Raw genomic sequence first — 57671 nt, 5'->3', positions numbered from 1 at the left:
CGACCAGGTGAACGCTATCGCTCCTTCACCTACACATGACCCTGAACAACACGCTAGTACTGCATCAACGGAATTGAAGGGTAGTCCGGAAGTAATTGTTCCTCTATCACCTAAAAAGTCCAAAAATCAGAGTGATACAGGAACAGCTAGTTCCGTTATTGCTCTGATTTTGTGCATAATGCTCCTATTTACCCAACATAACGGAATTCCGGTTTCCGCTATCGCCTTAGGTTGAGGCAGGCTGATGGAATAGCGGAACTCTTTGCTCCGTTCAAATTCTCCAGGGATCATCGAATGAAGATACATTTCAATCTCAAGGTAGCTTGTCTTGTGAAATAAAAAGGGTACCCCGGCAAACTTATCTTTAGAAAGGCTATCCTAAAAAAAGGCGCTTCAACCGCGGTCTTCCCTGCGACTTGAAGTGCCTTTGTTCTACATTCGAGTTGTTTCATCAATTTGGACAATAATCAAACTAAGCTATCCACTTCAGCATTTATTCTCCAGATAAGTTGCTTTCCTTCAAGATAACGTCATGAGCGCCACCCTCAATAATGCTTGTCGCTGAAACAATTGTTATGCGGGCTTTGCGCTGAAGCTCTTCAATAGTTTTCGCACCACAGTTGCACATTGTCGATTTGATTTTGCTGTTTGTTTTATCCAGATTTTCTTGTAAGCCTCCCGCATAGGGTACGTATGAATCAACACCTTCTTCAAAGACAAGACCTTGCTTGCCTCCGGTGTCATAACGCTGCCAATTTCTCGCCCGGTTAGAACCCTCTCCCCAAAACTCCTTAACAAAATTGTTGCCTACCTTCAACTTGCGAGTCGGGCTTTCATCAAAACGGGCGAAATATCGGCCCATCATAACAAAATCAGCACCCATTGCTAACGCAAGCGTTATATGATAATCGTGAACAATTCCACCATCTGAACATATAGGTATATAAATTCCCGTTTCTTCAAAATACTTGTTTCTAGCTTCAACAACCTCAATAAGTGCTGATGCCTGGCCTCGGCCTATTCCTTTTTGCTCCCTCGTAATACAGATTGAACCGCCACCTACACCCACCTTGATAAAGTCTGCGCCCGATTCAACCAAGTACAGAAATCCTTCCCGATCCACGATATTGCCGGCTCCGATTTTTACATTAAAGTTTGATTTTACATACTGTAAAGTATCACGCTGCCATTCGCTAAACCCGTCAGAGGAATCGATTACAAGGACATCAACCCCCGCTTCCACTAATGCAGGCACTCTTTCTTCATAATCCTTCGTATTAATGCCGGCTCCCACGATATAGCTTTTGTTAATATCAAGCAATTCTTGAGGATTTTCTTTATGGGCGTCATAATCTTTACGGAAAACCAGAAAGTCGAGATTTTGCTGACTGTCCACAATCGGTAAACAATTCAGCTTATGCTCCCAGATCAAATCATTGGCCTCAGGTAATGAAATACCCGAGTTCCCGTAAATTAGAGAAGAGAACGGAGTCATAAATTCATGAACTGGCTTATCTAGTGAATCGCGGCTAATTCTATAATCCCTGCTCGTTACGATACCTACAAGCTTACCCTTTGGCGTTCCATCATCCGTAACCGCAACGGTAGAATGACCGGTTTCTTCCTTCAAATCAAGTACATCTTTAAGAGTATGAGATGGGGTCAGATTGGAGCGGCTCACTACAAACCCGGCCTTATAGCTTTTGGCTTTTCGCACCATTGCCGCCTGTTCTTCAATCGGCTGGGATCCGAAAATAAAGGCAATTCCCCCACTCCGCGCCAAAGCAACGGCCATATTGTGGTCTGAGACCGACTGCATCACAGCTGATGCAAACGGGATATTCAAAGAAATATCCGGCTCTTCCCCCCGTTTAAATTTTACAATCGGCGTCTTCAGATCAACATTCGCAGGTGTACAATCCTTCGTTGATAAGTTAGGAAGCAGCAAAAACTCACTGAATGTCCGCGACGGTTCCATGTAGTAATAGGCCATTTTTCAATTATCCCCCTTCTGAATTTTGCAAAACACAACTACCTGATAAGCATGAGTATAATTTTTCAAAAGAAACTTACTGCTTGACATTGCTTGGATGTGGGTAAATTTTTACAATCATAACATACAGCCCAAAATGTATCAATCCTATGTTGACGTAAAGGAAAACTTACTTAATAATGGTCATAGCAACCCATATGGAGGTAGTATCATGAGAGCAAGTATTGAGGAATTAATTGACCTATTCGACAAATATAGCGATGAACAGATTGCTGACTTATCTGATTTTTCTTATGAAAACCGTACGATGTCCCGCGATGAAACCATTATCATCGTCTCCACGATTAGAGCCTCGCGTTTAGCAAGAGGATATATCAACGGAGGCCGAACACGAATTACCGACAAAGAGAACCAATTAGAGAGCCAATAGAGAACCAATTTGAGCAGGTTTTAACTTGATCCTAAAATTATTTACAGCAAAAAAGCTTCCAGAACGTCTTTATCGTCCTGGAAGCTTTAAGCTTTAAGCGATGCTTGATATAGATAGAATTAGTTCTCCTGCCCATTCCTCACACAAGTAATTATTTATTTCCCCATGATTTCGTAAGCTTCTGCAAATAGGCCTTCAGCGCATCCTGTAAATCCTCCCGCTGCAACGCTATTTCGATGCTCGCTTGAATGTAACCGAGCTTATCTCCAACATCGTAGCGCTTGCCCTGGATTGGGTAAGCAATCATCTGCTGCTCAGTATTAAGTATACGGAGAGCATCCGTCAATTGAATTTCTCCTCCGCGCCCCGGTTCACAGTTCTCCAATATGCCAAAAATTTCAGGAGCAATTATATATCTGCCAATAACAGCCAAGTTGGATGGTGCTAGTCCTCGCTCGGGCTTTTCAACTAAATCCTCGACATATTGATACCCTTCACCACATACACCAGGCGAAACAATACCATACTTATCGACATCCTCCCAAGGGACCTCCTGCACGGCTATAACCGATGTTTCCGTTTGCTCGTATACATTGATCATCTGCTTTAGGAATGGAGGGCTCGACTGAATAATATCGTCACCCAATAGAACCGCGAACGGTTCATTTCCGATAAACTTGCGTGCGCACAGCACTGCGTGACCAAGCCCCAGAGGTTGTTTCTGGCGAATATAATGAACATCTGCAAGATTGGAGACTGATTTTACCAGCTCCAGCAGTTCAAGGTTACCTTTTTCTTCGAGTATCATTTCCAGCTCAACCGATTTATCGAAATGATCTTCAATCGCACGCTTATTGCGACCTGTAACGATCATAATGTCTTCTATGCCAGCTGCAATTGCTTCTTCGACAATATATTGTATCGCAGGTGTATCAACAATGGGCAGCATTTCTTTGGGCTGTGCTTTTGTAGCAGGAAGGAAACGCGTTCCTAAGCCTGCCGCAGGGATAATCGCTTTACGTATCTTCATATTTAAGCCTCCTCGGTATTGTCGCTTGGCATTTGCTTGGTTGTCGTCCGCTTCGCCTCTGCCAGTTGCTTCACTACCGACATTTCAACTTTGCGCGCCCCAACCGGAGCGTGAAACACAACACCGCCGCGCTCTCCATGAAAATCAGAGCCGCCCGTCATAATAAGCCCAAGCTGCTCGGCAATGGATTGATAATGCTTCTCCTGCTCTGGAGAATGATCAGAGTGATATACCTCCAATCCCGCCAGGCCGACGTCTGCAAGCCGAGGGATCAGCTCATCCAGATCGTACAGCCCAGGATGGGCCAGAACGGGCACTCCCCCTGCTTCCAGTATCCACTCGATAGCGGTAAAAGGCTCTATGCGCGGCGGATTGACGTAAGCTGCCGCTCCATTACCCAAATAGCGATCGAAGGCCTCCGCTATCGAGCTCACATACCCCTTCTTCAGCAGCGCATCCGCAATATGCGGCCTGCCTATCGTTTCATCTGCCTTCTTGGACGTTTCCAGAGAGGCCCATACATCTTCCATCGTGACCTGCAAGCCAAGCTCATTCAGACGTTCAATCATCATCACGTTGCGCTGCTCACGGACGTCTCGGAGCGAGGTTAACCGGCTCAGAAACAGTGGATTTGTATGATCAATCCAATAACCAAGTACGTGAATATCTTGCCCCTCAAATACAGTGCTGATTTCAACGCCGGGAATAACAGTAATTCCACTTTGACTACCTGCTTCCAATGCTTCGTCAATCCCTGCGACCGTGTCATGATCGGTAATGGCAATTCCCGCCAGACCCGCTTTCACGGCAAGCCGGATATTTTCCGAGGATGGCTGTGTCCCGTCCGATGCCGATGTATGTGTATGTAAATCTGCATAAAGCATTGCGTATCCTCCTAAAATTATGTACAATTTCCCCTTACATCCACTGACTCAAATCCCGTTCCCGCAAAAAAGTAACAAAAGTAACCGCCGAGATCGGCAAAATGGTAGAATTCAAATAAATTGCATAGAAGCTTCGCGAGAAGCGGATTCCTTCTATTTTTCTTATCACAAGCACGCCTAATGCTGCCTCATGCTTAAGAGACGACTGAGACAGGATTGAAATGCCCAGCCCCGCTTCGACTGCTGATTTGACTGCTCCTGTACTGCCCAGCTCCATGACAATTTTCATATCGGTCGGATCGAAGCCTGCCCTTGCCAGCTCTTCCTCCATCACTCTGCGAGTACCCGAGCCTTGCTCACGCAGCACAAAAGGATACTTAAGAACCTCCTCCATTGTAACGACAGGACTTTGCGCCAAAGGATGGTCTCGCGGCACTATTAAGACAAGCTCATCGTTCATCACAGCCTCTATATGAACGTCGGGATGATCAATCTCAGCTTCAACTAATCCAAAGTTCAACTGATGATTAAGAACTTCATCCAGTATCAGCCGTGTATTGATAACTTTCATACTTACTGAAATATTCGGATACTCCTTGCCAAATGGGCCTAACAGTCGCGGCAAAATATATTCGCCAACTGTCATACTTGCTCCCAGATGGAGTCTCCCCTCAAGCATATGTGTAAACTTGGACATGCTTATGTCGGTTTCCTTCATCAGCTCGATACTGCGTTTAGCATACGGTAATAAGGATCTGCCCGCCTCAGACAACTCAATCTTTTTTGTTGAACGATGGAACAGCTTCGCTCCAAAGTAATCTTCTAAAGATTGCACCTGCATCGTAACCGCAGGCTGAGTCATATGAAGCGCTTGTGCCGCGTGTGAGAAGCTTCCTTTCTCCGCAACGGTATAAAAAATATGTAGCTGATGAAAATTAAGTGCCATCGTCCGTTTACCTCCAGCTTGCATTGGTATTCCTATTATAGCAAAAATAAAAAGAGCATGCCGTATATTACGGAATGCCCCTATCGTATATTCCAATTATCTGCGTTTTCTGCTATTTTTAATTAATGTCATTCTGCGCGAATGGCGAAGCCATGAATAATAAGACTTCAGGTCACGCAGCTCAATAGTTTCAGACATTCTCCCAAGGAAAGTGACGATGACCATACGATGCAGCTGTCGGTTGCCAGCACCCGAGCTCGGCTCCCATCCAGTAAACTCAGCGACCATCACTAAATCATCCTCAACCAAATAAACATCTTCACCATTCTTATAATAAGACTTGATCTGCCCGGCTTTCAATCTATCCCACAAAAAATCGCATATATCATCAAAGCCAGTTTTCTGGCTCTCAACTCTATCCGCCCAACGGATCCGAGCATGATTTGTGATTACGATATCCGCGATGTTTTTGTCCCCCAAAGCAACATAAAACGGCTCGCAGTTGTTTAATCGGTCAATTGTTCTGTCTCTCATAAATCACAACCCCTCACCTATTAAACTAGTCCTTTTCGCCTATGTACATTTATGCTTCTTTATTTTACTAGATTTGAAAACGGATTCCAAATAAAAAAATCTTTAGATACCGCGATAATAGCAGTCAATAACAATAAAAAACTTCCAATCTCATCCTTTTTGACAGAAGAACTGTACGCAAAAAAAAGCCTCCGAGGTTTCAGAAGCTTTGGGTTTGCGTATATATATTAAGAAAAGCACAAGGTGCAATGCTTTTAACAATGGATTGGTTGCATTTATACGGTGTAAAAACGTGTTTTATCAGCCATATTACTACTACTGTATTCCGTTTGGATCTCATTTCGGTAAGAGCGTTCGACTTTTTTGACAAAAGGCAGCTTCTGCAGCTGTTTGGTTGTTTCCTCCAGTTTGGAGGAGTGCACGTACATTGCTGCATAGTGCAATCTTTTGGAAATAAAATGGACACTTCCATATCGTTCTAACTGTTTATTAGCAGCTTTGAGGTCACTTACCCAAACGATTAATCCACTGCGGTCGGTAAACATGATTTATACCTTCTTTCTATAATAAGATCATCAATGAAAGGACGAATCGAATTGAATATGACACATATCCTTGTTGAGGCGCTGCGAGGAGCCAGGATAGAAAGCCTGCATCGCGGCCACATTGCCGTTGTGAACACCAACCACGAACTCATTGCTTCTGCTGGCGACTCGGCTTATTATACATTCGCTCGTTCTACGGCTAAGCCGTTGCAAGCGATTCCTTTATTAGAAATAGATGGCGAGCTTAACTTTCAATTGAACGATAAAATGATCGCTCTTCTATGCGCATCGCATAACGGTGAGGATGCTCATGCTGAGTTGGCAAATGAGATACTGCATCAGCTTGGACTGGATGAAAACGCTCTGCAATGCGGGGTTCACGAGCCCTTTCACATACCGACAGCCAACCGATTGAAGGAAGCGGGAATCCCCCTCACTCCCCTTCGCAATAACTGCTCAGGCAAACATTCCGGCATGCTGGCGCTTTCCCGATTGCTTGAACTATCGATAGGTTCTACAACTGGACCCTATATCTCAAACTCTCATCCTGTCCAATTGCAGATGCTGGACATCATTGCTTATATGTGCGGTGTCCCTGCAGATCAAATATCACTGGGTACGGATGGTTGTGGTGTTCCTGTTTTTGCGGTACCGCTGGAGTCGCTTGCCTATGCTTATGCACGGCTTGGCAAGCCAGAAGGCTTGCCAGAGCAGCGTGCTCAAGCTTGTCGGAGGATTGTGCAAGCTATCATCCGACAGCCCTACTATCTGGCAGGAAGCGACCGTTTCGACACCCGGCTGATCGAGGTGACTCAGGGCCGCATTATTGGCAAGATGGGTGCAGAAGGAATGTTTGCTTTTACCATCCCGGAGAAGGGCTGGGGAGCAGCCGTCAAAATCGAAGATGGAGCTATGCGTGCCATTTATCCGGCTGTCATGGAAACATTGATTCAATTGGATATGCTTCGTAAAGAAGAGATCCGGCTTCTGGAAGAGTTCTATCATCCCAAAGTGCTGAATTGCCATAATGAAGTTGTTGGCGAAATTCGACCCCTATTGAAGTTAAGTCGATTCACTCCGTAAGTCAGTAATTCAAAAACTGAAATTTTTTAACCACAGCTTCCGCTGCAGCCGCCTCCGGTCGAGCAGCTTCCGGTGGAACAGCTCCCGCCTCCTGCGTTCATGTCGTTGCCGGGCACTTTAATCGTGTCCGAGACGCTATGTGCAATCATTTGAGATACTGTATACAGCAGTTCATCAAGCCGCTGCTCCGCTTCCTTGAAATATTTGACGGATTCAAGGTTATCCAGCTGTACTTGAATCGCCTGTACCTGCTCCAACGCAGCATGGTAGTCTGGATGAAAATGACCGAACCGCTGGCATTCTTCGAACAGCTCTTTCTTCTTGTTAAAAAGCTTCACAAGTTCCTTTACCTGCGGGTCCTCGTCCTTGCGCTGCTTCCAATATAAATAATCCGACGTCTCCGTGGAAATTTTAATCATATCTCCTAAGTCGTACGCCTGCATCAGAATGGCAGACATATCCAACGCTTGAGCTTCAATTACTGCCATTATAGCACCTGCCTCGTATATAATATTATTGATTGTCAGACAAGTTTATCATACCACATATTACACTTATTTGTTGCATCAATATTTATCATTTATGCCAGGCACAATGATCCTCATCTCCTGCCAATCCTCAGGAAATAAGCACATCTCCTGAAGCTTGGACTGTTCCAATCCGGTCATACTCCAGGTGCCGCGAGTCTCTTGCAGCTTTCTTGGGGCAATCATGTGATCATGACCATTATGGCGTACCTGCAACGTAGTTTTCCACTCCATAGCCAGCTCAACCATTTCACGACGAGTTGAGGCGTGGTAAGTGCGGTAATCTTTCATCCAGCCCTGTGGAATCCCTTGTAAATCGGGGAATAAATCACGAACATCGGGAATTTTCTGCTCCATCTCAAAGTACATGAACGTGTGTCTCGAATATATAAAACCTTTATCTGCTATATGTACAGGACCATAGTTAATGGCTGTAGTATCATTCGAGGTTAAGATGCCGTCTTCCAGCGGCTTCATTGATACTAAGCTGATCCGTGCTTCCCTCTGCTCGGAAGGATTGGCATCAGCTAGCAGCTTCAGCTTACCGGTCATCCAGCCTGCTTTATTAAGAAGCTCAGTCAACAGCTTTAATTGATCCGTTCGGACAATCCACGCCTGCCCGCCAATCTCTTCAAGCAAGCAATCAGAGCAACCTGGCAGCTTTTTTACAGCTTCAGCAACGGCAGCATCCTCACAACGCAGCAGCAGTACTTCAGAAAGCTTGACTTTACCAAATGGCTTCGCCCATTGCTCCAGAGTTAGCCTGACATTTTCCGGTATGCCGTATAGAGATTGCTTTTCCAAAAACAACAACAGCTCTTCCAGCTGCAGCCCCTTCTCCAACCCTCGCTGTAAGCTTTCCTTGCCCAGTTTATAAACCGAAACAAGATCGGCCTTCTGCAGATCGGCAAACGCTGATAGCTCCCACTTTATTGCAAAAGGCACATTCGGTGGCACCAATACTTCGAAATCAGGTTGAACATAAAAGCCTTCTTCCTCCATTATCGTCCTATCCGCTTGCGATTCAATAGGTTGTATCCTCCAGCGGTAAACGGCATCTCGGCCATCTGCTCCAGCAAATCCCTTCTCCATCCAACCAAAAGCTAGCAGTGGATGAATCCACTGCTGCTCCAACTGATCGAGCAGCTCCTGTCCTGCAACATTCTCTTCATTGTCAAATGGAGCTATTTTCTGCACCCGCAGCCACTGAGGAATATCGTCAGCAGCATACCAAATATCTTCATGCTGTCTTTCCAGCAGAAGTACGGCATGCTGAAGCCAAGCTGGACCTGGAAACGCAACCATTTTCCAAATAAAGTACAGCTGCTTATTTTGTTCGCGCTCGCTTAGCGAGAGCCATCTTTTAACTTCATGCTCCTGCAAGCAAAGCTGCTCGCCTCGCTGCTCCACCAGCTGAAGTCTGAACAGAAATTCCATTATTACCGCAAGCTTTACAGGATACACGTCTGCATAAGCATATTTTAAAGAGCAGCCGAGAAATCTTTCATCTTGAATAGTTAGCAGGTCCAGCCATTTTTGCAGCTGTTTTTTGTGCAGCGTTCCATTCTTCGTTAGCTTCATATCATTTTGATCTAAAAAAACAAGTGTTTGAAACAGCAAAGAAGCAAGACCCGGATTATATTGTTCCACACATTCTATAGAGGTGTCTGTTGTTCTTGTCAAAGCCTGTTTATTATCTGCAGTTAATATAAGTTGCTGCCATATGGCAAGAGCATCTTCAGCAAGGACATATACATGCTCTCCCCATGTTTTCTTGAACATATAGATTAAACCCTTTTTCAGCAATAACAAAAAACCGACCTTGGCTTCTGCACCCGACATCACGTGTGAGGTTAATTTTTCAAGCTTAGGCCAGTCAAAAGGCTCGCTTCCGATCGATGTGACAAGGAAATGAAGCACTTTTTTTTCTCTTGCTGACAATTGATTGTACACCGTTTCCATTATCGCTGAATTGCCCCATATGGAATCCAACGTTTCTCCCCGTCTCAACCAAGGAGCATAAACAGCCTCAGCTTCGATGTGGGTTTTTAGAGCCTCCGGCATTTTGCTTAAGTAGAAAGCATGGTTCACGTTGACAAGACCTCCTCTTCGGATTGCTGGTTCAATGGCTTACTCCTATAAGAATTATCAAGAGCGGCAGTAATTTCCCCCTCATCCTCAGCCTGTGAATACTCCTCAATTCGATACTGATAGCCTTGTTCAATTAGAAACAACTGCCGGTTTAGTGCGTATTCCTGCTCCTTCGTGTCGGATGAGACAACTGTGTAAAAAAATGCTTTATTAGCATCCGACTTTGGACGCAGAATGCGCCCCAGACGTTGGGCTTCTTCTTGCCGGGAGCCGTAGCTGCCGGAAATTTGAATGGCTACAGAGGCATCAGGCAAATCAACGGCAAAGTTAGCCACTTTCGATACGATGATAGTTTGCAGCTCACCCCGACGAAACTGGTTGTAAAGCTCCTCTCGCTCTTCATGCGGCATCTGACCATAAATAAGCGGCGCCCCCAAAGCTTGAGCCACCTGCTTGAGCTGATCCAGATACTGCCCTATAATAATCGTCTGTTCCCCTTTATGCTTAGCTAGCAGCTGTTTTATCACATTCAGCTTGCCCTTGCTTGTGCTGGCAATTCTCATTTTCTGTCTCGCTTCTGCAGACAGGTAAGAATCCTGTTCAGCCTGCAGCAGCGGAACGCGGATTTCTGTGCAGCTTACTGAGGCAATCCACCCTTGCCCTTCTAGTTCCTTCCATGGCATTTCATAACGTTTGGGACCAACAAGTGAGAATACATCCTCCTCTCGTCCATCTTCACGAACAAGCGTTGCTGTCAATCCAAGTCTTCTTGTAGCTTGTATGTCAGCGGTTACGCGGAACACGGGAGCAGGCAATAGATGGACTTCATCGTAAACAATTAATCCCCAGTCACGTTTATTGAACAAATCCATATGTATGAACAAATCATCCTTGGACTTGCGGTAAGTTAATATTTGATAAGTCGCTATCGTTATTGGACGAACATCCTTTTTCATGCCCGAGTATTCCCCTACCATATCCTCAGTAACATCCGTTTTCTCCAAAATTTCACGTTTCCATTGATTTACAGAGGTTGTATTTGTAGTAAGAATCAGAGTAGCGCAATTCAGCTTACCCATCGCAGCTATTCCAATGATCGTTTTCCCTGCGCCGCAGGGAAGTACAAGTACACCGCTCCCCCCCATGATGCTGCCTTCCCGATAAAATGATTCGACCGCTGAGGTTTGATAATCACGCAGCTGAAATGCTTTTCCATCTGAGGCATCCCCTCTAAGCCTGATGGGCAGCTCCTCCCCACGGGTATAACCGGCCAAATCCTGGACGGGGTATCCAAGCTTGATCAATTCTTGCTTCAAAGCGCCTCTATATATAGATGAGAACCGTAGTGTTTGGGAATCCACCTGGCACAGACCATAAGAACGAAGTGTTCTAAAGGAGCACATTTCTTTGATCGCCTCTACGTCATCTGAAATCAACAACAGATCCTCACCTAAGCTTTCAATTCGCACCAGGCCGTACCTTTCCACAAAACGTCGAATATCCTGCTTGATGTTGTGCGGCACTCCAAACTTGGCATGCTCCTCCAAAAAAGATGTAATCTCCGAGGTAGTCATCCCGGCTGCCGCTGCATTCCACAGAGACAATGCAGACATGCGGTACGTATGGATATGCTCCGGTGTTTTGACCAAATCCGCAAAACGCGCTAATAAAGGGCGTACCTGATCAAATTCCGGATGGCGCACCTCCAGCAAAACCGTGAAATCGCTTTGTACCACGAGCGGCCTTTTTTGATCTATCTGCATATGGATCCCTCCTGAACTTCACTAAGTTTGCATACCATCTAGTATGAGGGGAATGTGCCTAAATTAAACATTATTTTGCTTTACAGCAGTTGGAGTTGGTTCTACAATGGGAAATTAGAGGTGACATCATTGAAGAAGCAATGGATTGCAGCCGCGCTGCTCCCGATTTTATTACTAACCATGCTGCTATCAGGCTGCCAAAGCAAATCAACATCAACTAACAGCGGCAGGGAATCGGTTAAAATTGACCGAGTGGTCGACGGGGATACTTTTGAAATTAAGCTGAATGGAAAAAAAGAAAAAGTCAGACTAATCGGTGTGGATACCCCGGAGACAAAAAAGCCTAATACACCTGTCATGTTTTATGGCAAGGAAGCATCTGACTTCACCAAAAAACGGCTTGAAAACAAAACGGTAGAGCTCGAATGGGATGTTGAACGTAAAGATAAGTATGATCGCCTGCTTGCCTACGTCTGGGTTGAAGATGAGCTTTTCAACCGTACACTTGTGAAAGAAGGCTATGCACGAATTGCAACCTTTCCTCCAAACGTGAAATACGTGGATTTGTTTAAAAAGGATCAAGAAGAAGCCCGCAATAAGCAAAAGGGACTTTGGAAGGATTACGATTCTGCATTCGAAAAGAAGAAGTGAATGAAGAGAATAACAAACAAAACGACCTGACAGATTAACCGTCAGGTCGTTTTGTTTGTTAAAAGATATTGTCTGGGACCCTTCTCACTATTAGTGGGTACCTTTTACATCCAATTGAAGTTCTTTTGTTTCTTTTTTGAAGGTTGAGCTATTGATGCGTTCTTGAAGCTTCTCGTAGTACAAATCTTCGTTGATCGGAAGATCAACCCAGTTATCTGTCCACGTAGACAAGTGCATCGCATTGGAAAGCGTCAATCCTTTGATTCCTTCTTCGCCCGGTGCAAGCAACGGTGTGCCATTCAAAATATGATTGACGAAGTTTTGCGTGATGCCTTTATGTTGAGGCCCTGGAGCTCCAACTACAGGAACATCGCATTTCCAGCACTCTGGCTGACCGAAGCCGCCTTTGAATTCACTGTTAAACTTCGGTTCTGGTGTACGCAAGCGCCAGAATGTTAATGTATCGTTTTCGATAACAATTTTACCGTTATCTCCACTTACTTCATATCGATTCGTACCAGGAGCCTCGCCCGTGGTAGTAACGAATAAGCCGGTAGCTCCATTCTCGTATTCAACGTATGCTGTAACATCATCTTCAACCTCGATGTTACGGTATTTACCAAAGCTGCAGAACGCTCTGACACGCTTAGGCATCATATCAGCCGTCCATTGCCACAAATCAAGCTGATGAGGATCTTGGTTGATTAATACCCCGCCGCCTTCTCCAGCCCAAGTAGCGCGCCAGCCGCCGGAATCATAATAGCTTTGCGACCGGTACCAGTTGGTAATAATCCAGTTGGTACGACGCACTTCTCCAAGCTCTCCGGATGTAATTAAATCTCTTAGCTTTTGATATAGAGGGTTTGTCCGTTGGTTGAACATAATTCCAAAAGCTTTACCCGATTTTGCGGCAGCTTCGTTCATTTCACGAACTTGCTTCGTATACACGCCAGCAGGTTTTTCAACCAATACATGGTAACCGTGAGAAAATGCTTGTATAGCAGCAGCCGGGTGATCGTAGTGAGGTGTAGCCACCAGTACTACGTCGAACGCCCTAGATGCATAGAAGGCTTCCAAATTATCAAACAATTGAATATTACTGCTTCCGTGGTTGCTTCTAACCCATTCAAGCCGGGTTGGATCCGTGTCCACAATGGCTGTCAACTCCGCATTGCTCACTTGATTCTTGGTCAAGTATTCCGTATGACTTTTACCCATGTTCCCCACACCGACAATACCGATGCGCACTTTATCCATTCTTATTCCCCTGCCTCTCATTCATTATAAATCTAATATGTAAGCCTTTTATTCGACACGATAATATTATATATTGCACACGTTAACATTACAATATAAAAAAATGGGTTCTCCCGATATAAACTTCGAGAGAACTAAGTAGAATCTTATATTAGACCGTTACTTTATCTTTTTCTGAAATTTCACTTAGCGCTTCTCCGGCCTCATCCTCGAACGTGCTGCGTACAGCTAAATCACCGATAGATACAATTCCTACCAGCTCGCCATTCTCGACGACAGGCAAACGGCGAATTTGTTGGTTTGCCATTAATTTGGCTGCCTCATCCACCGTGGTTTCAGGGGTCGCACTAGTAATTTGATTGCTGCTCATGACTTCCGACACCGCCGTTGAGCCTTCCTTCTTGGCTGCAAATCCGCGGATAACCAAGTCACGGTCGGTAATAACGCCAATCAGCTTTTTACCGTCAACTACAGGAATAAACCCTGTATCCTCCTGCTTCATTTTAACGGCGACTTCATATACATTATCCTTCAAAGTGACTGTCGCGCAATCCTTCGTCATGATTTCCTTTATCTTTTTTGCATTCAAAGGTAAGTCCCTCCCAGAAGAGTTTGTCATTCGAAAAACACCGAACCTTCTTTAAAAGAAAGTAACGGCATTTTCCGTTGCAAACATAGAATCTCCCGAAACCCTTCTTTGCATGTGCAACAGGGGCCTAGCAGTTAATTACAGCCGCCGTTCTGACAATCCCATACCATACTGACAAACAATCTGGCTGCATCCCTCATTGCTCTTTCATCGATGTCAAATTTAGGATGGTGGTGAGGATGAATAATTCCCTGCTCATGATTGCCCGCTCCTACAAACATAAAACAGCCCTTGCGCTGCTGCAAATAATAAGCGAAATCTTCTCCGGCCATGATCAGTGGAGATGGTTTAACATTCATTACTCGAGCTCCCGCTCGCAAAAATCGTTGTGCCTCTTCTGAATCATTAATGACCGGCGGGTAGCCCAACTTGTATTCGAAGCTGTAGTCAGCTCCATTCATTGTACAGGTTTGCGAGACTAACCGGTCCATTCGCTGCTTCACATCCATACGAAGCTCAGGATCGAACGTACGAACGGTTCCGATTAGCGTGGCTTGCTCGGCGATGACGTTAAAGCTTGTACCGCTGTGAAAGGAACCGATAGAGACCACACAAGGCTGTGTAGGATCTACGCCGCGGCTAACGATGGTTTGAAGATTGCCCACCAGCTGTGATCCAATGACAATACTGTCCACGGTTTCATGCGGCAGCCCCCCGTGACCGCCTTTACCTTTTACAACTATTTCAAATTCATCGGCTGCGGCCATAAAGGGCCCTTCTTTACAATAAGCTGTGCCCACAGGGAATGGCGTCCACAGGTGTATGCCATATATATAATCAACCCCATCCAACGCACCCTCATCAATCATACTGAATGCCCCGCCAGGACTTAATTCCTCGGCATGCTGAAATATAAACACTACGTCGCCATTCAGCATTTCCTTGTGCTCGGACAATACCTTGGCAACCCCTAGCAATGTGGAAGTATGAGCATCATGACCACATGCATGCATGACTCCACTGACTCTGGATGCATAATCGCAGTTCTTCTGATCCTGAATCGGAAGTGCATCCATATCAGCCCGCAGCGCTACTGTCGGTCCTTGTCCACTCCCCTTCAATCGGGCGGTAATTCCATTGCCGCCTACTCCGGTACGAACCTCCAAGCCCCACTGCTGCAAATGGTTCGCGACATATGCCGCTGTTTCTCGCTCCTGATAAGACAGCTCGGGATGCTGATGCAAATACCGGCGCCAGCCGACCATCTCCGGATAAAGTAAATCAATCGCTTGTAATAAGGCTTCCATGACCGTACACCTCCGGTTTATCGAGCTTATAGAGGACGTTCAAAAATCGACTTTTGATCACGAAGTATCTAAGAAAGTTTCTTACAACCTTCTCGGTGCTGAAAAGTCGGCTCTTTGAACTCTCACTTATTCTTATCTTTCTCTACATTTTAACAAATCTTCCTCCCGCTTTCATCTATATGTCACAAGAATTTCAAACTTTATATATCGTACTATGCTACAATTCGCATTAAGCTTGCACAAGTTTGGGAAACATACTATCATGATTAGAGGATTAGAATCAATGGATTTGACTTTTTAGGAGGGCTTTCAAAGTGATTATCGAAAATAATGGAGTTAAGGGACTAAAAAGCGATCTCGCTCATTTGGATGAAACAACAACAAGCTTGGGGTTCGTTCGCTGGCAGTGGGAATATACAAGGGCAACATATGACTTAAAAATTGACGACAGAGCTTCCGGCAGCGAATACTTCTTGCGTCTGAACACTCGTGCCGAATCCGGCAAACTGGAATCTCCTTATGCTGTGCTTTACATAGAAGAAGTATATATCGGGAGAGGCACATTCCCTCATGGATTGGATTATGAATCACCAATTCCCGATTCTATCATGAAAATCGCCACCCAAAAGCTTGCTCAGCTGAAAACTAAATTGTCTGATTAAGGACGAAGTCTAATGACTGCCCAGCGACGAGGAACACCGGATTTCCTGCTGCTTTTTTTAACATTCTTACTGGTTTGCTTTGGATTGGCAATGGTATTCAGTGCAAGTATGGCGTACACACGCTTCGACTCCGTGTCGGAAACTATGCTGAATGATCCGTCGTATATGGTTATTCGTCAAGCGATTGCGATTGCCTTGGGTACAGTCGCTATGTTTTTTTGTATGAACATCGATTATCGTATCCTTAAGAAGTGGATCGGCCCCGGCTTTGTTATCGTTGTTATCATGCTGCTGCTGGTTCCTGTAATAGGACATGGGGTTAAAGGAGCAACAAGCTGGTTTAAAATTGCTGGTTTCAGTGTCCAGCCCTCCGAATTTGCTAAGCTGGCCGTTATCTTATATTTAGCGGCTCTCATTAGCAAGAAAGAGGATAAGTTCCGCGATTTTCAAAAGGGGCTTCTTCCAGCTCTAATGATCGTTGGCTTTGTATCGGCGCTGATCTTACTGCAGCCTGATGTCGGTTCAACCATGATCCTTATCATGTGTGCAGCTATCGTCATCATTGTTGGAGGCGCCAATCTGAAGCATATCTTTTTCTTGAGTCTTCTTGGAGCGGTAATAATGTCTTCTGTAATATCGATTTATTTGGTAGTAAAAAACGGTCAAGACTATCGTATTGACCGTTTTACCGCATTTATGGACCCTTGGGCCGACCAACTGGGTACCGGCTATCAATTAATCCAATCTTTATATGCCTTCGGTCATGGCGGAATTTCGGGTGCAGGCTTCGGACAAGGTATCCAAAAGCTTCATTATCTCCCTGAAGCTCATAACGACTTTATATTTGCGATTATCGGCGAAGAGCTTGGTTTCATTGGCAGTTCCTTGTTTATTCTGGTTTACTTAGCCTTCCTATGGCGCGGATTGCTTGTTGCCGTCCGCTGTAAAGAGATGTTCGGTACATTAACAGGAGTCGGTATTATTGGAATGATAGCGGTACAAGCCTTAATAAATTTAGGCGGTGTCACCGTAAGCATTCCGATGACAGGCGTAACTCTTCCTTTTATTAGCTATGGCGGTTCATCTATGCTTATTTCTCTCATAGGACTAGGAATTTTGCTCAGCATATCGAGGGAACACAATAAACCCGAAAAAGAAACAAAAAAGAGAGCCTGAGTGGCTCTCTTTTTCATACTATGTAAATTGCTTGCAGCCTTATTTCACTCGGTGCGCCTCATCCAAATGAATTTCTTTCTCCTCTTCGCGGAATGCGACCCCTTCCACTTTAACATTGACTTCTACCACAGATAAGCCTGTCATGTTTTCTACAGCCTCACGAACATTTTGCTGCAGATCGCGGCATACTTCTTGAATTTTTGATCCATAATTAACAATTATACGCAAATCAATGGCGGCTTCCAACTGCCCCACTTCGACTGAAACCCCTTTTTGCACATTTTTACCACTCAGACGTTTAGCTAACCCTTCGGAAATACCTCCGGACATTGCGGCAATCCCAGGAGTTTCCAGCGCAGCTAAGCCTGCGATTGTCGAAACGACATCATCTGATATGCGAATAAGACCTGTTTGAATTTCTTCGGACATACGGATCACTCCTCGGTGGGTTATACCTATATTGTAATGACTTCCCAAGTGGAAAGCAACTTATGCGACAGGTTTCATCCTAATCTGCAAAACTCTACATGATATCATTAACTATGAGGAGTAAGAATATAAGGGTGTCCATTAATATATATCGCTAGGATTCATGTTTACATCATAAGTAAATATGGGTATAGTAGAATAGATTTTGTTGAATAAGGCATACTTTACCAAAAGAGGTGACTATTTTGAAACGCCATTTATTTACAATTGGCTTAATTGCCAGCTTTGTGTTAAGCGCATTTGCTCATTATTCGGGACTGTTCTCAGCTACGGTTCAATTCGTTATTTCATGTGTGGCCATTATTTTTGTAGCAGGCTTTTTGGGTAAGGCTACAGAAAGCGTAGCTCACTACGCAGGACAACGTTTGGGAGGGTTCCTCAACGCTACATTCGGTAATGCTGCAGAGCTTATTATTGCGATCTTTTTAGTAAAAGACGGCTTATTCGACATTGTAAAAGCAAGTATCACCGGTTCCATCATCGGAAATCTATTATTAGTTCTTGGGCTTAGCTTATTAGTCGGGGGGTTAAAATTTAAGGAGCAGCACTTTAATGTGAAGCTGGCCAGTCATAATGGCTCACTAATGCTGTTGGCTGTTATTGCCCTGTTCATTCCCGCAGCTTTTGCCAAAAGCTTAACGACTTCAGAAACTATGAATTTAAGCATCCTGGTAGCGGTTATCCTGATTATTGCCTACCTTCTATGGCTGTTCTTTTCAATGGTTACCCATAAAAATGAATTAAGTGATGAGGCTATCGAACACGGTGAACCGCAATGGTCCAAAGGAAAGTCGATATGTTTTCTATTCGTAGCAACGGCAATGGTAGCTGTGGAGAGCGAATGGTTGGTCAGTACACTTGAGGTATTCTCACATCAATTCGGGCTGTCAGAGCTATTTGTCGGCGCTTTCCTGATCGCTATAGTAGGTAATGCCGCTGAACACAGTGCAGCTATCATGCTGGCTCGTAAAAACAAGATTGGCGCAGCTGTAGAAATCGCCGTTGGAAGCTCCTTGCAGATTGCGCTTTTCGTGGCTCCAGTACTTATTATCATATCCCTGTTCTTCGGAAAAACAATGGATATTGTATTCACTACCTTCGAGCTCGTAGCCATCGGAGTTGCGGCAATCATTGCCAAATCCATCTCCCAGGATGGCTCAACCAACTGGTATGAAGGCGTTCTGCTTCTAGTTGTCTATTGTATTCTGGGCATTGCCTTCTACCTTGTTTAACCTTAATTCAATACATAACTTTAATATCAAGGCAGCTTAACATCAGAGTAAGTAAAAAAGAGTAGTCCATCACAGATGGGCTACTCTTTAGTGTTCAATGCTTCGTACAGCTCCGCTAAATTTCTTTCCAGCTTCACCATAATATGCTTTCCTGCAGTCTCGTTAATAAGCTCAGCACGAATAGCGAAATCAATCTCTCTGGATAGCCCGTACATTTGCGTATCTAACACCTCTTCATACAGTGGGCATTTGCGTGTCGTCAAATTTTCCATCTGCACTTCGATGAGTTTCTCAATTTTATCTGCATCCTCTTGAAGAAGATGAAGTGCTTTTTGTGATAAGCTAAGCAACAATTCGGATGATGACATCAAGCTTCCCCCTTGTACATGCAAGTTCATAGCTTAATATTAGTCGATATTGTCTTAATACACAAGAGAGTTGACCATTGATTTGCCTAATGTTTGACGAGCGTCTGCAATTGTTCATAAATATATTAAAAAGCATTTCCACCCATCAGAGTGAAAATGCCTTCCTTGGACCCCATTCAGTTAGTCAAGAATACTGTTAATGTGAAGATTATGTTTGGCAAATACTTCTGCCATAGCTTTTTTCGCTTCTTCTGCATCCGGACCATGAACATGGAGGTCATAATTGCTGCTGGTCACAAGTGTAGTGAACAAGCCAAGGATACTTTTTACGTCAATGTACTTATTGTCATACTGTAAAACAATGGAAGATCTGAATTTGTTAGCGGTTTGGGAAATTTCTACTATAGCTGCATTATTGGCACTTGACATATTGAATCCCTCCATGCGTATCATTACTTGCATAATTAAGTAAATCGCTTTCTTTTTATGATTTTACATTGGAAAAGTATAACACGCAACAACTTTTTGTAAGGGCCCTATCTATAATGCCCTGCTTCTACAAGCAATAAATTATTTTAAATGCTCTGGATTCAGCCCTTCAAGCTCAGGTATAACAAATCGGCCATCCTTACGGATTAGAACGTCATCGAAATAAATCTCTCCGCCGCCGTATTCCGGCCTTTGAATCAACACAAGATCCCAATGGATTGCGGACCGATTGCCGTTATCCGCCTGCTCATAGGCTTGCCCAGGTGTAAAATGCAGGCTTCCATCAATTTTTTCATCAAATAAAGTATCCTTCATTGGCGTTAAGATATGCGGATTAAATCCGATACTGAACTCTCCAATATGACGAGCGCCGTCATCCGTATCCAGCACTTCATTAATTCTCCGAGTATCGCTGCTTGTCGCCTCAACAATTTTACCATTCTCAAATCGGAAGCTAATATTTTCAAAAGTAACCCCTGAATGAACCGATGGCGTATTGTAAGTAATAGTACCATTAATGGAGTCACGGATTGGAGCTGTGTAAACCTCGCCGTCCGGAATGTTGCGTCGACCACAGCACTTAACCGAACCGATGTCCTTAATTGAGAAGCTGATGTCCGTACCCGGGGAAATGATACGAACCCGATCTGTTCGGTTCATCAACGCCTGCAAGGGATCCATTGCCAGTGACATCTTGGCATAGTCCAGGTTGCATACGCTAAAATAGAAATCCTCAAACTTCGTTGTACTCATATTAGCCAATTGGGCCATTGATGCATTCGGATAACGCATAACTACCCAACGCGTCTTTTTAACCCGCTGCTCCATATGGACTGGCTTGCGATAATACATATCATACAGCTTCATCTGGGCTTCCGGCACATCGGACATCTCGCTTACATTCTCACCCGCACGAACCCCGATATAACAGCTCATATCCTTCATCCGCTTCAAATCCATCTCAGCCCAATGCTCAATTTGTTCTTTAGTTGCTGATTGCAGCATAGCGCTTCGCACAGAAGGATCCGTTAGTTCTATATAAGGCTGGCCGCCTCTTGCGTATATTTCTTCAACAAGACATACAACAAACTCCCTTTCGGAGCCAATCATCTCGACTAATACCTTCTCACCGGACTGGACATCCAATGAGTAACCAATAATATTTTTCGCTAAAGTTTGTAACCGTGGATCTCGCATAGCTGCATTCTCCTTTTTTATATGGTTTTATTTAAAGGGCTAAGATTTATTACTGCCAAACCATTTGTTCTTATATACATTACCGACTAAAATCAGTCCGATAAACAAAGCCGAAAGAACAAGAAATCTCCCTTTATATTGATGAAAGTACAACAGATCATGCCCAATTAATGATTCCAATAAAATAATTGGCACTTTACCTACTATCGTCCCCAGTACAAAATCACGCGTACTGACTTTCATCACTGCAGCCGCCAGGTTTATTCCGAATGAAGGAAGCACCGGAATAATGCGCCCGATCGTTATGTACAAAAAACCATGATGCTCGAGCTTATCGTTAATTTTATTCAGGTAAGCATACTTCTCCAGCTTTGTTTCCACCCAGTCTTTGGCATAATGGCGTGCTATCCAAAAAAAAACGATAGCTCCCAGAACGGACGCTGCATAATTGACAAGAAAGCCTAGCCAAAACCCGAAAATCAGCACATTGGCCCCTGCGATGACCACAAATGGTATAAACGGCAGCACAGTTTGTACGAAGATTAGCAATGCCCCAGCAAGACGTCCCCACAGCCCCCATGAATTTAAGACGTCAGATAAATGCTGGACATTCAAGTTGGCCACAGATAACACTTCCCTTCTACCCTGTTATTGTAACACTTTCTTGCCTCTATTTCATAATAGTGACCATTTTCTATCATAAAAGCAGCAGATGCACTTGACATAGGCAGGTATAGTCTTATAAAATTAGAAGTCGAGAATAAGCATTCTCCTGAACAGGAAAAATGCTTATGGTGGAAGCTTTGTGTCACCCTCACTGAGTTTGTTGCTGGCAGGACAGCGGCTGAGATTCCTGACAGATGCCGAAGTGTTATAAGCACTGATGGCTTTAAACAAAATCGGGCACATGCTTCACCCGAGGTATTAACCAAAACCAAACTAATCCCATTATTGTGGAAAAAAAGGAGCTCATTATACATGTCACGCTACACAGGTCCTAAATTTAAATTGAGCCGTCGTCTGGGTATTTCCCTAAGCGGTAACGGAAAAGATTTGAAACGCGCATTTCCTCCAGGTCAACACGGCCCAGGTCAACGCAAAAAAATGAGCGGTTACGGTATTCAATTGCAAGAAAAGCAAAAGCTTCGTCATATGTATGGAATGAACGAAAAGCAATTCCGCAACCTGTTTGACAAAGCTAACAAACAACAAGGTATTGCCGGTGAAAACTTCATGATCTTGTTGGAAAGCCGTTTGGACAACCTCGTTTACCGTATGGGTCTATCCAACTCCCGTGCAGGCGCGCGTCAATTGGTTTCTCACGGACACGTAACAGTTAACGGTAAAAAAGTGGATATCGCTTCTTACTTGGTAAGCACTGGCGATGTTATCAGTCTTCGCGAAAGAAGCCGTAACCTTTCCACTATTAAAGAAGCTTTGGCAAACCGCAACTACTTGCCAGCTTACATTGAATTCAACGATGCTGCTTTGGAAGGAAAGTTTACTCGTCTTCCTGAGCGCTCCGAGCTTCCTCAAGAAATTGACGAGAAGCAAATCGTCGAGTTCTACAGCCGTTAATCTTAGCTCCCACCCAAACCCTCGCCGCCGGGAGGGCCCCAAGGGCTCTGCCCTCTGGACACTCGCTCGCGGCAAGGAGGAAGGTTGGGGTTCTTACACGCTTTCGTCCTTAAGGACACGCTTAACTTTACTGCGGCGAGTTCCTTTGATGAATGTACAATAAAAGCCTTGGTTGCACAATTGCAGCCAAGGCTTTTATTTGCTATGCTCTTATTCCATCTTAAACAAATTTGGCAAGATAGTAGTTGCGCTTACCTCTACGGATAACGATATATTTGCCTTCCATGCGGTCGCTGGACTGCAATACTTTTTCCACATCGCTAACTTTAACTCCATTCAAGGAAACGGCTCCGCTATCGATATCCTGCCTAGCTTGACGTTTGGATGGCGCTGCCTGGACAGCGATCAACAGGTCAACAAGAGCAATCTCCTCATCGCCGGAAAGCTCGGTGGAAGGCACATCCTTAAATGCCTCTTCGATTTCTCGCCCTGACAATGTCTCTACATTACCGCTAAACAATACCTCGGATATTTTAATCGCACTAAGTGCAGCATCCTCGCCATGAACCAGCTCAGTCATTACACGGGCCAACACACGCTGTGCTTCCCGTTTTTCCGGGCTCTGCTTCACTTGCTCCTCCAGCTCAGCAATTTGCTCACGGGTTAAGAAAGTAAAGTATTTCAAAAATTTTACTACATCATTGTCGTCAGTGTTAATCCAGAACTGGTAGAACTGGTATGGAGATGTTTTCTCCGCATCAAGCCATACAGCGCCCCCCGCGGTTTTTCCGAACTTGGATCCATCGCTTTTCGTTACAAGTGGCATGGTTAACCCAAAGGCTTTGTTGCCCGTAGACTTCCCAATCAGCTCTAGTCCCGCGGTAATATTGCCCCATTGGTCGCTTCCGCCGACTTGCAGAGAACAGTTAATATCGCTATTCATCCGGAAGAAATCATAAGCCTGCAATATCATATAGCTGAACTCGGTAAACGATATCCCATTGCTTAACCGTGAGTCCACACTATCTTTGGCCAGCATGTAGTTGACTGAGAAGTTTTTACCGATATCCCTAAGGAAGGTAATGACGTTCAGTTCCCCTAGCCAGTTATAATTGTTAGCCATGCGGGCAGGATTCACCGTAGATTCAAAATCCAGAAATTGAGACAACTGACCTCTAAGCTTATCGGTCCATTGCTCTACTACATCCTCCGTGTTAAGAGAACGTTCTGTCGACCTGCCGCTTGGATCTCCAATTAATCCGGTACCTCCTCCTACTAAAGCCACAGGCAAATGACCGGCCATCTGGAATCGTTTCAAGCATAAAATCGGCAGCAAGTGACCAATATGAAGACTATCCGCAGTCGGATCGAAGCCCGCATACAGAACAACCGGCTCCTCGCTTAATTTTTTAGCCAAGCCTTCTTCGTCCGTCAGCTGATGAATTAACCCTCTGTACTGTAATTCCTGTAAAATATCCATGGTTTCTCTCCCTTTCTTATAAAATACAAAAAAAGCCTTATCATCCACAAAGGGACGAGAAGGCTATTGCTCGCGGTACCACCCTAATTAAAGTATCTGCAGAAATCGCATTCTACAAAGAATGCGGTTCTCGATACTTTCACTTCATTATGATAACGGGCTGAACCCGGCAGGAAGCTACTGACAGAAGCAACATCAATAATGAGTTGTTCCAGACGTTCCCTTCCCCTGCTCCGGACGGTATTTCGAATTAAGGCCAAGTACCGGTTTGCAGCATCCACCGGCTCTCTGTAAGCTTGATTCCCTATTCTACTGAGGTGCCAGACTAATCAATAGCCCGAACACCAAGTCCATCATTGCATTGTGATATGTGATTACAAGATTTATATCATATGACAAGGCTTGTGTCAAACCTTAATGTGAGTAATCTAACATCCAGAATAGTGTCCAGAGCTTTCCCCATATGGTATAATAATCTACGTATGTTTTTTATAATCGGGAGGAACTTTTATCGGTATGCAGAAAGAACCACAAAAAAACAAAAAGCTTGCTGTCGTTTGGACTATTACGAAATATACATTGATAACGTTGAAATGGATGATGATTGCCGGTGTTATTATTGGTTTCTTAGGAGCCGGGGCCGTATTCGGTTATGTATCCGCGCTTGTTAAGGATGATCCCATCCGCAGCAAAGAGTCTATGACAGCTCAAGTACAGGAAAATGCGATTACCGGGTTTGTCTATTTTAATGATGAATCCATTCTTGGTCAGATTCGATCGGAAGAAGACAGGCGATTAGCTAAACTTGAAGATATTCCTCAGCAGGTGCTTGATGCAGTTTTTGCCATAGAGGATAACCATTTCTATGAGCATAATGGGATCGACTTTAAAGGTCTGGCACGCGCTGTAGTCCAAAAATTAATGAACCAGGACATTCAAACCGGCGGAAGTACCATTACCCAGCAGCTGGCTCGGCGAGTTTTCTTAACCTTGGATCGTGAAGACAGCCGGAAAGCCAAAGAGATTTTTCTTGCAATGCGTATGGAACGTCTTATGTCCAAGGATGAAATTCTGCTTGCTTATTTGAACAAAATTCCATATGGTAACGGCTCCTCAGGTTACAATCTATACGGAATTAAAGCAGCAGCCAAAGGTGTTTTTAACATTAGCGATCTAAAGGATATTAATATCGCGCAAGCTGCTTATTTGGCGGGATTGCCTCAGCAGCCAAGCAACTATTCTACCTTCTCAAGCAAAGGCCAGTTTGACGGCGCAGCGTTTAAGCGTGCGGTTGCAAGGCAGCAGCTGGTTCTAAGAAGGATGCTGGAGGAAGACAAGATTAACCAGCAGCAATATCAGGAGGCGCTCAGCTTTGATCTTAAGGGATCGCTTGCCGAGCCGGTCAAAAAAGCCTACTCAACCTATCCTTATCTAATGATTGAGGTCGAGAAGGAAGCGGCCAAAGCTTTGCTTCAAGCACAAAATCCCAAGCTTACCGCAGCTTCTAATCCTGATGCCTACACAGAAGCTTTGAAAAATGCCCAAGCTCAATTAAGCCGCGGGGGCTATCAGATTTATACAACCATTGATAAAGATATTTATGAATCGATGCATGAAATCGCAGAAAATCCGAAAAATTTTACACCGGATGATCCAACTAAAGGTGTGGAACAAATCGCCGCGGTCATGATCGACAGTAAAACCGGCTCCATTCTCGGGATGATCGAGGGAAGAGACTTTTTTATAGAGCAGTTGAATCATGCCACACAGGCATATCGCCAACCTGGCTCAACTATGAAGCCAATCGCCGCTTACATTCCAGCCATCGAGAAAGGCGCTATTCAGCCTGCTTCGATTATTGACGATGTACCCGTTATCCTCAAGGATGGCACCAGGGGCTATCATATCCCTGAGAACTGGGACAATCAATTTCATGGTCTGGTTACTGCAAGAAGAGCTTTGAATCAATCGTATAATATTCCGGCCATCAAGCTGTTTACAGACGTTGTCGGTATTGAGCAAGCATGGAATTTTGCCAAAAAGCTAGGAATTACATCTATAACCAAGGATGATTATCATGCTCAAACCGGCGTTATCGGGGGCTTGAAGTACGGCGTTTCCGTAAAAGAATTCACTAGCGCCTATTCATCCATTGGTAACAAAGGTGTCCTTAACGAACCATTTATGATCAGCAAAATTACCGATTCCAACGGCAAAGTTATTTATAAGCATGAATTGAAGCCAACCACCGTATTTTCGGAGCAAACGGCCTATATCATGACCGATATGATGCGGACAGTAGTCACTGCTGGTACAGCAACTGACTTAATGAGTAAATTTAAACATTACGGAAAAGTCCCGATCGTAGGTAAAACCGGTTCGACTCAGGACGATGCCGATGCTTGGTATATGGGTTATACACCCGATATTACATTAGGTGTTTGGGCTGGCTATGACTCCCCTGTTCATAAGTTGAGCAAAGCTACCGGTGGGACTAATCGCGCCAAAAATATTTGGGCTCTCGCTATGGACGCAGCCATTGACAAAAAACCGGATTACTTTCCAACGAAAACGTTCAAGCGGCCTGACGGTATTGTGGAAATGACCGTATCCGGATATTCAGGCAAGCTCCCAAGTGAAGAAACAACCAAATCAGGCAATCTGACAACTGATATTTTCAATAAGAACTTTATCCCAACTGAAGAAGATAATGTGTTTGTCAAATTACCTATCATTCCATACAATGGAATTCATTACATCGCACAGTCAACTACACCCGCAGATTTTGTGAAAGAAAAAACCGTCATCAAACGTGAAAAATCAATTAACTCGCTGCTGAGCGAATTGTCTGCGATTATGAACAAGGTGCCTGAAGACCGGCGTCGCCCGCTTGATCGTTACCTTCCTACTGATTACGATCAGGATGCACCATCTGAAACAGATCCGCGGGTCGATGACGGCAAAGCACCGGACGCTCCTACAACCGTTGTTGCCACGCATTCAGGCGACACAAGCGTAATTACATTTCAAGCAAACAGCAATGCGGATACTGTAGGTTACAGACTTTATCGTTCTGTAAATCGCAGTGGTTTTAAGGTAGTTAGTGGTAAAATTGTCGAAGCTGGAGCAGAAACCAAATTTACCGATCAAGCTCCAGGCAGTAGTGTACTAGGTTATTATGTAACGGCCGTTGATGTAGCAGGTAAGGAATCCGCGCCGAGTAGAGCTTCTTTCACAGATGGAACGAATATTGAAATCTTAAACCTTACACCGGATGAGAATGGCTTGATTAACCCAGGTAATACTGGATCGACTGGAAATACCGGTACAGGCGGCACTGGCACTCCGGGCAGTAATAGTAATGGAACTGCAAAACCAGGAACCGGTACCCCAACTACACCGGTAAAAGATCCTCCACAAGCCCCGGTCGGGTTAACGATTAAAAGTATTGGCGCAGGCATTCTGTTGAGCTGGAATGCAAATGCTGATAAGGAATCCGTTAAGCAGTACGTCGTGTACTACAATGAGAAAGAAACGGGCAGCTTCACCAAACTAGGTACTGCAAATAACGGTATCGAATTCCGTTATTATGCTGCTGTATATGAGGGCTATTACAAAATAACAGCAGTTAACGATGCTGGTGAATCCAAAACTTCAACCACCGTTTTCTTCAAAAAATAATATTGCTCAAACAAAAATAACACCCTGTATCTGCTACTCTTGCATGAGAGTGCAGCAGATACAGGGTGTTGCTTTGTAGAGCATGCTTTATTTTTATCTAAGCGATTTAATCCTCTATCGTAGACAAGTCACCCGTAGGTAGATTTAATTCCCATGCTTTTAGAACGCGGCGCATAATTTTACCGCTGCGTGTTTTTGGCAGCTTATCTTTGAATTCGATTTCACGAGGTGCCGCATGTGCAGACAAGCCTTCTTTCACAAACTTAGAAATTTCCGCCTTCAATTCATCAGATGGAGTATAGCCTTCACGCAGAGCGATAAACGCCTTGATGATCTCACCACGCATCGGGTCTGGTTTGCCAATTACACCCGCTTCAGCAACAGCTGGATGCTCGACAAGCTTGCTTTCTACCTCGAACGGTCCTACTCTTTCACCCGCTGTGTTGATTACGTCGTCTATTCTTCCCTGGAACCAGAAATAACCATCTTCATCGCAATAAGCGGAGTCACCGGAAATGTACCAACCGGATATGCGGAAATACTCCTCATATTTAGCGGGGTTATTCCATATCTTGCGCATCATGGAAGGCCACGGAGCTTTAATAGCAAGGTTACCCATACGGAATGGAGGCAGAATATTGCCGGCATCATCAAGAATGGCCGCTTCAACTCCCGGCAGTGGTTTGCCCATTGAGCCTGGTCGAATGTCCATACATGGATAGTTACAAATCAACTGCCCGCCGGTCTCCGTCATCCACCATGTGTCGTGAATACGATGATTGTATACCTTTAAGCCCCAACGAACAACCTCAGGATTAAGCGGCTCTCCCACACTTAGCACATGACGAAGCGAGGACAAATTGAATTGCTTAACTACATCATCCCCCGCTCCCATCAACATACGGAAAGCTGTTGGAGCACTGTACCATACAGTAACCCCATATTTCTCCAATGTACGGTACCAATCCTGCGGGCTAAAGCGTCCTCCGCGGATCACATTCGTTATCCCGTTCAACCAAGGCGCAAATATACCATAAGAGGTTCCAGTAACCCATCCTGGGTCAGCGGTACACCAATAAACGTCATTCTCCTGCAAATCAAGTACAACGCGTCCAGTATAATAATGCTGGATCATAGCATTATGTACATGGAATACACCTTTAGGTTTACCCGTTGATCCTGATGTATAGTGAATTAACAAGCCATCCTCACGATCCACCCACTCTATATCCAACTCTTCAGAGGCTTGCTCCATTTCCTTATAAAAATCGACCTGTCCGTGAGCTAGCTCAATGTCCTGTCCGACTACAATCACATGCTTCAATTCAGGAAGCTCATCCACAGGAATACGAGATACTAAAGCCGGTGTAGTTATAATTGCCGTTGCAGCACTGTCCTGAAGTCGATCTCTTACGGCTGTTTCCATGAAAGCTTCAAACAAGGGTCCGACCACGGCTCCTACTTTAATCGAACCAAGTAAGGCAAAGTACAGCTCAGGTGTTCTCGGCATGAATATAAATACACGCTGCCCCTTCGTAATACCCAGCTTACGCAATACATTACCAAATCGGTTGGATTGCAGCTTCATTTCATGAAAAGTATACTTTTCATCACGCTTGTCATCACTGTAGTAAAGAGCAATTTTATCTCGTTTAGCGGAATCAGCATGACGATCAATTGCTTCATATGCCATATTCACCTTACCTGTCGATGCCCAAGAGAATTGATTTTCAATCGCTTCCCAGCTAAACCCTGCTCGCTCTTGCTCGTAATTTGTCATATTTGATGATGCGGAAACTGCTTTAATGCTTTCAACGTTCGAGTGATCCATTCAGCTTGCCTCCTGATTTCATCGTTATCCATATCAATGAAACGCTTACAATCGATATATGGAAATGATTGATTTATACACCGCATATTATAACATATCCTTTTTTATCAGACTATTTCTTTTCTTGAAATGACTGTCACTTTAGTTTATAAGACTGCTCTTCCCAAGAAATTCTCCTTTAAAATGTTCGGCCTACTAAGAACCTCTTTACTAAGCTTTTCATAGCTGCCTTTTTTTGATATAGTACAAACCAAGATGAGTAAGTCTGTTTTCAATTGGATGGCAATTGCTTGCTGCATGAATTGCGTAAAAAGGGAGTTGCACGGTTATGGAGCATTACAAACGGTATCATTCCCAGCTTATACCTTATCAAAGTACCCGATCTATTGTCATAGAAGGACCTGTTCCTCCCGAACAATTAGCCCATTATCAGATGCATTCCGATCTGGATGCTTTTCGACGGCCCAAAGAACAATTCGAGGCTCTTATAGAAATCGCCGAGCTTCCTGAGGGACGTATTATTTTAGCAAAGCTTGATAATGAAATTATCGGATATGTGACCTTTCATTATGCTGATGAAATGGAGCGCTGGTCGGAAGGAAATATGAAGGATCTCGTGGAATTAGGTGCCATTGAAGTAGCCGATGATTATCGCGGACTCGGCTTGGGCAAACGAATGATCCAGCTTGCTTTCGAGGACGGACAGCTGGAGAATGTCATTACTTTCACCACCGAGTATTATTGGCATTGGGATCTGGAGAAAAGCGGACTGAATGTTTGGGACTATCGACAGATGATGGAGAAGCTGATGAAATCCGTCGATATGGTCTGGTTTGCAACAGATGACCCGGAGATATGCTCACATCCTGCCAACTGCCTGATGGTTCGGATTGGCAAGGATGTTCCGCTCAGCTCAGTTGAGCAATTCGATAGAGTTCGGTTTAGACAGCGGTTTATGTACTAAGGGGGGGACCCTCCCAAACCCTCCCTATAAGGGAGGGCCCCAAGGGCTTCCGCCCTCTGGACACCCGAAAGGTTTGGGGTGGGAGATACGGATGATGTTCCCTAGGGACGTTGTTGTAGGAGCGCTTTCGTCCCTGCGGGACACGCTTACATTTTGCTTGATCACCCTCCCAAACCCTCCCTATAAGGGAGGGCCCCAAGGGCTTCCGCCCTCTGGACACCCGAAAGGTTTGGGGTGGGAGATACGGATGATGTTCCTTAGGGACGTTGTTGTAGGAGCGCTTTCGTCCCTGCGGGACACGCTGCTTGATCACCCTCCCAAACCCTCCCTATAAGGGAGGGCTCCAAGGGCTTCGCCCTCTGGACACCCGAAAGGTTTGGGGTGGGATATACAGATGATGTTCCTTAGGGACGTTGTTATAGGAGCGATTTCGTCCCTGCGGGACACGCTTACATTTTTTGTTCGGCTATTTTATTATTATTTTACCAAGATTGTCCTTCGGGAGTTGAAATTCGGTGGCAAATGAAGCTTTATTCATATATGACGAGTTTGAAACAGGGTACCATTTCAATGATGAGCACCCTTTTAATCAATTGAGGCTGAAGCTGACTGTAGACCTGCTGCGTAAGCTTGATGCCTTACCAGCATCCTGTATAATCCCGCCTCATCCTGTAGACATGGAGCAGCTGCTGGCAGTCCACAGTCCGGACTATATTCAAGCCGTGATGGAGCTCAGCAAAGAGGCTCCAGATCCGGTATGGATAAGTCAAGCAGGGAAGTATGGACTGGACACGGAAGATACTCCTTTCTTCCAAGGGATGCATGACATCACCTCTATGATCGTTGGAGGCTCTGTGCGAGCTGTAGACGCTGTAATGAGCGGCCAAGCCAACCATGCACTGCACCTGGGAGGCGGGCTTCACCATGCTTTCCAGAACAAGGGAGCCGGTTTCTGTGTGTATAATGATGCATCAGTTGCCATTCAGCATGCAAAGAGTCATTATGGCGTAAAGGTGCTCTACATCGACACCGATGTGCATCATGGAGATGGAGTACAATGGAGCTTCTATACGGACCCAGACGTCTGTACGGTGTCTATTCATGAAACCGGAAAGTATCTCTTCCCTGGCACAGGAGCTGTGAATGAACGCGGTGAAGGCATCGCCTTTGGCACAACGATCAACATCCCTATCGAGCCTTATACAGAGGATGAATCGTGGTTGGAATGCTTGGAGGAAGTGCTGGAGCGAGTCACAGCGCATTTCAAGCCTGATCTGATCGTATCGCAGCATGGCTGCGACGCCCATGCTTTCGATCCCTTGTCCCATGTCCATTGCAGCATGGACATCTACCGTGCTATGCCGCGGCTGATCCATCGGCTTGCCCGCCAATACTGCGGCGGGCGTTGGGTTGCGCTGGGCGGCGGCGGCTACGACATCTGGCGCGTTGTACCACGCGCCTGGAGCCTGCTGTGGCTCGAGATGAGCAACCACCCCTTGGCCGCTGCCGCTCATCTCAACGAGCCACAGCAGGCGCTAGGTCTGCCTCCAGCATGGCTGGCACAGTGGCAGCCCCAAAGCCCCATCGAGCTGCCGACAACGTGGCTCGACAGCGCAGGATCATTGGCTCCTATGCCTCGTCGAGAAGAAATTACACTCAAGAACCGTCATACCAAGGAGCTGGCATTACTCTATATACCATAAAAACAAAAACCCGCAGCAACCTCATTTAATCAAATGAAGTCACTGCGGGTCTTCTTTTCATATTTGCTAAGCTCAGCCTTAAAACTGAATCTTCGCTTCAATAAATGCCTTCAACTCACTGATAGGCATCCGTGTCTGCTCCATTGTATCACGATCACGCACGGTGACTTGACCATCCTGTTCGGACTCGAAATCATAAGTGATACAGAATGGCGTACCAATCTCATCATGGCGGCGATACCTTTTACCAATAGAACCAGCCTCATCATAATCAACCATAAAGTGCGCTGACAAATCTCCAAAAACCTTCTGTGCGCCTTCAGACAGCTTCTTAGACAATGGGAAGACAGCTGCTTTGATCGGTGCCAAAGCTGGATGAAAACGAAGTACAGTACGGCTGTCATCGCCCTCAAGCTGCTGCTCCTCATAAGCGTCGATTAGGAATGCCAATGTTACACGATCTGCACCAAGCGATGGTTCAATACAATATGGAACGTAACGCTCATTAGCATCTTGATCGATGTAGTTGAAATCTTCACCGGAATGCTCCATATGCTGCTTCAAATCGTAATCGGTACGGTCTGCAATCCCCCATAGCTCGCCCCAACCGAATGGAAATTTATACTCCACATCTGTTGTAGCATTGCTATAGTGAGACAGTTCATCATCGGAATGATCGCGTAGACGAATATTTCCTTCCTTCAGGCCCAGATTTAACAGCCATTGGAAGCAGAAGCTTCTCCAGTATTCAAACCACTGCATATCTTCACCAGGCTTGCAGAAAAATTCAAGCTCCATCTGCTCAAACTCACGCGTACGGAACGTGAAGTTACCAGGTGTTATTTCATTACGAAAGCTTTTACCGATTTGGCCAATACCGAATGGCAGCTTTTTTCTCATAGTCCGCTGCACATTTTTGAAATTAACGAAAATCCCTTGCGCTGTTTCCGGACGCATATAGACCACATTAGAGCTGGATTCGGTTACACCTTGAAACGTTTTGAACATAAGGTTGAACTGGCGAATATCCGTGTAGTCAAATGCTCCGCAATCAGGACAAATAATATTATGCTCACGAATTAAATCCATCATTTGATCGAAGGACAATCCGTCAACAACCATTTCGATCCCTTTGTCATTCAAAGCATTTTCGATAATTTTATCGGCACGGTGGCGAGCCTTACATTTTTTGCAATCGATCATTGGATCGTTAAAATTACCTACATGGCCTGATGCTACCCAAGCTTGAGGATTCATCAGAATAGCTGCATCCAATCCGACATTATAAGGGGACTGCTGGATAAACTTTTTCCACCATGCACGTTTAACGTTATTTTTCAATTCAACGCCAAGAGGGCCATAGTCCCATGTATTGGCTAATCCACCATATATTTCAGAGCCAGGGAATATAAATCCGCGGTGCTTGGCTAACGCTACTACTTGATCCATTGTTACTGTCATAAAGTAAATCTCTCCTTCTCTATTCTACAGATGCTTTAGCATATGATCGACAATACGATAAGAATTCCCTGAAGCTTGCAAAGTAAATTCAGCAAAATTAACATGTGCCGAACCATCCGCTTTATCGGACATGGATCTAATGATCACATGAGGTATATGATTCAATGAGCAAACTTGTGCAACAGCTGCCCCTTCCATTTCTGTACAAGCACCATTCAGTTCACTGTACAGCTGAGCGACAACTTCCCTGCTAGCAATAAACTGGTCGCCGGATAGCACCCTGCCCACTTTTACACGGCCTTCGAATAGCTCTGTGCTTGCATTAACTGCTAACTGTCGTAGTTGTTCATCTGAAATAAACAGGGAGGTCTCCTCATAAGGAATGGTCCCTCGCGGAAATCCTAGAGCCGTTACATCCATATCATGCTGCAAGCATTCTGAAGAAACGACAATATCTCCTACATTCAATTCAGGATCCACTGCTCCGGCTACTCCGGTAAAAATAATAGCATCCACGCCATATGTATCAATCAAAACTTGAGTTGTTACCGCAGCATTTACTTTACCGACACCGGATTTGCACAGCACTATGTTCTTGCCATGTAGCAAGCCTTCTCGATAAGAAACATTAGCCTTCTCGTTAACTTTAACTTGCTCCATATGGTCAAGAAACAATTCGATCTCTTCTTTCATTGCGCCGATAACTCCGATTTTCCCATAAGACAAGCGAATATCCTCCCAACCTTAAATAGTAAATCCCCAACAAAAAAGTCCACCTATAAGTGATGTGAACCTTCGCTGTATAATCAAATTACATAGTTTCAAGCATCAGCCTGTTTGTTCTTTGAAACTGTTTGCATAAAATTCGACATAACAAAAAAGAAAGAGGCTCATTAACGATGAGCCACCGAATTTCTATGAATGACCTCATGCGGCAAAATTACCTGCATTAGCTCTGAAGCTTCCTTCGTTTCTTTGTTCATCAGCTTGGTCAGAAGCCTCATAGACACTGCACCGATATCATACATCGGCATCGCTACCGTAGTAAGCTGAGGACGTACCATGGATGCCATACGAATGTTATCTACACTGATAACAGAAATATCATCAGGTACCTTCAAGCCGCTATCCTGCAGCGTATGAATTGCACCTATGGCCATTTCATCTGTAGCAGCAAAAATCGCTGTAGGACGTTCGCTTAGCTCAAGGAAATGCTTCGTTACTTCAAGACCTGATTCGTAGCGGTAGTTTCCGATTCGTACATATTCCTCACGAATTGGAATTCCAGCTGCTTCCAGCGCCTTCCTGTATCCTTGATAACGGGCAAATCCATTGGCAGGGTCTTGCAGCGTTCCCGAAATCATCGCAATATCGCGATGTCCGTTCTCAATCAACAAGGAGACAGCATCCATAGCTGCTTGTTCGTGATCAATGTCAACAGAAGCAACTGCATTATTCTCATCCGTCGTTGCGCAGAGCACAATAGGAACTGAGGATGTTTTGAAAGCTTGGATATGCTCTTCAGTTACTGCGCCGCCCATAAACAACAGCCCGTCCACCTGTTTCTCGAGCAACGTGTTAATAACGCGGATTTCTTTCTCTTTCTTCTTGTCAGCGTTACACAAAATGATATTGTAATGGTACATATTAGCGATATCTTCAATACCTCTCGCCACTTCTGAAAAAATAGTATTGGAAATATCGGGAATGACCACCCCTACGGTCGTTGTTTTCTTGCTTGCCAAACCTCTGGCTACAGCATTCGGCCGGTAACCGAGACGCTCTATTGCTTCGAAAACTTTCTTACGGGTTTGTGGCTTTACATTCGGATTATTGTTGACAACCCGCGAAACGGTTGCCATGGAAACCCCTGCTTCTCTGGCTACATCATAAATGGTTACAGTCACGGTCATTCTCTCCAATATATAAAATGTATAAAACTATCGATCCTTCACTATTAAGCTTTATCATACGACAAATTACGGCTTTGCGCAATGAATTCAGCATGTTGTTTCATTAATAGTAACAAAAAAAAGCAAAAAAAGCCAACTGCACGGCAGATGGCTTATAAATTAGGGTCCGGATTGGTTATTAGTTTAAATCGTTAGCTGAAAGAGAGTGCTTGGATATTTGCGTTAACCTCTTGCGAATCTCTTCTGTCCAAGGCTCATCGGCCAAAGACTGCGCCAATAAGAGTAGATCGAGCAGCTCATTAATTCGTTCTCCCACAATTTTTTCGACAGGATCGGACGCGTGTTTTTTCTCTGTAACCTTCACCATCAAATGTGCGATTTCACTAATTTCGTTAAAATGCAGCTGCTGTTTTTCCGGTAAATTCCCCAGCTTGCCAATGATTCCAGTTAGCTCTGGTTTCACTTCAGCAAACACTTCGCTTCGTTGACACATCTCGCATGAGAATATAGGGACATTCTCAATTTCTACTTTGTTCTGATAGATGACAGTCCGCAGCCGTATGCTCATAGAGCTGCCACACTTGCACTGCTTATGCAACCAATACCACTCCTTCGTCACTGCAACAGGTCACCGCGGTCGTTTAAATAAGCCCATACCGAACAGGAAACGGACTTATACTAACTCGCTTCTTATGTAGAATAATTCTACTTCAAATAGCAATCTCCTGCTGTGCAAGGTCTAGTAATATTTAACACCTGAATAGCGTTCAAACGCGTTTACGAACGGCAGGTATCGATATAAATGCATAGCCAGTGCGGCTCTTATCGCATCATTTCGCAAGTCCATCAGATCGGGAACGTACTTTAATTATGATTTTGTTTTATATTCTACCAACACACGTACAAATTCTCTCAAGAAAGCCGGTAAATCTGGAGGTCTTCTCCCCGATACGATATTACGATCGACAACCACTTCCTCGTCAACCCAAATCGCACCCGCATTTTCCAAATCATCCTTAATTCCCGGTGTAGAGGTCATCGTATAGCCCGCACAAATTTTTGCGGAAGCTAGCACCCAACCGGCATGACATATATGGGCAATGGGCTTTTCAGCCTCATGAAATTCCCTAGTTAGCTTCAACACATCCGCATAGCGGCGCAATTTATCCGGAGCCCAACCACCTGGAACATAGAGTCCGATATAATCAGCTGCTCGTACCTCCCCAAAGGTATATTCTGTTGTTAAGGGGACGCCATATTTCCCATGATAAACCGTATTAGCCTTTGGTCCCGCCAAATGAACCTCTGCACCGGCCTCACGCAATCGAAGCACTGGATACCACATTTCCAAATCTTCAAACTCCTCATCAACAAAGGCCAAAACCTTATACCCTTTTAATTCCATTGTAAAACCTCCATCCGATTTTTCGTTATCTCTATTACAATCACGCCAGCGTTCTTGGAAAGCTCGCTCTATTTGGCCAAAACATCCTGGTGCAAGTATTGATTCAATACATCTACAACCGCCTTACCGCTGCTGCAGCGCTGCACTTCTTCCCATATCGCGGCACTCTCACTATATTGGCTTTGTAATAAGCTGTTTTTGACGCGAAGTATGGACATTACGGACATACTTAGATCAGAAATTCCAAGTCCCAGCCAGATCGGAAGCGCACGAATATCTCCTGCCATTTCACCGCAAACGCTGATCTGCAGATTTTCTGCCTTGGCAGCCTCCACCGTTCTTTTCAGCATTCGCAATACAGCCGGATGAAACGGATCATACAGATGGGCTACCTGTTCATTCATCCGGTCTACTGCCAGAACGTACTGAACCAAATCATTCGTTCCAATACTAAAGAAATCGACCTTTGGCGCTAGCAAATCGGCTATTATTACGGCTGCTGGCACCTCGATCATAATACCAACTTCAATTTTAGGATGAAACGGTATCCGTTCCAAACGCAGCTCCTGCTTCGCTTCCTCCAATAGTTGATTAGCCTTATCAAGCTCTTCAATAGAGGAAATCATCGGATATAGGATTTTAATATTCCCGTAATGACTGGCTCTCAAAATGGCTCTTAGCTGTGTTTTAAACAGATCTGTTCGGTCCAGGGTAATGCGTATCGCGCGATAGCCCAAAGAAGGGTTGTCCTCTTCAGGAAGAGCAAAATAATCCAGGCTTTTGTCGCCCCCGATATCCAGAGTACGGATAACGACATGCTTGCCTTCCAATTGTTCAGCGACCTGCTTATAAACTACAAATTGCTCTTCTTCCTCCGGTAGGCTGTCACGATCCATATATAGAAACTCGGTCCGGAACAGTCCTACGCCGGCCGCTCCGTTTCTTAGCGCTTGATCCAGCTCTTTAACGGAACTTATGTTAGCGGCTAACTGGAAGGCTACTCCATCCTTCGTCTGTGTCGGAATATCTGCAAGCGTCTGGAGCTTCTCACGCATTTTTTGCCAGATGGATTTACGTATCTTGTATTGCTCAATCAGCTCTTCCGACGGATTAACGAATACGCGCCCTTCATCGCCGTCGATGATAAGAAAATCCCCATTCTGGATCGCAATGTTCAGCTTGCCCTCTACCCCCAATACATAAGGCAGACCCATAGCACGAGCCATAATAGCCACATGTGAGGTCTTCCCCCCCAGCATGGTCACCAAGCCTAACGCTTGATTAATATCCAGATGAACCATCTGGGATGGAATCAGCTCTTTGGCTACAACAATATAGGGCTGGTCCTTAGGAGGAAGTGTCTCTTCAAGAGCACCCAGCAGATGCTTCAAGAGGCGATTGCCAACATCCTTGATATCAAGGGCTCGTTCTTTCATATATTGATCATCTAGCAAGTCAAACATGTTCACAAACTTTTCAATCGCTTCTTTTACCGCAACCTCTGCCGCCTTATACTGCCGCTGCATGATCCCTTGCACTTCACTCATAAAAACAGGATCCTCGAGAATCGCCAAATGAGCATCAAAAATGGAGGTCTGCTCTTCTCCCAGCACGGTTACGAATTCCTGCTTCATATGTACAATTTCATCCTTGGAAGTGCGAATGCCATCATAAAGCCTTTCAAATTCAAAGGCCAAGTCGGCGACATCGATCAGCTTGTCAGGAAAGTCCCACTCCCAAGTTGGAATAACGAAAGCTTTCCCCATCGCTATACCTGATGAAGCTCCGATCCCCTCAACCAAAAACGTTCCCTCCCCCTGTGGCTTCCGGTTTAAGTACAACTGACATGACGGACGCCTGACCTTTTTTAACAGATTTATACGGAGCAAAACTCCAAGATTTCACTTTATCCACATTGGTAATGATCATAGGTGTAGTAAGCGAGGTGCAGTTCTTTTTCACCTTTTGCAGGTTGAAACGAACGAGTAATTGCCCGGCTTCCACCATATCGCCTTCTTTAATAAAGGCTGTAAACCATTTACCCTGCAGTTGTGCCGTGTCAATGCCGATATGAAGCAGTACCTCGAGACCTTCCTCCGTTTGAATGCCGATGGCATGGAGTGTCGGGTATAAAATGATGATCTTCCCAGCGATAGGAGCGACAAGCTCACCGCGGTCAGGCATAAAAGCTACCCCGTTTCCAACCAGCTTACCTGCAAAAATTTTATCCGGCACTTCCTCCAAAGGGATCATATGGCCCTGCATCGGAGCATTGAACAACACTTGATGAATATCTTTGCGAAGCACTTTCTTAATTTCTTCCCGGATTAATTCGGAATAAGTTCCAAAGACGACTTGCACATTCCCGCCACCCAAACGAATGACACCGGCTGCCCCCAAATGCTTGAGCGATGCAATATCCAACATCTTGTCATTTACCAAGGTCAGACGGAGCCTCGTAATACAAGCCTCAATATTTTTAATATTGTCCTTGCCGCCCAATGCTTGCAAAATCAATGGGGAACGATATGGAATGTCGCCTGCCCACTCTTCCAATTTAGAGCCTTCCTCACGTCCAGGTGTAGGGATGCGAAAAGTCCGAATGGCCCAACGGAAAAAGAAGTAATAAAGAAGTCCATAGGCAATCCCGATCGGAATCAGCATCCAGCCGTTATGCGACAAATGAAAATTTATCACAAAATCTATCGCACCAGCGGAATACGAGAATCCATGATGGATATTCAAACTGTATGCTATCCACATCGCTAGACCTGACAAGATGGCATGGCCGATAAACAGATAAGGTGCAACAAACAGAAAAGCGAACTCAATGGGTTCCGTAACACCGGTTAAAAAAGAAGCTAGCGCAGCTGTTAAAAAGGTAGCGCGGATTTTGGGCTTCAAATCCTCCCTGGCTTCCTGAATAATGGCTAAAGCTATTGCAGGCAGGGCAAACATCATGATCGGGTATAAACCTGCCATGTACACGCCTGAAGAGGGATCGCCGGCAAAATATCGAGGCAAATCCCCATAGATCATTTCACCTCCGGGCTTCTCGTAAGCCCCAAGCTGGAACCAGAAAAAATTATTGAACACATGATGCAATCCCGACGGCACCAATAATCGGTGAATAACGCCGTACAGAAATGTACCAAAACCGCCTAAGCCAAGTATCGTAGTGGAGAGCGTTTCCATGAAAGCTTCCATGTAAGGGCCGATTTCGATTGTAATTATGCTCAGTAAAAAGATTGCCAATCCCATAAGTAAGGGAACCATCCGTGGACCGCCAAAAAACTGGATGTATTCGGGCAATTGAATATGTTTGGAGCGATGATACAAAATAGCTGCGATCAGACCGATTAAAATGCCTCCGGGGACTCCCAAGTGGAATTCCTGGCCTAAATAATGACGTGTCGCTTGAATAAACATGACATGACCAATTAGAGCGGACATCCCTGCTATTCCAGCGCTCTCCGTCAATCCAAGAGCAACCCCAACGGCAAAAATCATCGGTAAGTATGTAAAAATCGTATTTCCGCAAAACAACAAAATCTCTCCGAAGCGGGACATGTTAATATCTCCCCACGGCAAACTACCCAAACAGAGCATAATAGCCGCTACGGGGATCGTTATGGTCGGAAGCATTAACGACCGGCCCAACTGCTGCAAGTTACCCATCCAGTTCAAACCAACCGCACCCTCCTTTCTAATTCGATGGTAAAGCCAATACCGCTTTTTGTCAAACAGCCTCAAATAAAGAAAGCGAGCCGGTTGGCCCGCTTCCCATGTTAGATATTAAAACTGATACCGATTGAAGCTAGAGTTATTGCTGCTAAACTGATTTTGAGCAGGTTGGTTGGAATCTGATCTCAAGTAATTGTCATGACCTTGTTGGTTTCCGCGATAGCTTGCTGTTTGGTAAGATTGTGGGCTCTGGGACTGGTTAAAGCCTTGGTTTTGAGAAGAACCGAATTGGTTCGAATTATTGTTGAAGCTCGTTCTGTACGAATTCGCACCCATAGCATATTGATTTTGAGCCGGTTGGGAAGAGTCCGATCTCAAGTATGAATCATGTCCTTGTTGGTCGCCGCGGTAGTTTGCCGTGTGAAAGGATTGCGGACTTTGTTGTGCGAATTGCTGAGAGCCATAGGAGGATCCGATATTATTAGTATAGGAGTTTGCTTGGTTAGAAAAGCTTGCTCTATACTGGTTTTGAGATGGCTGCATGGAATCCGATCTCAAGTAAGTATCATGGCCTTGTTGGTCACCCTGGTAGTTTGCCGTGTGGTAAGATTGTGGGCTTTGAGATTGAAAATTAGAATATTGATTGGACCCTTGAAATTGGTTGCTCATGTTTTGGTTTTGGTTTTGATTTTGGTTATATTGTGACTGCACATTCCCTATCGGTTGAAATTTATTTTCCAAACCGCGGTATTGAGAGTTCACATTTGAATAGCCCATTTGATTTTGCATACCGTATTGCTGATTGTTTTGATACATGAGAAAATCCTCCTTGAGAGTGGCAAAGTCTTCCGGTTCCGGTTTATTTCACCGTTCTTATCCAGAAGCCTTTCTTATTGTCTCTATGGAGGATTTATTTTATTTATGGAAGCTGGTGGATAATTAATTTTTTATTTGAGCAGCGCTTTTTGCAAACTACTTACAAGCGTTTGAGCAGCCAGAAACGGATTTTGTTGCTTCGTTATTGCTGAAACGACTGCAACACCATGAGCTCCCGCTTCTACTATAACCGCGGCGTTTTCGCTATTTATTCCACCTATACCCACTACCGGAATATCCCAACGTTGGGCAACCGCAGCGATTAGTTGAGTACCGATAGCCTCACCGGCATCTTGTTTGGTTGCTGTTGAATATACAGGTCCTACTCCAAGATAATCGGCGCCATTCTCCATGGCCCATTCCGCCTCTTCCATAGTTCCAGCCGAGATGCCAATAATCTTGTCATCCCCCAATAACCTGCGGGCTTCTACACCAGGAATATCATCCTGACCGACATGAACACCGTCTGCATTAAGCAGAATGGCGACGTCTACCCGATCATTGACAAGAAACGGAACATTAAGCTCACGGCATAACTCTCTTAGTTGAGCTCCTTGGGCCAGCACTTGTTTAAGAGGTGCATTTTTCTCCCTGAGCTGAACCATGGTTACTCCGCCTGCAATTGCTTCACGAGCAAGCTGAAGGGCCGTCAGGTGTGCATAACCTTCCAGCCCCATAACCAAATAAACCTGTAAGTCTTTAATAATCTGATCACGGTCACGTAACAATGCTTATTTCCCTCCTGGAAGTAGAATGGAGTCCTCCACCTTAATGCAACGGTCCATTATGACCTCCAAGCCACCAGCTGCGGCAATATCAGCCGCCTCTTCGTTAAATATACCCAGCTGAAGCCAAAATACTTTGGCCTTAATTTGTACCGCTTCTTCGGCAACAGGCACAACATGCTCGCTGCGTCTGAAAACATTGACAATATCCACTGGCTCCGGAATATCCGAGAGAGTCGCATAACAAGTCTCTCCAAGAATATTTTGGGCATTCGGATTAACTGGAATGATTCGGTAGCCCTTCTTTTGCATCGCTTCCGCTACCATATAAGACACACGATCCGGTTTGTCTGACAAACCTACAACAGCAACATTTTTTGCAGCAGACAGCAGCTCTCTGATATGATCTCTGGAAGGATTTTCGAATGCCATAGAAGTTTCAGCTCCTCTTTAGGATGGAATAGTTACTGCATTATTTAAGATAAGATAAAGCTTGCTTACCCATGACTTCCCATGTTTCGAGAAACTGTCCTTTATCAATCTTTATTTTTGCTTGACCGCTTAAAGGATCGTTAACATATACATTTTGTTCGTCAAAGCCTACAAGCAGCACGGCGTGCTCCATAAAGGTGGTTTGAATGGGACCTATAGGAGTATCCCAAACATTCCACTTCTCAGGAACACGGTAATCGATAGTTGTCCATACAACAGATGGAATCCCCTCTCGTAATTGCTGCTCAAGCTTTTCAAAGGGCTGGCCGGTCAAATCCACCGCTTTAGGAATATATTGCTTCTGGAGCTCAAATAAAGCGCCATGATAGATCCCAAAGCCTCTCCCTGCAGCTGTAACTTCACCAACAAACCCTGTATTAGGATTTCCCCAATAAGCTATGGCCCCATTCTTCCCTCGTCTTAATGGGGTCGTATCACGCTTCATTTCAGGTACAAGCTCCATCTTATCTTTCTGAATTCCGAAGAATAAGAACATCATCGTTAAGCTCGTAACCTCACACCCCGAAGGCAGCTCGGGAAGCTGGCGAACGACCGGCGCATCCAACATAGCTGACTTGGCGGGAGGCTCAGGAGGCGTTACCGTCGCTGTCAACACAATAGGCTGCTTGGTGCCGACTGTTTCAGCATAAGCTATGGGAGATGATTCTTCAAACCAAGCTTGCCCCGTTATTCTGGCATACAGCAGTATAGTAAATACTCCACTTGCGAAAAGGAGACCTGCGATGAGGAAAAAACCAAACGTCACTTGGATTCCTTTCCATAGGACCTTCATCGACCTCAACCCACTTTTGGCTTAGTTGCAATCAATAATGAATGCTTGAAATATAATAAACCTTTATTCTTCAACCAACTCTATTTGAGCGCCTAATGACAATAAATGCTCAAAATAATGCGGATAAGATTTTGCAACATGATGTGCATCTTTTATTACAAGTCCTTTATCCGAACGTAAGCCGACTATAGTTAACGCCATAATAACACGGTGATCGTAATGTGCATTGATCTCCACACCACCTTCTACCCCTTGCGGACGTCCATGAATAATGATCTCGCTTTGTCTTTCCTCTACATCCGCTCCTGCTTTACGAAGCTCTGTAACGAAATCAGTTATTCGGTCACACTCCTTATAACGAAGGTTCTCAACATTATAAAAGCGCGAGGTTCCTTCTGCAAATACAGCGGCGGCAACCATTGCCAGAACACCATCCGTAAAATGATCTCCATCAAATTCTCCGGCTTTCAACTGCTGATTACCTTGAACATGAACAACGCCATTCTCGTGAGTTAAATTAACTCCCATCGCTTTCAATACATCGACGACTGCCTTCTCGCCCTGCTTGCTCTTTTCTTCGAGTCGAAGCACTGTCACATCTGAATTAGTAACCGCGGCAGCAGCTAAAATAGCGGCAGACCCTGGGTAATCACCCTGCACTACATATTTCTGAGGCTGATAGCTTTGACGACCCGGCACTTTATAGTGCATTAAATCTGCTGATGCTTCAATCTTGATTCCCGCCTGCTCAATAACTTCCAAGGTCTGTCCTACGATAACTTTGGACTTTAAGTCATGCAGCACTTCAATCTCACTATCTTCCTCAAGCAGAGGCGTCATGAAAAGCAATGAGCTCAAAAATTGGGAGCTTACATTACCCGATACTTGAATTTTACCGCCGCGAGGTTGCCCGCCACGGATCGTTATCGGCAGCTTTCCTTGGTTATGTTCGATTTCCACTCCCATTTGCTGAAGCGTGTCGATTAAATCATCATGAGGTCTTTTTCCAAGCGAATTAGGGTATGTATTAACAAAGGTCAGCTCAGGACAAAATGAAGCAATAGACATAAGGAAACGAAGCACAGCTCCGGCATTGCCAACATTTAATTCCTTCACATGCAGCGGGTGTTTACCAAAGCCTTGAATCGTCATTTTCTCATCATCTTCTTCAACTATGGCTCCCAAATCACGAATACAACGTCGCATTGCATCGCTGTCCTCACTATGAGCGGGATAATAGATGGTGCTTGTCCCTTCTGCGAGGGCACCGATCAACAAATAACGAGTTGTATAGTTTTTGGAGGATAAAGCATTAATTGTTCCTTGTAACTGATTTGTCGGTTTTACAATAGCTTTCATGAATATGTATCTCTCCTGTTCGGCAAATAATCCGTCATATTTCAACATATAAGTTACAGCAATTTTACCATAAGGGTATAAGGATGGAAACCGGGAAGTTTGACACCTGCTATATAATGTCTATATCATTGACTTTGAAACTAAAAGCAACCAAATGCGATGCAAGTTTCTACGAAAACTATAGGAGGTCAAAAAGCATGACAACTATTACTCCGCAGCAGCTAAAAGACCGTTTAAGCAACAATGAAGAGCTGCATATTATTGACGTAAGGGAGCCGGATGAAATTGCTCTTGGCATGATTCCAAGCGCTGTCTCAATACCGCTTATGCAAATTCCAGATCGATTAAAAGAGATTCCTCAAGACAAAGAGACCATTCTAGTCTGCAGAAGCGGTAACCGCAGCGGAAAAGCCTATGAATACTTAACAGCACAAGGCTTTGTGAACTTGAAGAATATGAGCGGTGGCATGTTAGAATGGGAATCTCTCTAAAGGACCGCTGCAATTCTCTCAACAATCTCATTTACCGTCAATTCACTTGTATCTATAGCTAAATCAGCAAAATCGTAAGCATGCTTTCGACTCTCCATTAATGCCGTCACCTTTTCTTCTACATTACCTTGTACGAGGGGACGGCTTTGATCTTTACTTACCCTGGTTATGATCATTTCCTTGGAAGCGGTTAAATTAACGACAACCCCACCCTCTTGCATTCGGACCCGGTTCAGCTCAGCCAAAACCGCTCCTCCTCCTGTAGATACAACTTGTTTCTCTTCCTTCAAAGTACGGTCTATTACTTCGCTTTCCACGACCCTAAAAGCTTGCTCACCCATTGTTTGAAACATTTCGCTAATACTGATACCTTGCAGTTCCTCAATTCGCTGATCCGTATCAATAAATTGCCAGCCCAAACGCTCTGACAATGCCTTTCCTACTGTTGATTTACCTGTCCCAGCAAAACCTATTAAAATTACATTCTTTTTTTTCAACACGTTCACACCTCTGAATGCCTTATATAATAACCCTATAATCATACCATATGATGAACATCATGAATATAAAGTTGGACAAAATCATATGATGAATGGTGAATAAACCCCAGTAGAGCAGCCATCCTATTACTATGTGCTCAAAATAAACGAAAGAGAGATGATCCAGCCATGCAATCGGCCATGCCTCAACCTCAACAGGTAAGTGCGAATCTTGCACAGCGAAAGCTAGAACAAATTCTTAATCCTGCCCATCCCTTATGTAAAGATGATGTCGTTTGGATTTTGGAATTCATTAAAAAAAAGGTGGCTGAAGAGGATCCCCAACTAATGGAGCTCTCCCAGCCACGTTTAATGCAAAATTTCCGTTATTTCGCGGACATTTCTTTAATGCTGATACAACGGCGCAACGGCTTCGACCAAGAAGCTGATCGTTTGAAAAACTGGATTTCAGAAGCAACCTACGGAATAACTCCTCCGCCTAAGTCATCCAAAACCATGAGCCGGTTGTAGCTTTATATTAATTCTCCATCCAATTGAAGTGGAAAGAACCTTCCTTATCCAACCGTTGGAACGTATGAGCTCCGAAATAATCGCGTTGCGCTTGAAGCAGGTTAGCTGGCAGACGCTCTGTACGGTAGCTGTCGTAGTATGCCAATGCAGAAGCAAACGCAGGAATTGGAACACCGCGGGTAACGGCAGTAGCTATGACTGATCTCCATGCATCTTGGTAGTTATCCACTACATTGTTGAAGTAATCGTCAAGCAACAGGTTTTTCAGCTCGCCATTTTTGTCGTATGCATCTTTAATATTTTGCAGGAAGCGGGCACGAATGATGCAGCCGCCACGGAAAATCATGGCAATGCTGCCGTAATCCAAGCTCCAGTTATATTCTTCGGAAGCTGCTCTCATTTGGGCAAAGCCTTGTGCATAGGAGCAAATTTTGCTGGCATATAGAGCCTTGCGAACAGCTTCTATAAACTCGCCGCGATCTCCTTCAAATGCAGATGTCTTCGGTCCATTAAGCACTTTGCTTGCAGCAACGCGCTCTTGCTTCATAGCCGATAAGAAACGGGAGAATACTGACTCTGTAATGATTGACAAAGGAATACCCAGGTTTAGGGAATCTTGGCTTGTCCATTTGCCTGTACCTTTTTGACCAGCAGAGTCAAGGATTACATCAACCATTGCTTTACCAGTTTCCGCATCTTTCTTCGTAAAGATATCGGTAGTGATCTCGATCAAGTAGCTGTCAAGCTCTCCTTTATTCCATTCAGCAAAAATTTCATGCAGCTCATCCGTGCTCACGTTAAGAACGTCTTTTAGAAGCTGGTAAGCTTCACAAATCAACTGCATGTCGCCGTACTCGATGCCGTTGTGAACCATTTTAACATAATGTCCCGCACCGTCGGGTCCGATGTATGTGCAGCAAGGGTCGCCGCCTACTTTTGCGGAAATTGCAGTAAGAATCGGTTCTACCAATTCATAAGCGTCTTTTTGTCCGCCTGGCATAATGGAAGGACCTTTTAATGCGCCTTCTTCACCGCCGGAAACACCGGTACCGATGAAACGCAGTCCGTGCTCTGCCAGTTGTTTGTTTCTGCGTTGTGTATCAGGGAAGTATGCATTCCCGCCATCAATTATGATATCGCCTTTATCCAAATGTGGAATCAATGAATCGATCGTTGCATCAGTACCTGTTCCCGCTTGAACCATGATCAACACTTTGCGGGGTGTTTCCAAGGATGCTACGAACTCCTCAATGCTGTATGTACCTACTAAATTTTTTCCTTTTGCTTCCTCGATCAAAGCATCCGTTTTTTCACGGGAGCGGTTATAAACCGACACTGTGAACCCTCTGCTTTCGATGTTTAATGCCAGGTTTTTGCCCATGACCGCTAATCCGATCACGCCAACTTGTTGTTTCGACATTTGTTTACTTCCTCTCCTTCTTTTTATCCAATCTAGTTTATTATACGATTTATAATTGATTTTGAAAATGCAGCATCAAATTGTCATCGCAGTAAATCCGCCGTCAACTGTAACAAGCGAGCCCGTCACAAAGCTGGAAGCCTTCTCGGAAGCCAAGAATACAGCCGCGCCTTGCAACTCCTCAGCATCGCCAAAACGATTCATTGGTGTATGCCCCATGATGGATGCTGTACGCTCCGGAGACAAAATTTTACGGTTCTGTTCAGCAGGGAAAAAGCCTGGAATAATGGCATTAACACGTACACGTGCAGGTGCAAATTCACGCGCCAAAAACTTGGTAACATTGTTAACGGCAGCCTTGGAAGCGGAATAAGTAAACACACGTGACAATGGAATTTCAGAGGAAGCGGATGAAATATTAATAATACTTCCACCTTCTCCTTTGTCCACCATATGTTTTCCAAAAACCTGGCAAGCTAATACAACGCTTTTCAAGTTAACTTCCATGATAGAATCCCACTCTTCCATCTGGATATCAAAAAATGGAGTCGGGCTGTTTTTGCCAGGGCAATTCATTAATATGTCAACGCGGCCTGTCCAAGCCAGAACATCGGCAAGCACTTTTTGCAAATCTTCCGCACTCGTTGCATCAGCTGAGAAAACCTCCGCTTTGCCTCCAGCTTCTTCAACGCTTTTTTTCACGTTCAGCGATTTCTCTGCATTACGGCCGACAACCGCTACATTAGCACCATGACCGCCTAAAGCTACCGCCATAGCACCACCCAAAGTACTGTTTCCGCCGATAATAACAGCAGTTTTTCCTGTCAAATCAAATAAATTCATAGTGAGCCTCCTAATATTTTTGTAAAAATCTTAATCTGATTACTTCGTATATTTCTGTTGGTATTCAGCAATCATGTCAAATTCGTCTTTCAGCTGATGGTACACACGACTATAAATCGTTGTCAGCTCTTGATAATGCTCATAATTCTCATTGTTGGTTTTATGACTGTGCTGAATTTGCATCCATTGATGAACCGCAGAGAAATCTTTGATCTCGCCCATAGCTAACAATCCCAATTGTGCCGCACCCAAGCCTGAGCTTTCAATTGAGTTTGGAACAACAACGGAACTGCCGGTTACATCAGACATCATTTGCAGCCAGAAGCTTGAACGTGCGAAGCCGCCCGAAGCGCGAATTTCTTTGGTCGGACCAGAAAGCTCCTCCAAGGCAGTTAGCACCGATTGGATCCGGTACATCACACCTTCCATTACTGAACGGATCATATGCGTCTTCTGATGGTACAATGACAATCCGAAAAAGACGCCGCGAGCATTGGCATTCCAATAAGGAGCACGTTCACCGGCAAGGAGAGGCAAGAAAATCAACCCGTCAGAGCCGGCAGCGACTTCCTGAGCCAAAGAAGTCAAATAATCATAAGGGTCCATGCCCCTGCGACGTCCCTCTTCTGCCTCTGCAGTTGCCAGCTGATCGCGGACCCATCGGAACATAATGCCGCCGTTGTTTATAGCTCCGCCAACTACCCAGAAATCCTCCTTCAAGGCATAACAGAACAATCTGCCTTTCGGATCTGTTATAGGTTCGCGAACAACACCGCGTACAGCACCACTCGTACCAATCGTCACAGCATAGACGCCTTCTTCAAAAGCACCTACTCCAAGGTTAGCCAGAACCCCGTCAGAGGCTCCTACAACGAATGGAGTATCCGCTTGAAGCCCCATCGCTTGCGCGTATTCCGGTTTCATGCCGGCAAGGTGATGAACCGTGGAAACGGGCTCAGACAATTGCTCGGGACGAACACCGCATGCTGCCAAAGCCTGTTCATCCCATTGAAGCTTGCGTAAATTAAACAAGCCTGTTGCACTGGCAATCGAGTAATCAATGACAAATTGACCGAACAGCTTGGCAAATACGTATTCCTTGATCCCAATAAATTTATAAGCTTGTTCAAAAATATCCTTACGGTTATCTCTGAACCACATAAGCTTAAGCAATGGCGACATCGGATGAATCGGAGTCCCGGTATTCAGATAGATCTGGTGTCCGTCCATCTCTTCTTTCAGTATGCGTGCATAGTCAACACTGCGGTTATCCGCCCAAGTGATGCATTGGGTTAGCAGATTCAAATCGCGATCAACCGCAATAAGGCTATGCATAGCCGAGCTGAACGAAACACATAGAATTTGGCTCGGCAATATTCGTGCTATTGCAATAACGGCTTGTATTGAGGTCAACACAGCGCGAAAAATTTCATCCGGGTCCTGCTCAGCCATATCCGGTCTTGGCGTATGCAGCGGGTACTCAACCGAATGCGATGCCAGCACGCGGCCGTCACGGTCAATTACAAGCGTTTTGGTGCTAGTAGTGCCGATATCTGCTGCTAAAATATAAGGCTTTTGAACAGACAAACTCATTTCACAAGATTCCCTTCACTGTCAAATTGCAAATCATACGGCTCGCTTAAAATTTCAATATCTGCATGCAGTTTAGCTTCCTCCAACAGATTTACTGAAATCTCGATTTCACCTAAATGCAGCGTATCTTGAATGCGAACCAATCTGCATTTCGTATAATCCAAAATATTGCAAGTTTTCACGCCCGCTTTAATCGCATAGAAGTCATTATCCAATGTGCTCGCTATTTTGGTTGGTGCACACACTGTCGATGTAAGCCCATTGACCACAGTTGCATGCAGGTCTGTCTTATCAACAAGACGTTGTGTTGTAAAATCCGCTGTGCCTACTCCATTCGCATTCCCTTTTGTTTCAGGTGTCAAATCAAGGACTACCATCTTCGAAACATCAGGTCCGCCATGCGCATAAGGAGTTGGATAACGGCCTGTAATATTCGGATCCATACCATCGCCGCTTATGTTCTTGCCGATATAATCAATTACGAGCACATCGACTTGATCAAACAAAATTTTGGGCAAACGTGCTTTCGCCTCTACAAGCAGCTCCACTTCACGTGCTTCAATCTCAGCCGCTGGCAGCACTTCAATGCGGCAGGTCTCGTCATAGGCATTCTCGACCAATGCCACTCCAAAAACAATCGGCAGCTTGTCAATCATAATTTTGGCCATAGCAGGCACGTTCTCAGCCATGTATTTGAAGCCAAGCTGATGGCAAGCTTCTGCACCTTTTTGCTTGCCCAGCCCTATCGCGATCATTTTCATAATACCGCTCTCAATAGGTCCACGGAAAGCCGTGTGAGGCTTAACACGATTTATAACGACAATTGCGTCGGCTGTGGAAGCGATCTGATCGACATAGACCGGCAATCCGTTAGGCAGCTCATCGAGCTTGATTACTTCCATCGAAGAGCGGATTGGAGCGCCCATAGCCTCCTCTGTAACGCCTAAATGATGCAATACGTCCTTTTGTCCTTCGGCTGTTGCACCGCCATGGCTGCCCATGCACGGAACGATGTATGGATGGCCTCCGGCTTTTTTTATAGCATCAATTGTCACTTTTGTAAATAACGCAATATTAGCAACGCCTCGGCTGCCTACAGCAACTGCTACTTGCTGACCTGGTTTAATCTGATCTATCGCTCCTGGCTTTTGCAGCTCGTTCTCAAGCCCACCTGCCAAGTCTTCCAATTTTGTGCCGTCAAACTTCTGACGAATTTTTACCATTTGCGGTATTGGAATGTCCTCAAGCACTTTTCTCAGTATACTCATAATCATGCGCCTCCTGTAATCGATTTAACGGAATCTCTAATCACAAGCTCCGTATGGAATAGAATCTTGTCTTTCTCGATCTGCTTGGTGTCAATGAAGGTCAGCAGCTTGGCTGCTCCTTCCCTGCTGATCTGTTCGATGGGTCTGCGAACGGTTGTCAAGGCTGGAGACATAAATCCGGAAAAAATATGATCATCGAAGCCTACAACCGAGATATCACCTGGAACAGTAAGCTGCTTCTCCGTAATTGCCTTAATAGCACCTAGCGCCATGTCGTCATTGCAGCAAAAAACCGCTGTAGGCCTAGCCTCCAGCTTCAACAGACGATTCATAGCCGTATAGCCGCTTTCCAAATCATAATTGCCATGCACCTGATAATCTTCACGTAAAGGAACCTGGTTATGATTCATAGCTTCAAGATAACCATCCAGACGAGATTGTGTAGATTTGAAATTTTGTTTCCCTTCTATAATAGCAATATCTCTGTGACCTTGGCGAATTAAATATTCGACGATTCGGTAAGCACCGCCCTGATCATCAGGAATCAGATTCATAACCTGAACATTGTCAATCTCCCGATTTAGTACAACCAAAGGAATTTCCTTTTCCGCTGCATATTCGATAAAAGATTGATCACTTGAGCTCTGACTCATAACAATGATACCATCATAGCTTTTTCGATTTACTTTCTGAAAACTTGTGTAATCATCAATCCCGCGTACTATCAAATTAAACTGATCTTTAATGACATCATTTACACCCTTGACAGCCTCATAAAGAAAGCCTGCCGAGGTGCCCGTATGGAGAGTTGAAAAAAAAAGTCCTAAGTTGTACGATCTATCCAATACAAGACTTTTTGCATTATAATTGGGTGTATAATTTAGACCGATGGCAAGCTGTCTAATTCTTTCCTTCGTCTCTTGATTTATAAGAGGGCTATCATTCAATGCCCTGGAGACAGTTGTATGAGACACGTTGGCCAGCTTGGCAATATCCTTTATTGTAACAGTCAACTCTTACCACCTCAGGTTTTATAATATCATACAGCTGCACACGTTAACAACGATCATTTTTTGCGCAGTATGCACTTGTTTTGCTGTATTTTATCATAAAAAAGGTCTGTGCATCTACACAGACCTCGTCAATCATCTAATCTACATTTCCAGCAGCAGCATCTCATGCCTTAATTCCAACAACCTTTCTTTACTCGATCTGATTGCTTCATTGTCTTTGGACTGAATGGCATCATGAAGTGTGGCTAATTCATAGTCAAGCTCCAACCGAAGCACGGGAATACGTTCGTCAGGACGCTTGGATTTGAACGCTTGCATCATTTCCTCTACCGTAACAACCGGCTCCTTCTGAAATAATACTTTATGTTCGACTCCAGAAATTTCAACCATGCGGATAATTTCCCCAAACATAATATTTTCAATCAATATTTGTCGGTCCTTAAATCGTTTCACAACAGCGTGACCTCGAGTATCTCCAATCATTTTTTCCATCAATTCCGCCAGCTTCTCATCTTTAAAGGAATAATTGCCAACAATTTTGTAACGTTCCCCAATGCGTTGAAACTTAAGCTTCACCAGCTTCCTTCCAGTTCGGATTGAAACAATGAATTGCTGCTCGCTTTCATTCCAATATAAAGAATAGCCCTCCTGAATTAACGCTTTGATGAAATTACGGATTAGCCGACGGTCAAATCGTAACTCAAGGTTGCAATATTCCACTTCATGACTCTTACTCACGGCAATCCCCTCCCAAAAATGGCACTCCATACATATTTTGATAGAATTTTCAGATAATTCAGTTACTTACTTCTATCTTATTATGAATCATATGATTTAGCAACTTGGTTTATTGACCTTTTTACTTTTTTATTTTAACCATTTTTTGAACAGGACAAAACCAAGGTGTACAATTCATGACTTACTCCAAAAAGACCGGCTCCCTCTATGGGGATCGGTCTATATTATCACAACATTGAGCTTTATGGCATTACAGGGTCAAGTACCTTTTTGGCTTCCTCCTCCGTCTTTCTTCTCTCTTTGATATCCAACTGCTCATTTAAATCTGTCATGGCATGAGTATTAATTGTGTAACCGTCGCTATCGAGCTCTCTTTTGGTCAAAGTCAGTTTAGTTCGAACATAACGGTTGTTTATATATTTGTCAAAATAGGTGGTTTGATAATATATATACTGATATTCATTTTCGTTTTCAGTCTTTTCCACGATAATTGGCTTGGAAGTATACTTGAATCCTCTATCCCTGTCCTTATTATCTTTGTTTTGAGAATTCATTGTAGTTTTTATGTAATTTTGAAGAGCGTCGAGCTTCTTCGTATTAAGTTCTCCTGCTACTACATACCGATCAGCACTTGAGCTTCTGGTTTGAGTCGGCATCTGTTTCACAAATTGCTTTAATTCAGTTTCAGTCACATACAACTCTTCGGTCAACATTTCCTTCGACTTTTTCATCCCGCCCGTTTCGATCCCCATTTTCCTCAAATCCGACAGACGGTAATAAAGAAGCCGATTAGATATATTATTCTTATCTTCTGCATTTGTTAGTAACAACGGATACTCAGCACCCAAATAATTGACCATAATAGAATAAGGGTTCTTAAACTTAAACTCATCCGTCGTAAGATCCTTCTCATCTACAACCTGCTCGGGATTAATGCGACTGTTAATATAAATGGTTTTATTGACGTCCTTATAAAGGATATTCGCGCCAAGCAAGTTTCCTAATTCTTTTAATGGCAAATAGCTCGCGTCCTGGTAAATAAGCGTTGGGCCATCCAGTTTAACGGGAGTTCCATCCACTACAATATTGAAATCGGGTCGCAAATAAGCTTCCACTCGCTGAAGCACATCTTCTGCAAATACACCTGCGGTGAAAGTGCTGCCTAGCAGTGTTCCAGCGATAAGCACACGTTTCCATTGCTTCATAAATTATCCAAACCCTTTCTTAATAAATTTGCAAAAAAAAACCATCCTCCTATAATTCGCCATGTATTGACAATTTTCCTCTTTAAATTTTATATTGACAAAAGCTTTAATTCCGATAAAATAGGTTGGTATAAGAAAACTTCTTATGGCGAAAGAAACTCTAAAACAATTTTGCTTGATCTTACATAAGAAAAGTACCATTGTTGGGACTTTAGGGGGAGTGAATCAATTTGATCGAAATCAAGGATGTAAGCAAAACCTTTCATCAGCGTACTGGCGGTACGTTTACTGCTATTGATAACGTATCTCTTTCCATTAAAAAAGGGGAGTTCGTTTCATTGCTGGGACCGTCGGGATGCGGAAAGTCAACGCTCCTAAATTTGGTCGCAGGCTTGGAGCAAGCACAGCAAGGAGTTATAACCGTAAACGGTAGACCCTGCAGTACACCTGGCCCCGACCGTGTTGTTGTGTTTCAGGAACATGCCTTATTTCCTTGGTTAACTGTATTGGATAATGTTGCTTTCGGCTTAAAACAAAAGGGAGTTTCAAAAAAAGAACGTGAAGAGCTCGCAATGGAGCAGATAAAATCCGTTCATTTAAGCAAATTTGCTGACCGCTATCCACACGAGCTTTCGGGCGGGATGAAACAAAGAGCGGCAATTGCCCGCGCTTTGGCTATGGACCCGGAGATATTGCTCATGGATGAACCGTTCGCAGCACTTGATGAGCAGACAAGGCTCATTTTGCACAAAGATCTGGAAGAAATCTGGATGCGCACACAAAAAACGATACTGTTTATTACACATAATATTCGTGAAGCCGTTATCCTCTCCGACCGTGTTCTTGTTATGTCGACCCGTCCGGGTACGATCAAGAAAGAATTTTCAGTTCGCGCCGCTCGCCCAAGAGATTTGGCCGATCCGATACTCCACCACGTGGAAAACAGCATCATGGAAGCTCTCGCTGATGAGCTGGAAAAAGTGGTAAAGGAGGAAATGGGCGATGAGTACAGCATTAAGAAGAACACTCTTTCTAGTTCTGCTTCTGATAGCTTGGGAGGCGGGATTTAGAATCTTTGATTGGGGCTGGAAGTTTCCTTCCGTTGTCCAAACCTTTCAAGCCTTTTACGATGGTCTTGTCCACGGACGGCTGCTCGAAGCAACATATGAAAGCTTGCGCCGCTTGTTAACCTCATTCGTAATATCAATACTAATCGGTACTACGCTTGGATTCCTGTTTGCAAGATATCGTTTGCTTGATGACACTCTTGGCTTTTTGGTTGTTGCACTGCAAACCATTCCAAGTATCGCATGGCTCCCATTCGCCATTATATGGTTTGGAATGAATGACTTTTCAGTTATTTTCATCACCACTCTCGGAGCAACCTGGACCATGGCAATGTCCAGCCGTACAGGAATTATGAATATTCCTCCCATCTATATTAAAGCTGCACAAACTATGGGCACCGGAAACGGCTTCCGAATGTTTTACCAAGTTATGGTTCCCGCAGCTTTCCCGCATATGATTACAGGCGTCCGTGTTGCCTGGGCGTTTGCATGGCGGGCACTGGTAGCCGGTGAGCTGATTGCCAAAGGTGTCGGGCTCGGACAATTGCTTCAGGACGGCCGCAATCTCGCCGATACGGCGTTGATGTTATGTATCGTTATTATTATCGCGGCTCTAGGTACCCTTTCCGACCATTTCTGCTTCAAAAGGCTGGAGGATACCATATTAATACGGTATGGATTAGCCGGTCAGAAGAAGTAACAATTACTGAATGTGCGTCCTGTCCAGCTAAATGAACAGGCGATATTAAAAAGGAGAGAATACAATGAAAAAAAATATGTCCTTACTTTTAGCTATTATGTTGGTTACCGTGCTGGTGTTATCCGCTTGCGGTAAAAAAGAAGAACCGGCCAAGGATGGAGCGGCAGGAGGAACGAAAGCTTCCGCACCCGCATCTACGGTTAGACTCGGTATTTTTAAAAACGTCACTCATGCACCTGGTTATGTCGCTTTAGAGCAAGGCTTGTTCCAGAAATATTGGGGTGAGAACGTCAAAATTGAAGTTACTGCCTTCGATAACGGTTCCGACTTCTCGACAGCACTTGCTACAGATCAAATCGACTTAGGCTACACAGGTCCAGGTCCTGCTACAAACCAATTTCTTAAAAGCAAAAACTTCCGTATCGTCTCCGGTTCAAATAACGGTGGAGCGGTGCTTGTAGCTGCCAAGGACTCGGGCATTTCAAGTCCAAAGGATTTGTTAGGTAAGACAGTTGCCATTCCAACTAAAGGTAGCACCAATGAAATTTCACTTCGTTTATTGCTTAAAGAGAATAACCTTAATGTAACAACGGATAAAACAGGCGTTCAAATTATTGCACGTGCTCCAGCGGATACACTAATCGCAATGCGCCAGAAAGAAATTGAAGCTACATTGGTACCTGAGCCTTGGGGCACTCAAATGGAGCAAGAAGGAGTAGGCAAAATCATCGTTGACTGGAACAAAATTCCACCCAACAATGGAGACTACCCTCTAACGTTGCTTGCTGCCAGCGACAAGTTTTTGAAAGAACACCGCGATATGGTTAAGCAAGCGATTAAAGCCAACGCAGACGCTGTTGATTTCATCAAGAAGAATCCTGACAAATCTTATGAGCTAATCAATAACCGCCTTAAAGCGCTAAGTGGCAAAGGTATGGAGATCAACCTGATCAAAGCGGCTATCTCCCGACTGAATTTGACTACAGATGTTAATAAAGCAGCTATTGAGGAAATGGCAAAAGTGTCCATCGATGCCGGTTATATCAAAGATATCAAAAAAGAAGAATTGGATCTGAGCAAATTTCTGGATCTGAGCTTACTTGAAGAAGTAAAAGCAGGAAAATAAGTTGAGTTA

Annotated in this window: 55 protein-coding genes (1 of these 55 running past the window's edge); 16 read left to right on the top strand and 39 right to left on the bottom strand. The window is 44.5% G+C overall.

Annotated elements, in window-relative coordinates:
* Positions 1 to 235 carry the 3' portion of a hypothetical protein gene (locus NV381_RS20730; protein ID WP_258215187.1) on the top strand. 44 nt of this gene lie to the left of the window's left edge, so only the last 235 of its 279 coding nucleotides appear in the window; its start codon lies beyond the left edge, outside the window; it ends in the stop codon at positions 233 to 235.
* 258 nt (positions 236 to 493) lie between these two features.
* On the opposite strand, the gene NV381_RS20725 is transcribed toward NV381_RS20730, so the two are convergent.
* Complete coding sequence (locus NV381_RS20725; protein ID WP_258215186.1) at positions 494 to 1993, bottom strand: IMP dehydrogenase; 1500 nt, start codon at positions 1991 to 1993, stop codon at positions 494 to 496.
* Positions 1994 to 2204: 211 nt separating this feature from the next.
* Between NV381_RS20725 and NV381_RS20720 the strand changes: the two genes are divergently transcribed.
* Positions 2205 to 2423 carry a hypothetical protein gene (locus tag NV381_RS20720; RefSeq protein ID WP_258215185.1) on the top strand — a complete coding sequence of 73 codons (219 nt, stop codon included), beginning with the start codon at positions 2205 to 2207 and terminating at the stop codon, positions 2421 to 2423.
* 151 nt (positions 2424 to 2574) lie between these two features.
* Here the strand turns inward: NV381_RS20720 and galU are convergent, their stop codons facing one another.
* The 5 genes from galU to NV381_RS20695 form a co-directional block, all read right to left on the bottom strand.
* Complete coding sequence (galU, locus tag NV381_RS20715) at positions 2575 to 3453, bottom strand: UTP--glucose-1-phosphate uridylyltransferase GalU (protein WP_258215184.1); 879 nt, start codon at positions 3451 to 3453, stop codon at positions 2575 to 2577.
* 2 nt (positions 3454 to 3455) lie between these two features.
* Positions 3456 to 4337, bottom strand: coding sequence for a PHP domain-containing protein (locus NV381_RS20710; protein ID WP_258215183.1), 882 nt, complete (start codon positions 4335 to 4337; stop codon positions 3456 to 3458).
* A 34-nt stretch (positions 4338 to 4371) separates the two neighbouring features.
* On the bottom strand, positions 4372 to 5283 hold the full coding sequence (locus NV381_RS20705; RefSeq protein ID WP_258215182.1) for a selenium metabolism-associated LysR family transcriptional regulator: 912 nt from the start codon (positions 5281 to 5283) through the stop codon (positions 4372 to 4374).
* A gap of 96 nt (positions 5284 to 5379) precedes the next feature.
* A complete protein-coding gene (locus NV381_RS20700; protein WP_258215181.1) occupies positions 5380 to 5817 on the bottom strand; it encodes a hypothetical protein in 438 nt (145 codons plus the stop codon).
* A gap of 275 nt (positions 5818 to 6092) precedes the next feature.
* Positions 6093 to 6362 carry a YlbG family protein gene (locus NV381_RS20695; protein WP_258215180.1) on the bottom strand — a complete coding sequence of 90 codons (270 nt, stop codon included), beginning with the start codon at positions 6360 to 6362 and terminating at the stop codon, positions 6093 to 6095.
* A 57-nt stretch (positions 6363 to 6419) separates the two neighbouring features.
* Between NV381_RS20695 and NV381_RS20690 the strand changes: the two genes are divergently transcribed.
* Positions 6420 to 7445, top strand: coding sequence for an asparaginase (locus tag NV381_RS20690; protein ID WP_258215242.1), 1026 nt, complete (start codon positions 6420 to 6422; stop codon positions 7443 to 7445).
* A 26-nt stretch (positions 7446 to 7471) separates the two neighbouring features.
* Here NV381_RS20690 and NV381_RS20685 read toward each other — a convergent pair whose 3' ends face one another.
* The 3 genes from NV381_RS20685 to NV381_RS20675 form a co-directional block, all read right to left on the bottom strand.
* A complete protein-coding gene (locus NV381_RS20685; RefSeq protein WP_258215179.1) occupies positions 7472 to 7933 on the bottom strand; it encodes a YlbF family regulator in 462 nt (153 codons plus the stop codon).
* A gap of 78 nt (positions 7934 to 8011) precedes the next feature.
* Entirely contained in the window at positions 8012 to 10063 is a 2052-nt protein-coding gene (locus tag NV381_RS20680; protein ID WP_258215178.1) for a helicase-associated domain-containing protein, read from the bottom strand.
* Positions 10060 to 11826, bottom strand: coding sequence for a DNA repair helicase XPB (locus NV381_RS20675; RefSeq protein WP_258215177.1), 1767 nt, complete (start codon positions 11824 to 11826; stop codon positions 10060 to 10062). Before NV381_RS20675 ends, NV381_RS20680 begins: the two co-directional genes overlap by 4 nt.
* Before the next feature lie 54 nt (positions 11827 to 11880).
* Between NV381_RS20675 and NV381_RS20670 the strand changes: the two genes are divergently transcribed.
* Positions 11881 to 12477 carry a thermonuclease family protein gene (locus NV381_RS20670; protein WP_258215176.1) on the top strand — a complete coding sequence of 199 codons (597 nt, stop codon included), beginning with the start codon at positions 11881 to 11883 and terminating at the stop codon, positions 12475 to 12477.
* Between the two features lie 90 nt (positions 12478 to 12567).
* Here the strand turns inward: NV381_RS20670 and NV381_RS20665 are convergent, their stop codons facing one another.
* The 3 genes from NV381_RS20665 to NV381_RS20655 all read right to left on the bottom strand — a co-directional run bounded on the left by NV381_RS20665 (position 12568) and on the right by NV381_RS20655 (position 15630).
* Positions 12568 to 13734 (bottom strand): Gfo/Idh/MocA family protein, encoded by a 1167-nt coding sequence (locus NV381_RS20665; protein WP_258215175.1) that lies wholly within the window; start codon positions 13732 to 13734, stop codon positions 12568 to 12570.
* A gap of 151 nt (positions 13735 to 13885) precedes the next feature.
* Entirely contained in the window at positions 13886 to 14296 is a 411-nt protein-coding gene (locus NV381_RS20660; RefSeq protein WP_258215241.1) for a CBS domain-containing protein, read from the bottom strand.
* A gap of 161 nt (positions 14297 to 14457) precedes the next feature.
* Entirely contained in the window at positions 14458 to 15630 is a 1173-nt protein-coding gene (locus tag NV381_RS20655) for a M20 family metallopeptidase (RefSeq protein ID WP_258215174.1), read from the bottom strand.
* Positions 15631 to 15944: 314 nt separating this feature from the next.
* On the opposite strand from NV381_RS20655, the gene NV381_RS20650 reads away from it, so the two are divergent.
* Positions 15945 to 16292: a YugN-like family protein gene (locus tag NV381_RS20650; RefSeq protein WP_258215173.1), complete on the top strand. Its 348-nt coding sequence runs from the start codon at positions 15945 to 15947 to the stop codon at positions 16290 to 16292.
* A 12-nt stretch (positions 16293 to 16304) separates the two neighbouring features.
* Positions 16305 to 17468 (top strand): putative lipid II flippase FtsW, encoded by a 1164-nt coding sequence (ftsW, locus tag NV381_RS20645; protein WP_258215172.1) that lies wholly within the window; start codon positions 16305 to 16307, stop codon positions 17466 to 17468.
* Between the two features lie 39 nt (positions 17469 to 17507).
* Here ftsW and NV381_RS20640 read toward each other — a convergent pair whose 3' ends face one another.
* Positions 17508 to 17897 carry an Asp23/Gls24 family envelope stress response protein gene (locus NV381_RS20640; protein WP_258215171.1) on the bottom strand — a complete coding sequence of 130 codons (390 nt, stop codon included), beginning with the start codon at positions 17895 to 17897 and terminating at the stop codon, positions 17508 to 17510.
* A 245-nt stretch (positions 17898 to 18142) separates the two neighbouring features.
* Here NV381_RS20640 and cax point away from each other — a divergent pair, with 245 nt between their 5' ends.
* A complete protein-coding gene (gene cax / locus NV381_RS20635; protein WP_258215170.1) occupies positions 18143 to 19189 on the top strand; it encodes a calcium/proton exchanger in 1047 nt (348 codons plus the stop codon).
* A gap of 80 nt (positions 19190 to 19269) precedes the next feature.
* On the opposite strand, the gene NV381_RS20630 is transcribed toward cax, so the two are convergent.
* From NV381_RS20630 to NV381_RS20615, 4 genes are all read right to left on the bottom strand, one after another.
* On the bottom strand, positions 19270 to 19557 hold the full coding sequence (locus NV381_RS20630; RefSeq protein ID WP_258215169.1) for a YlaN family protein: 288 nt from the start codon (positions 19555 to 19557) through the stop codon (positions 19270 to 19272).
* Between the two features lie 180 nt (positions 19558 to 19737).
* Entirely contained in the window at positions 19738 to 19986 is a 249-nt protein-coding gene (locus NV381_RS20625) for an HPr family phosphocarrier protein (RefSeq protein ID WP_171653458.1), read from the bottom strand.
* 141 nt (positions 19987 to 20127) lie between these two features.
* On the bottom strand, positions 20128 to 21243 hold the full coding sequence (locus NV381_RS20620) for an aminopeptidase (RefSeq protein WP_258215168.1): 1116 nt from the start codon (positions 21241 to 21243) through the stop codon (positions 20128 to 20130).
* Positions 21244 to 21282: 39 nt separating this feature from the next.
* Entirely contained in the window at positions 21283 to 21867 is a 585-nt protein-coding gene (locus tag NV381_RS20615; protein ID WP_258215167.1) for a TVP38/TMEM64 family protein, read from the bottom strand.
* 354 nt (positions 21868 to 22221) lie between these two features.
* Between NV381_RS20615 and rpsD the strand changes: the two genes are divergently transcribed.
* Positions 22222 to 22821, top strand: coding sequence for a 30S ribosomal protein S4 (gene rpsD / locus NV381_RS20610; RefSeq protein ID WP_258215166.1), 600 nt, complete (start codon positions 22222 to 22224; stop codon positions 22819 to 22821).
* A 220-nt stretch (positions 22822 to 23041) separates the two neighbouring features.
* Here rpsD and tyrS read toward each other — a convergent pair whose 3' ends face one another.
* Entirely contained in the window at positions 23042 to 24301 is a 1260-nt protein-coding gene (tyrS, locus tag NV381_RS20605; protein ID WP_258215165.1) for a tyrosine--tRNA ligase, read from the bottom strand.
* A 516-nt stretch (positions 24302 to 24817) separates the two neighbouring features.
* Here tyrS and NV381_RS20600 point away from each other — a divergent pair.
* Positions 24818 to 27982 carry a transglycosylase domain-containing protein gene (locus NV381_RS20600; RefSeq protein WP_258215164.1) on the top strand — a complete coding sequence of 1055 codons (3165 nt, stop codon included), beginning with the start codon at positions 24818 to 24820 and terminating at the stop codon, positions 27980 to 27982.
* Positions 27983 to 28088: 106 nt separating this feature from the next.
* Here NV381_RS20600 and acsA read toward each other — a convergent pair whose 3' ends face one another.
* Positions 28089 to 29813, bottom strand: coding sequence for an acetate--CoA ligase (gene acsA / locus NV381_RS20595; RefSeq protein WP_258215163.1), 1725 nt, complete (start codon positions 29811 to 29813; stop codon positions 28089 to 28091).
* A gap of 328 nt (positions 29814 to 30141) precedes the next feature.
* On the opposite strand from acsA, the gene NV381_RS20590 reads away from it, so the two are divergent.
* Positions 30142 to 30777: a GNAT family N-acetyltransferase gene (locus tag NV381_RS20590; RefSeq protein WP_258215162.1), complete on the top strand. Its 636-nt coding sequence runs from the start codon at positions 30142 to 30144 to the stop codon at positions 30775 to 30777.
* Positions 30778 to 31292: 515 nt separating this feature from the next.
* On the top strand, positions 31293 to 32480 hold the full coding sequence (locus NV381_RS20585; protein ID WP_258215161.1) for an acetoin utilization protein AcuC: 1188 nt from the start codon (positions 31293 to 31295) through the stop codon (positions 32478 to 32480).
* 78 nt (positions 32481 to 32558) lie between these two features.
* Here NV381_RS20585 and NV381_RS20580 read toward each other — a convergent pair whose 3' ends face one another.
* From NV381_RS20580 to aroA, 12 genes are all read right to left on the bottom strand, one after another.
* Positions 32559 to 33941, bottom strand: a complete 1383-nt coding sequence (locus NV381_RS20580) for a glycine--tRNA ligase (protein ID WP_258215160.1) — start codon at positions 33939 to 33941, stop codon at positions 32559 to 32561.
* Between the two features lie 24 nt (positions 33942 to 33965).
* The gene (locus NV381_RS20575) at positions 33966 to 34667 is read right to left on the bottom strand and encodes a 5'-methylthioadenosine/adenosylhomocysteine nucleosidase (RefSeq protein WP_258215159.1); all 702 of its coding nucleotides are present in this window, start codon (positions 34665 to 34667) and stop codon (positions 33966 to 33968) included.
* Between the two features lie 167 nt (positions 34668 to 34834).
* On the bottom strand, positions 34835 to 35854 hold the full coding sequence (ccpA, locus tag NV381_RS20570) for a catabolite control protein A (protein ID WP_258215158.1): 1020 nt from the start codon (positions 35852 to 35854) through the stop codon (positions 34835 to 34837).
* A 178-nt stretch (positions 35855 to 36032) separates the two neighbouring features.
* On the bottom strand, positions 36033 to 36452 hold the full coding sequence (locus NV381_RS20565) for a hypothetical protein (protein ID WP_258215157.1): 420 nt from the start codon (positions 36450 to 36452) through the stop codon (positions 36033 to 36035).
* Between the two features lie 270 nt (positions 36453 to 36722).
* Complete coding sequence (locus tag NV381_RS20560; RefSeq protein ID WP_258215156.1) at positions 36723 to 37259, bottom strand: type 1 glutamine amidotransferase domain-containing protein; 537 nt, start codon at positions 37257 to 37259, stop codon at positions 36723 to 36725.
* A gap of 68 nt (positions 37260 to 37327) precedes the next feature.
* Positions 37328 to 39061, bottom strand: coding sequence for a phosphoenolpyruvate--protein phosphotransferase (gene ptsP, locus NV381_RS20555; protein WP_258215155.1), 1734 nt, complete (start codon positions 39059 to 39061; stop codon positions 37328 to 37330).
* Positions 39054 to 40946, bottom strand: a complete 1893-nt coding sequence (locus tag NV381_RS20550) for a glucose PTS transporter subunit IIA (RefSeq protein WP_258215154.1) — start codon at positions 40944 to 40946, stop codon at positions 39054 to 39056. Before NV381_RS20550 ends, ptsP begins: the two co-directional genes overlap by 8 nt.
* Positions 40947 to 41054: 108 nt before the next feature.
* Positions 41055 to 41759, bottom strand: a complete 705-nt coding sequence (locus tag NV381_RS20545) for a hypothetical protein (protein WP_258215153.1) — start codon at positions 41757 to 41759, stop codon at positions 41055 to 41057.
* A gap of 131 nt (positions 41760 to 41890) precedes the next feature.
* A complete protein-coding gene (gene thiE / locus NV381_RS20540) occupies positions 41891 to 42547 on the bottom strand; it encodes a thiamine phosphate synthase (RefSeq protein ID WP_258215152.1) in 657 nt (218 codons plus the stop codon).
* 3 nt (positions 42548 to 42550) lie between these two features.
* A complete protein-coding gene (locus tag NV381_RS20535; protein WP_258215151.1) occupies positions 42551 to 42976 on the bottom strand; it encodes a CoA-binding protein in 426 nt (141 codons plus the stop codon).
* Between the two features lie 40 nt (positions 42977 to 43016).
* Positions 43017 to 43829, bottom strand: coding sequence for a C39 family peptidase (locus tag NV381_RS20530; RefSeq protein ID WP_258215150.1), 813 nt, complete (start codon positions 43827 to 43829; stop codon positions 43017 to 43019).
* Between the two features lie 63 nt (positions 43830 to 43892).
* Positions 43893 to 45188, bottom strand: a complete 1296-nt coding sequence (gene aroA, locus NV381_RS20525) for a 3-phosphoshikimate 1-carboxyvinyltransferase (RefSeq protein WP_258215149.1) — start codon at positions 45186 to 45188, stop codon at positions 43893 to 43895.
* 197 nt (positions 45189 to 45385) lie between these two features.
* Here aroA and NV381_RS20520 point away from each other — a divergent pair, with 197 nt between their 5' ends.
* On the top strand, positions 45386 to 45679 hold the full coding sequence (locus NV381_RS20520; RefSeq protein WP_258215148.1) for a rhodanese-like domain-containing protein: 294 nt from the start codon (positions 45386 to 45388) through the stop codon (positions 45677 to 45679).
* Here the strand turns inward: NV381_RS20520 and NV381_RS20515 are convergent.
* Positions 45676 to 46179, bottom strand: coding sequence for a shikimate kinase (locus tag NV381_RS20515; RefSeq protein ID WP_308862077.1), 504 nt, complete (start codon positions 46177 to 46179; stop codon positions 45676 to 45678). The genes NV381_RS20520 and NV381_RS20515 overlap by 4 nt on opposite strands.
* 168 nt (positions 46180 to 46347) lie before the next feature.
* On the opposite strand from NV381_RS20515, the gene NV381_RS20510 reads away from it, so the two are divergent.
* Positions 46348 to 46689 carry a hypothetical protein gene (locus NV381_RS20510; protein ID WP_258215146.1) on the top strand — a complete coding sequence of 114 codons (342 nt, stop codon included), beginning with the start codon at positions 46348 to 46350 and terminating at the stop codon, positions 46687 to 46689.
* A 7-nt stretch (positions 46690 to 46696) separates the two neighbouring features.
* Here the strand turns inward: NV381_RS20510 and gndA are convergent, their stop codons facing one another.
* The 7 genes from gndA to NV381_RS20475 all read right to left on the bottom strand — a co-directional run bounded on the left by gndA (position 46697) and on the right by NV381_RS20475 (position 54769).
* Positions 46697 to 48109, bottom strand: coding sequence for an NADP-dependent phosphogluconate dehydrogenase (gene gndA, locus NV381_RS20505; RefSeq protein WP_258215145.1), 1413 nt, complete (start codon positions 48107 to 48109; stop codon positions 46697 to 46699).
* Positions 48110 to 48184: 75 nt separating this feature from the next.
* Positions 48185 to 48952, bottom strand: a complete 768-nt coding sequence (locus NV381_RS20500; RefSeq protein ID WP_258215144.1) for an SDR family oxidoreductase — start codon at positions 48950 to 48952, stop codon at positions 48185 to 48187.
* Between the two features lie 39 nt (positions 48953 to 48991).
* Positions 48992 to 50545 (bottom strand): gluconokinase, encoded by a 1554-nt coding sequence (gntK, locus tag NV381_RS20495; protein WP_258215143.1) that lies wholly within the window; start codon positions 50543 to 50545, stop codon positions 48992 to 48994.
* Positions 50542 to 51813 (bottom strand): nickel-dependent lactate racemase, encoded by a 1272-nt coding sequence (locus tag NV381_RS20490; RefSeq protein ID WP_258215142.1) that lies wholly within the window; start codon positions 51811 to 51813, stop codon positions 50542 to 50544. The genes gntK and NV381_RS20490 overlap by 4 nt, the downstream gene beginning before the upstream one ends.
* Before the next feature lie 2 nt (positions 51814 to 51815).
* Entirely contained in the window at positions 51816 to 52826 is a 1011-nt protein-coding gene (locus NV381_RS20485; RefSeq protein ID WP_258215141.1) for a LacI family DNA-binding transcriptional regulator, read from the bottom strand.
* Positions 52827 to 52967: 141 nt separating this feature from the next.
* A complete protein-coding gene (locus tag NV381_RS20480) occupies positions 52968 to 53564 on the bottom strand; it encodes a hypothetical protein (protein WP_258215140.1) in 597 nt (198 codons plus the stop codon).
* Between the two features lie 242 nt (positions 53565 to 53806).
* A complete protein-coding gene (locus tag NV381_RS20475) occupies positions 53807 to 54769 on the bottom strand; it encodes a stalk domain-containing protein (RefSeq protein ID WP_258215139.1) in 963 nt (320 codons plus the stop codon).
* Between the two features lie 230 nt (positions 54770 to 54999).
* Between NV381_RS20475 and NV381_RS20470 the strand changes: the two genes are divergently transcribed.
* The 3 genes from NV381_RS20470 to NV381_RS20460 all read left to right on the top strand — a co-directional run bounded on the left by NV381_RS20470 (position 55000) and on the right by NV381_RS20460 (position 57662).
* A complete protein-coding gene (locus tag NV381_RS20470) occupies positions 55000 to 55839 on the top strand; it encodes an ABC transporter ATP-binding protein (protein ID WP_258215138.1) in 840 nt (279 codons plus the stop codon).
* Positions 55772 to 56536, top strand: a complete 765-nt coding sequence (locus tag NV381_RS20465) for an ABC transporter permease (protein ID WP_258215137.1) — start codon at positions 55772 to 55774, stop codon at positions 56534 to 56536. The genes NV381_RS20470 and NV381_RS20465 overlap by 68 nt, the downstream gene beginning before the upstream one ends.
* 64 nt (positions 56537 to 56600) lie before the next feature.
* Positions 56601 to 57662, top strand: a complete 1062-nt coding sequence (locus NV381_RS20460; protein WP_258215136.1) for an ABC transporter substrate-binding protein — start codon at positions 56601 to 56603, stop codon at positions 57660 to 57662.
* The last annotated feature ends 9 nt before the right edge of the window (positions 57663 to 57671 follow it).

Origin of the sequence: Paenibacillus radicis (ex Xue et al. 2023) (genome assembly GCF_024722015.1) — a bacterium.
In the GTDB taxonomy this organism is placed as follows: domain Bacteria; phylum Bacillota; class Bacilli; order Paenibacillales; family NBRC-103111; genus Paenibacillus_S.
The sequence above is the reverse complement of the archived record's forward strand: the minus strand, read 5'-3'. Positions and strand labels throughout refer to the sequence as shown.

What these genes read in the sequence shown, in the direction of transcription:
- NV381_RS20675 (WP_258215177.1), bottom strand. Translation starts at nt 11,826, where the DNA reads ATGCAGATAGATCAAAAAAGGCCGCTCGTGGTACAAAGCGATTTCACG.
- NV381_RS20640 (WP_258215171.1), bottom strand. Translation starts at nt 17,897, where the DNA reads ATGTCCGAAGAAATTCAAACAGGTCTTATTCGCATATCAGATGATGTC.
- NV381_RS20530 (WP_258215150.1), bottom strand. Translation starts at nt 43,829, where the DNA reads ATGAAGGTCCTATGGAAAGGAATCCAAGTGACGTTTGGTTTTTTCCTC.
- ccpA (WP_258215158.1), bottom strand. Translation starts at nt 35,854, where the DNA reads ATGACCGTGACTGTAACCATTTATGATGTAGCCAGAGAAGCAGGGGTT.
- NV381_RS20545 (WP_258215153.1), bottom strand. Translation starts at nt 41,759, where the DNA reads ATGTATCAAAACAATCAGCAATACGGTATGCAAAATCAAATGGGCTAT.
- acsA (WP_258215163.1), bottom strand. Translation starts at nt 29,813, where the DNA reads ATGGATCACTCGAACGTTGAAAGCATTAAAGCAGTTTCCGCATCATCA.
- NV381_RS20690 (WP_258215242.1), top strand. Translation starts at nt 6,420, where the DNA reads ATGACACATATCCTTGTTGAGGCGCTGCGAGGAGCCAGGATAGAAAGC.
- aroA (WP_258215149.1), bottom strand. Translation starts at nt 45,188, where the DNA reads ATGAAAGCTATTGTAAAACCGACAAATCAGTTACAAGGAACAATTAAT.
- NV381_RS20465 (WP_258215137.1), top strand. Translation starts at nt 55,772, where the DNA reads ATGAGTACAGCATTAAGAAGAACACTCTTTCTAGTTCTGCTTCTGATA.
- NV381_RS20460 (WP_258215136.1), top strand. Translation starts at nt 56,601, where the DNA reads ATGAAAAAAAATATGTCCTTACTTTTAGCTATTATGTTGGTTACCGTG.
- NV381_RS20630 (WP_258215169.1), bottom strand. Translation starts at nt 19,557, where the DNA reads ATGTCATCATCCGAATTGTTGCTTAGCTTATCACAAAAAGCACTTCAT.
- NV381_RS20655 (WP_258215174.1), bottom strand. Translation starts at nt 15,630, where the DNA reads ATGGAAGCCTTATTACAAGCGATTGATTTACTTTATCCGGAGATGGTC.
- gndA (WP_258215145.1), bottom strand. Translation starts at nt 48,109, where the DNA reads ATGTCGAAACAACAAGTTGGCGTGATCGGATTAGCGGTCATGGGCAAA.
- NV381_RS20620 (WP_258215168.1), bottom strand. Translation starts at nt 21,243, where the DNA reads ATGCGAGATCCACGGTTACAAACTTTAGCGAAAAATATTATTGGTTAC.
- NV381_RS20600 (WP_258215164.1), top strand. Translation starts at nt 24,818, where the DNA reads ATGCAGAAAGAACCACAAAAAAACAAAAAGCTTGCTGTCGTTTGGACT.
- gntK (WP_258215143.1), bottom strand. Translation starts at nt 50,545, where the DNA reads ATGAGTTTGTCTGTTCAAAAGCCTTATATTTTAGCAGCAGATATCGGC.
- NV381_RS20625 (WP_171653458.1), bottom strand. Translation starts at nt 19,986, where the DNA reads ATGTCAAGTGCCAATAATGCAGCTATAGTAGAAATTTCCCAAACCGCT.
- rpsD (WP_258215166.1), top strand. Translation starts at nt 22,222, where the DNA reads ATGTCACGCTACACAGGTCCTAAATTTAAATTGAGCCGTCGTCTGGGT.
- NV381_RS20560 (WP_258215156.1), bottom strand. Translation starts at nt 37,259, where the DNA reads ATGGAATTAAAAGGGTATAAGGTTTTGGCCTTTGTTGATGAGGAGTTT.
- NV381_RS20590 (WP_258215162.1), top strand. Translation starts at nt 30,142, where the DNA reads ATGGAGCATTACAAACGGTATCATTCCCAGCTTATACCTTATCAAAGT.
- NV381_RS20685 (WP_258215179.1), bottom strand. Translation starts at nt 7,933, where the DNA reads ATGGCAGTAATTGAAGCTCAAGCGTTGGATATGTCTGCCATTCTGATG.
- NV381_RS20580 (WP_258215160.1), bottom strand. Translation starts at nt 33,941, where the DNA reads ATGACAGTAACAATGGATCAAGTAGTAGCGTTAGCCAAGCACCGCGGA.
- galU (WP_258215184.1), bottom strand. Translation starts at nt 3,453, where the DNA reads ATGAAGATACGTAAAGCGATTATCCCTGCGGCAGGCTTAGGAACGCGT.
- NV381_RS20720 (WP_258215185.1), top strand. Translation starts at nt 2,205, where the DNA reads ATGAGAGCAAGTATTGAGGAATTAATTGACCTATTCGACAAATATAGC.
- NV381_RS20700 (WP_258215181.1), bottom strand. Translation starts at nt 5,817, where the DNA reads ATGAGAGACAGAACAATTGACCGATTAAACAACTGCGAGCCGTTTTAT.
- NV381_RS20500 (WP_258215144.1), bottom strand. Translation starts at nt 48,952, where the DNA reads ATGAATTTATTTGATTTGACAGGAAAAACTGCTGTTATTATCGGCGGA.
- NV381_RS20510 (WP_258215146.1), top strand. Translation starts at nt 46,348, where the DNA reads ATGCAATCGGCCATGCCTCAACCTCAACAGGTAAGTGCGAATCTTGCA.
- NV381_RS20660 (WP_258215241.1), bottom strand. Translation starts at nt 14,296, where the DNA reads ATGACGAAGGATTGCGCGACAGTCACTTTGAAGGATAATGTATATGAA.
- NV381_RS20475 (WP_258215139.1), bottom strand. Translation starts at nt 54,769, where the DNA reads ATGAAGCAATGGAAACGTGTGCTTATCGCTGGAACACTGCTAGGCAGC.
- NV381_RS20665 (WP_258215175.1), bottom strand. Translation starts at nt 13,734, where the DNA reads ATGGATAAAGTGCGCATCGGTATTGTCGGTGTGGGGAACATGGGTAAA.
- ftsW (WP_258215172.1), top strand. Translation starts at nt 16,305, where the DNA reads ATGACTGCCCAGCGACGAGGAACACCGGATTTCCTGCTGCTTTTTTTA.
- NV381_RS20705 (WP_258215182.1), bottom strand. Translation starts at nt 5,283, where the DNA reads ATGGCACTTAATTTTCATCAGCTACATATTTTTTATACCGTTGCGGAG.
- NV381_RS20725 (WP_258215186.1), bottom strand. Translation starts at nt 1,993, where the DNA reads ATGGCCTATTACTACATGGAACCGTCGCGGACATTCAGTGAGTTTTTG.
- NV381_RS20535 (WP_258215151.1), bottom strand. Translation starts at nt 42,976, where the DNA reads ATGGCATTCGAAAATCCTTCCAGAGATCATATCAGAGAGCTGCTGTCT.
- NV381_RS20710 (WP_258215183.1), bottom strand. Translation starts at nt 4,337, where the DNA reads ATGCTTTATGCAGATTTACATACACATACATCGGCATCGGACGGGACA.
- NV381_RS20695 (WP_258215180.1), bottom strand. Translation starts at nt 6,362, where the DNA reads ATGTTTACCGACCGCAGTGGATTAATCGTTTGGGTAAGTGACCTCAAA.
- NV381_RS20520 (WP_258215148.1), top strand. Translation starts at nt 45,386, where the DNA reads ATGACAACTATTACTCCGCAGCAGCTAAAAGACCGTTTAAGCAACAAT.
- NV381_RS20490 (WP_258215142.1), bottom strand. Translation starts at nt 51,813, where the DNA reads ATGAGTATACTGAGAAAAGTGCTTGAGGACATTCCAATACCGCAAATG.
- tyrS (WP_258215165.1), bottom strand. Translation starts at nt 24,301, where the DNA reads ATGGATATTTTACAGGAATTACAGTACAGAGGGTTAATTCATCAGCTG.